The 55,351-nt window shown below is 64.9% G+C and carries 55 protein-coding genes and 1 pseudogene (1 of these 56 cut by a window edge); 37 read left to right on the forward strand and 19 right to left on the reverse strand.

What is annotated here, in order from left to right; all coding sequences use genetic code 11:
- Positions 1-211 precede the first annotated feature (211 nt).
- Both AC0L2F_RS14090 and acnA read right to left on the reverse strand, forming a co-directional pair.
- Positions 212-1,003: a DUF1223 domain-containing protein gene (locus tag AC0L2F_RS14090; protein ID WP_473248774.1), complete on the reverse strand. Its 792-nt coding sequence runs from the start codon at positions 1,001-1,003 to the stop codon at positions 212-214.
- A 231-nt stretch (positions 1,004-1,234) separates the two neighbouring features.
- A complete protein-coding gene (acnA, locus tag AC0L2F_RS14095; RefSeq protein WP_473248775.1) occupies positions 1,235-3,955 on the reverse strand; it encodes an aconitate hydratase AcnA in 2,721 nt (906 codons plus the stop codon).
- Between the two features lie 242 nt (positions 3,956-4,197).
- On the opposite strand from acnA, the gene ccmA reads away from it, so the two are divergent.
- The 5 genes from ccmA to AC0L2F_RS14120 all read left to right on the forward strand — a co-directional run bounded on the left by ccmA (position 4,198) and on the right by AC0L2F_RS14120 (position 7,400).
- Positions 4,198-4,800 carry a heme ABC exporter ATP-binding protein CcmA gene (gene ccmA / locus AC0L2F_RS14100; RefSeq protein WP_473248776.1) on the forward strand — a complete coding sequence of 201 codons (603 nt, stop codon included), beginning with the start codon at positions 4,198-4,200 and terminating at the stop codon, positions 4,798-4,800.
- A gap of 274 nt (positions 4,801-5,074) precedes the next feature.
- A complete protein-coding gene (ccmB, locus tag AC0L2F_RS14105) occupies positions 5,075-5,743 on the forward strand; it encodes a heme exporter protein CcmB (protein ID WP_007604305.1) in 669 nt (222 codons plus the stop codon).
- A gap of 91 nt (positions 5,744-5,834) precedes the next feature.
- On the forward strand, positions 5,835-6,623 hold the full coding sequence (locus AC0L2F_RS14110; RefSeq protein ID WP_473248777.1) for a heme ABC transporter permease: 789 nt from the start codon (positions 5,835-5,837) through the stop codon (positions 6,621-6,623).
- Positions 6,620-6,805 carry a heme exporter protein CcmD gene (gene ccmD, locus AC0L2F_RS14115; protein WP_106945552.1) on the forward strand — a complete coding sequence of 62 codons (186 nt, stop codon included), beginning with the start codon at positions 6,620-6,622 and terminating at the stop codon, positions 6,803-6,805. Before AC0L2F_RS14110 ends, ccmD begins: the two co-directional genes overlap by 4 nt.
- 10 nt (positions 6,806-6,815) lie before the next feature.
- The gene (locus AC0L2F_RS14120; protein WP_473248778.1) at positions 6,816-7,400 is read left to right on the forward strand and encodes a DsbE family thiol:disulfide interchange protein; all 585 of its coding nucleotides are present in this window, start codon (positions 6,816-6,818) and stop codon (positions 7,398-7,400) included.
- A gap of 104 nt (positions 7,401-7,504) precedes the next feature.
- On the opposite strand, the gene AC0L2F_RS14125 is transcribed toward AC0L2F_RS14120, so the two are convergent.
- Positions 7,505-8,107, reverse strand: a complete 603-nt coding sequence (locus AC0L2F_RS14125) for a septation protein A (protein WP_007598838.1) — start codon at positions 8,105-8,107, stop codon at positions 7,505-7,507.
- A 3-nt stretch (positions 8,108-8,110) separates the two neighbouring features.
- Complete coding sequence (ftsY, locus tag AC0L2F_RS14130; RefSeq protein WP_473248779.1) at positions 8,111-9,058, reverse strand: signal recognition particle-docking protein FtsY; 948 nt, start codon at positions 9,056-9,058, stop codon at positions 8,111-8,113.
- Positions 9,059-9,136: 78 nt separating this feature from the next.
- Between ftsY and AC0L2F_RS14135 the strand changes: the two genes are divergently transcribed.
- Positions 9,137-9,838, forward strand: coding sequence for an RluA family pseudouridine synthase (locus AC0L2F_RS14135; RefSeq protein ID WP_063992348.1), 702 nt, complete (start codon positions 9,137-9,139; stop codon positions 9,836-9,838).
- A gap of 232 nt (positions 9,839-10,070) precedes the next feature.
- A complete protein-coding gene (locus AC0L2F_RS14140; protein ID WP_473248780.1) occupies positions 10,071-11,180 on the forward strand; it encodes a DUF2336 domain-containing protein in 1,110 nt (369 codons plus the stop codon).
- Between the two features lie 187 nt (positions 11,181-11,367).
- Here the strand turns inward: AC0L2F_RS14140 and mtaB are convergent, their stop codons facing one another.
- Positions 11,368-12,621: a tRNA (N(6)-L-threonylcarbamoyladenosine(37)-C(2))-methylthiotransferase MtaB gene (gene mtaB / locus AC0L2F_RS14145; RefSeq protein ID WP_473248782.1), complete on the reverse strand. Its 1,254-nt coding sequence runs from the start codon at positions 12,619-12,621 to the stop codon at positions 11,368-11,370.
- On the reverse strand, positions 12,621-13,496 hold the full coding sequence (gene dapF, locus AC0L2F_RS14150; RefSeq protein ID WP_473248783.1) for a diaminopimelate epimerase: 876 nt from the start codon (positions 13,494-13,496) through the stop codon (positions 12,621-12,623). Before dapF ends, mtaB begins: the two co-directional genes overlap by 1 nt.
- Before the next feature lie 233 nt (positions 13,497-13,729).
- Here dapF and AC0L2F_RS14155 point away from each other — a divergent pair, with 233 nt between their 5' ends.
- Entirely contained in the window at positions 13,730-14,503 is a 774-nt protein-coding gene (locus AC0L2F_RS14155; RefSeq protein ID WP_473248784.1) for a GyrI-like domain-containing protein, read from the forward strand.
- Positions 14,504-14,508: 5 nt separating this feature from the next.
- Positions 14,509-15,231 carry an SIMPL domain-containing protein gene (locus AC0L2F_RS14160; RefSeq protein ID WP_007604281.1) on the forward strand — a complete coding sequence of 241 codons (723 nt, stop codon included), beginning with the start codon at positions 14,509-14,511 and terminating at the stop codon, positions 15,229-15,231.
- Between the two features lie 60 nt (positions 15,232-15,291).
- On the opposite strand, the gene AC0L2F_RS14165 is transcribed toward AC0L2F_RS14160, so the two are convergent.
- A complete protein-coding gene (locus tag AC0L2F_RS14165) occupies positions 15,292-16,356 on the reverse strand; it encodes an MBL fold metallo-hydrolase (RefSeq protein ID WP_007604279.1) in 1,065 nt (354 codons plus the stop codon).
- Between the two features lie 445 nt (positions 16,357-16,801).
- Between AC0L2F_RS14165 and ffh the strand changes: the two genes are divergently transcribed.
- The 7 genes from ffh (at position 16,802) to AC0L2F_RS14200 (ending at position 22,993) form a co-directional block, all read left to right on the forward strand.
- Positions 16,802-18,349, forward strand: coding sequence for a signal recognition particle protein (gene ffh, locus AC0L2F_RS14170; protein ID WP_007604277.1), 1,548 nt, complete (start codon positions 16,802-16,804; stop codon positions 18,347-18,349).
- Positions 18,350-18,435: 86 nt separating this feature from the next.
- Complete coding sequence (rpsP, locus tag AC0L2F_RS14175) at positions 18,436-18,768, forward strand: 30S ribosomal protein S16 (protein WP_007598827.1); 333 nt, start codon at positions 18,436-18,438, stop codon at positions 18,766-18,768.
- A gap of 125 nt (positions 18,769-18,893) precedes the next feature.
- A complete protein-coding gene (gene rimM, locus AC0L2F_RS14180; protein ID WP_473248785.1) occupies positions 18,894-19,460 on the forward strand; it encodes a ribosome maturation factor RimM in 567 nt (188 codons plus the stop codon).
- A gap of 117 nt (positions 19,461-19,577) precedes the next feature.
- Positions 19,578-20,333 carry a tRNA (guanosine(37)-N1)-methyltransferase TrmD gene (gene trmD / locus AC0L2F_RS14185; RefSeq protein ID WP_473248786.1) on the forward strand — a complete coding sequence of 252 codons (756 nt, stop codon included), beginning with the start codon at positions 19,578-19,580 and terminating at the stop codon, positions 20,331-20,333.
- Positions 20,334-20,443: 110 nt separating this feature from the next.
- Positions 20,444-20,830 carry a 50S ribosomal protein L19 gene (gene rplS, locus AC0L2F_RS14190; RefSeq protein WP_007604265.1) on the forward strand — a complete coding sequence of 129 codons (387 nt, stop codon included), beginning with the start codon at positions 20,444-20,446 and terminating at the stop codon, positions 20,828-20,830.
- Positions 20,831-21,281: 451 nt separating this feature from the next.
- On the forward strand, positions 21,282-22,688 hold the full coding sequence (leuC, locus tag AC0L2F_RS14195) for a 3-isopropylmalate dehydratase large subunit (RefSeq protein ID WP_473248787.1): 1,407 nt from the start codon (positions 21,282-21,284) through the stop codon (positions 22,686-22,688).
- A gap of 95 nt (positions 22,689-22,783) precedes the next feature.
- Positions 22,784-22,993, forward strand: a complete 210-nt coding sequence (locus tag AC0L2F_RS14200) for a hypothetical protein (protein ID WP_007604263.1) — start codon at positions 22,784-22,786, stop codon at positions 22,991-22,993.
- Between the two features lie 114 nt (positions 22,994-23,107).
- Here AC0L2F_RS14200 and AC0L2F_RS14205 read toward each other — a convergent pair whose 3' ends face one another.
- From AC0L2F_RS14205 to AC0L2F_RS14215, 3 genes are all read right to left on the reverse strand, one after another.
- Positions 23,108-23,656, reverse strand: a complete 549-nt coding sequence (locus AC0L2F_RS14205; RefSeq protein ID WP_473248788.1) for a hypothetical protein — start codon at positions 23,654-23,656, stop codon at positions 23,108-23,110.
- Between the two features lie 152 nt (positions 23,657-23,808).
- A complete protein-coding gene (locus AC0L2F_RS14210; RefSeq protein WP_473248789.1) occupies positions 23,809-24,069 on the reverse strand; it encodes a hypothetical protein in 261 nt (86 codons plus the stop codon).
- A 57-nt stretch (positions 24,070-24,126) separates the two neighbouring features.
- Complete coding sequence (locus tag AC0L2F_RS14215; protein ID WP_473248929.1) at positions 24,127-24,408, reverse strand: hypothetical protein; 282 nt, start codon at positions 24,406-24,408, stop codon at positions 24,127-24,129.
- Between the two features lie 155 nt (positions 24,409-24,563).
- Between AC0L2F_RS14215 and AC0L2F_RS14220 the strand changes: the two genes are divergently transcribed.
- From AC0L2F_RS14220 to AC0L2F_RS14235, 4 genes are all read left to right on the forward strand, one after another.
- Positions 24,564-24,965 (forward strand): metallopeptidase family protein, encoded by a 402-nt coding sequence (locus AC0L2F_RS14220; protein ID WP_473248790.1) that lies wholly within the window; start codon positions 24,564-24,566, stop codon positions 24,963-24,965.
- An 89-nt stretch (positions 24,966-25,054) separates the two neighbouring features.
- Positions 25,055-25,660 (forward strand): 3-isopropylmalate dehydratase small subunit, encoded by a 606-nt coding sequence (gene leuD, locus AC0L2F_RS14225; RefSeq protein ID WP_018459795.1) that lies wholly within the window; start codon positions 25,055-25,057, stop codon positions 25,658-25,660.
- Positions 25,661-25,796: 136 nt separating this feature from the next.
- Positions 25,797-26,582 carry a glycosyltransferase family 32 protein gene (locus AC0L2F_RS14230; protein ID WP_473248791.1) on the forward strand — a complete coding sequence of 262 codons (786 nt, stop codon included), beginning with the start codon at positions 25,797-25,799 and terminating at the stop codon, positions 26,580-26,582.
- A 227-nt stretch (positions 26,583-26,809) separates the two neighbouring features.
- Positions 26,810-27,229, forward strand: coding sequence for a hypothetical protein (locus AC0L2F_RS14235; protein WP_473248792.1), 420 nt, complete (start codon positions 26,810-26,812; stop codon positions 27,227-27,229).
- Positions 27,230-27,361: 132 nt separating this feature from the next.
- Here AC0L2F_RS14235 and AC0L2F_RS14240 read toward each other — a convergent pair whose 3' ends face one another.
- Entirely contained in the window at positions 27,362-29,038 is a 1,677-nt protein-coding gene (locus AC0L2F_RS14240) for a methyl-accepting chemotaxis protein (RefSeq protein WP_473248793.1), read from the reverse strand.
- Between the two features lie 561 nt (positions 29,039-29,599).
- Here AC0L2F_RS14240 and AC0L2F_RS14245 point away from each other — a divergent pair.
- Complete coding sequence (locus AC0L2F_RS14245; RefSeq protein WP_473248930.1) at positions 29,600-30,538, forward strand: helix-turn-helix transcriptional regulator; 939 nt, start codon at positions 29,600-29,602, stop codon at positions 30,536-30,538.
- A gap of 55 nt (positions 30,539-30,593) precedes the next feature.
- Here AC0L2F_RS14245 and AC0L2F_RS14250 read toward each other — a convergent pair whose 3' ends face one another.
- A complete protein-coding gene (locus AC0L2F_RS14250) occupies positions 30,594-31,475 on the reverse strand; it encodes an HpcH/HpaI aldolase/citrate lyase family protein (protein WP_473248794.1) in 882 nt (293 codons plus the stop codon).
- A 110-nt stretch (positions 31,476-31,585) separates the two neighbouring features.
- Between AC0L2F_RS14250 and AC0L2F_RS14255 the strand changes: the two genes are divergently transcribed.
- A complete protein-coding gene (locus tag AC0L2F_RS14255) occupies positions 31,586-32,230 on the forward strand; it encodes a carbonic anhydrase (protein ID WP_063992331.1) in 645 nt (214 codons plus the stop codon).
- Positions 32,231-32,356: 126 nt separating this feature from the next.
- Here AC0L2F_RS14255 and AC0L2F_RS14260 read toward each other — a convergent pair whose 3' ends face one another.
- Positions 32,357-33,391 carry an aspartate-semialdehyde dehydrogenase gene (locus AC0L2F_RS14260; RefSeq protein WP_007604250.1) on the reverse strand — a complete coding sequence of 345 codons (1,035 nt, stop codon included), beginning with the start codon at positions 33,389-33,391 and terminating at the stop codon, positions 32,357-32,359.
- Between the two features lie 116 nt (positions 33,392-33,507).
- Here AC0L2F_RS14260 and AC0L2F_RS14265 point away from each other — a divergent pair, with 116 nt between their 5' ends.
- On the forward strand, positions 33,508-34,308 hold the full coding sequence (locus AC0L2F_RS14265) for a hypothetical protein (RefSeq protein WP_473248795.1): 801 nt from the start codon (positions 33,508-33,510) through the stop codon (positions 34,306-34,308).
- Between the two features lie 156 nt (positions 34,309-34,464).
- On the forward strand, positions 34,465-34,851 hold the full coding sequence (locus AC0L2F_RS14270) for a hypothetical protein (protein WP_027514960.1): 387 nt from the start codon (positions 34,465-34,467) through the stop codon (positions 34,849-34,851).
- Between the two features lie 157 nt (positions 34,852-35,008).
- Here AC0L2F_RS14270 and leuB read toward each other — a convergent pair whose 3' ends face one another.
- A complete protein-coding gene (gene leuB, locus AC0L2F_RS14275; protein ID WP_007604245.1) occupies positions 35,009-36,121 on the reverse strand; it encodes a 3-isopropylmalate dehydrogenase in 1,113 nt (370 codons plus the stop codon).
- Positions 36,122-36,253: 132 nt separating this feature from the next.
- Between leuB and AC0L2F_RS14280 the strand changes: the two genes are divergently transcribed.
- A complete protein-coding gene (locus AC0L2F_RS14280) occupies positions 36,254-37,456 on the forward strand; it encodes a YbfB/YjiJ family MFS transporter (RefSeq protein ID WP_473248796.1) in 1,203 nt (400 codons plus the stop codon).
- A gap of 132 nt (positions 37,457-37,588) precedes the next feature.
- Here the strand turns inward: AC0L2F_RS14280 and AC0L2F_RS14285 are convergent, their stop codons facing one another.
- The 4 genes from AC0L2F_RS14285 to AC0L2F_RS14300 form a co-directional block, all read right to left on the reverse strand.
- Positions 37,589-38,371 (reverse strand): molybdopterin-binding protein, encoded by a 783-nt coding sequence (locus AC0L2F_RS14285; protein ID WP_007604241.1) that lies wholly within the window; start codon positions 38,369-38,371, stop codon positions 37,589-37,591.
- 15 nt (positions 38,372-38,386) lie between these two features.
- The gene (locus AC0L2F_RS14290) at positions 38,387-39,016 is read right to left on the reverse strand and encodes a cytochrome b/b6 domain-containing protein (protein WP_007604239.1); all 630 of its coding nucleotides are present in this window, start codon (positions 39,014-39,016) and stop codon (positions 38,387-38,389) included.
- 183 nt (positions 39,017-39,199) lie between these two features.
- A complete protein-coding gene (locus tag AC0L2F_RS14295) occupies positions 39,200-39,754 on the reverse strand; it encodes a fasciclin domain-containing protein (protein WP_007604237.1) in 555 nt (184 codons plus the stop codon).
- Between the two features lie 291 nt (positions 39,755-40,045).
- Positions 40,046-40,807, reverse strand: a complete 762-nt coding sequence (locus AC0L2F_RS14300; protein WP_473248797.1) for an SDR family oxidoreductase — start codon at positions 40,805-40,807, stop codon at positions 40,046-40,048.
- Between the two features lie 113 nt (positions 40,808-40,920).
- On the opposite strand from AC0L2F_RS14300, the gene AC0L2F_RS14305 reads away from it, so the two are divergent.
- Entirely contained in the window at positions 40,921-42,450 is a 1,530-nt protein-coding gene (locus AC0L2F_RS14305; protein WP_473248798.1) for a malonate--CoA ligase, read from the forward strand.
- 206 nt (positions 42,451-42,656) lie between these two features.
- Here AC0L2F_RS14305 and AC0L2F_RS14310 read toward each other — a convergent pair whose 3' ends face one another.
- Complete coding sequence (locus AC0L2F_RS14310) at positions 42,657-43,517, reverse strand: sulfite exporter TauE/SafE family protein (protein WP_473248799.1); 861 nt, start codon at positions 43,515-43,517, stop codon at positions 42,657-42,659.
- 519 nt (positions 43,518-44,036) lie between these two features.
- On the opposite strand from AC0L2F_RS14310, the gene sdhC reads away from it, so the two are divergent.
- The 11 genes and pseudogenes from sdhC to AC0L2F_RS14365 all read left to right on the forward strand — a co-directional run.
- The gene (gene sdhC / locus AC0L2F_RS14315) at positions 44,037-44,435 is read left to right on the forward strand and encodes a succinate dehydrogenase, cytochrome b556 subunit (protein WP_007604228.1); all 399 of its coding nucleotides are present in this window, start codon (positions 44,037-44,039) and stop codon (positions 44,433-44,435) included.
- Positions 44,432-44,848, forward strand: a complete 417-nt coding sequence (gene sdhD, locus AC0L2F_RS14320; RefSeq protein ID WP_007604227.1) for a succinate dehydrogenase, hydrophobic membrane anchor protein — start codon at positions 44,432-44,434, stop codon at positions 44,846-44,848. Before sdhC ends, sdhD begins: the two co-directional genes overlap by 4 nt.
- A 3-nt stretch (positions 44,849-44,851) precedes the next feature.
- On the forward strand, positions 44,852-46,702 hold the full coding sequence (gene sdhA / locus AC0L2F_RS14325) for a succinate dehydrogenase flavoprotein subunit (protein ID WP_007604226.1): 1,851 nt from the start codon (positions 44,852-44,854) through the stop codon (positions 46,700-46,702).
- 42 nt (positions 46,703-46,744) lie between these two features.
- Complete coding sequence (locus AC0L2F_RS14330) at positions 46,745-47,527, forward strand: succinate dehydrogenase iron-sulfur subunit (protein ID WP_007604225.1); 783 nt, start codon at positions 46,745-46,747, stop codon at positions 47,525-47,527.
- A 189-nt stretch (positions 47,528-47,716) separates the two neighbouring features.
- Positions 47,717-49,891: pseudogene (locus tag AC0L2F_RS14335) on the forward strand (hybrid sensor histidine kinase/response regulator).
- A gap of 53 nt (positions 49,892-49,944) precedes the next feature.
- Complete coding sequence (locus AC0L2F_RS14340; protein WP_473248800.1) at positions 49,945-51,903, forward strand: ABC transporter ATP-binding protein/permease; 1,959 nt, start codon at positions 49,945-49,947, stop codon at positions 51,901-51,903.
- Between the two features lie 162 nt (positions 51,904-52,065).
- The gene (locus tag AC0L2F_RS14345; RefSeq protein ID WP_473248801.1) at positions 52,066-52,890 is read left to right on the forward strand and encodes an FkbM family methyltransferase; all 825 of its coding nucleotides are present in this window, start codon (positions 52,066-52,068) and stop codon (positions 52,888-52,890) included.
- A gap of 21 nt (positions 52,891-52,911) precedes the next feature.
- Positions 52,912-53,298, forward strand: coding sequence for a VOC family protein (locus AC0L2F_RS14350; RefSeq protein WP_007604221.1), 387 nt, complete (start codon positions 52,912-52,914; stop codon positions 53,296-53,298).
- A gap of 72 nt (positions 53,299-53,370) precedes the next feature.
- The gene (locus tag AC0L2F_RS14355) at positions 53,371-53,868 is read left to right on the forward strand and encodes a pyridoxamine 5'-phosphate oxidase family protein (RefSeq protein WP_063992323.1); all 498 of its coding nucleotides are present in this window, start codon (positions 53,371-53,373) and stop codon (positions 53,866-53,868) included.
- Positions 53,868-54,110 (forward strand): hypothetical protein, encoded by a 243-nt coding sequence (locus AC0L2F_RS14360; RefSeq protein ID WP_007604217.1) that lies wholly within the window; start codon positions 53,868-53,870, stop codon positions 54,108-54,110. Before AC0L2F_RS14355 ends, AC0L2F_RS14360 begins: the two co-directional genes overlap by 1 nt.
- 186 nt (positions 54,111-54,296) lie before the next feature.
- Positions 54,297-55,351, forward strand: the 5' end (the start) of a protein-coding gene (locus AC0L2F_RS14365) for an OmpA family protein (RefSeq protein WP_083843117.1). 1,123 nt of this gene lie beyond the right edge of the window; the window shows 1,055 of its 2,178 coding nt (coding positions 1-1,055); its start codon is at positions 54,297-54,299; the stop codon falls past the right edge of the window.

The raw sequence follows: 55,351 nt of genomic DNA on the forward strand, positions 1-55,351 counted from the left end.
AACCTTGGGGTCACCGCTCTCCAGGCAATGCAAAACTCTCCCGGCGGGAGCAAAACATTCTCAAGCTCTGAGGAGCCGCGAAGCGGCGCCTCGAAGGATCGAGGCCTGAGATGTCTGCCGCCGGGCCTGCATGGTTCGAGACGCGCGCAAGGGCGCGCTCCTCACCATGAGGGTTGAGAGCGAGTACGACGCCTAGGAAGAAAGAATCGAATCAGTGCAGCGACGTGTACGCCGCGCCCAGCATCGGGCCCGGTCTCTCCCGGCTGCCGTCCTGGACATAGACCACGGCACCGTCGACGCCGTCGCGCGTGAGGTTCTCGATCGGCACCGTCCAGCTTTCCGGACGGCCGGTCCAGTCGCCGACCTTGAGCAGGTTGCGCACCACGTTGTGATAGATGACCTGCTGTCCGCGATTTTCGCCACGGCTGATCGCGATCGGCACCGACTTCGCAATGGAGCAGATCCAGACCTCGCCGTGGGACGCCGTCGGCTCCTTGCTCGCGGCCACCGAGACGTTGATCTGTTTGCCAGCGAGCGACATCGTCACGGGCACGCTCATCACACCAGTGCCCGTGTCGGTTTTGCCGATGGCGCTTTCGATGCCGGTGCGGTCGCTGCCGACGACATGCGTGGAGCCGTTGACCACAACCTGCGGCGTGTAGACTTCGCGGTCGCCGCGCATGCGTGAATAGGCCCGCTGCCGTGCAGAGAAGCGCGAATCGGCCAATGTGTCCTTCCAGCCGAGATAGTCCCAATAGTCGATCGGCATGCTCAGCGCGATGATCGAGGGATCGCGGGAGAGATCGCCGATGATCTTGTCGGCCGGCGGGCAGGAGGAGCAGCCCTGCGAGGTAAACAATTCGACAACGGCGCGGGGATCAGCCTCGGCAGGGCGAATGACGGCGACGATCGCACAGAGACCAAGTGCACCCGACCAGAGGGCGCCGGACCACCTCGAGATCACGTTGCGTGAAACCAGATGAGAAGCCGTCATTGTTGTCATGTCGAACGCCGCACACCATTGCTCATGAGAGGGAAATCTTACCGCCGGATGGTCACCGTAGTCTTACGGGCCTCACACATTTGTCCGTCCAAGAACCGTCCAAGACGAGGTTCTCTGCCGGGCGGGCCCATCTGAAGCCTGCCGCAAACGCGTGAAGGCGGCCTTGTGATAGGCCGCCTTCGTGTAACCTACTACTCACTTCGCAGTGAGCCACCGTTCACAAATCCGCGCTTACGCCGCGAGCTTGCGCAGCACGTAATGCAGGATGCCGCCGTTGCGATAGTATTCGAGCTCGTCCAGCGTATCGATGCGGCAAAGCAGCGAAACGCGCTGCAGCGAACCGTCGCCGGAGACGATCTCGGCGGTCAGCTTCTGGCGCGGTTTCAGATCGCCGATGAGACCACGCAGCGTGACCTTCTCGTCGCCCTTCAGGCCAAGCGAGGACCAGGAGGTGCCGTCCTCGAAGGTCAGCGGCAGCACGCCCATGCCGACCAAATTGGAGCGGTGGATGCGCTCGAAGCTCTGGCAGATCACGGCGCGCACGCCGAGCAGACGCGTGCCCTTCGCGGCCCAGTCGCGCGAGGAGCCGTTGCCGTATTCGGCGCCGGCGAACACCACCAGCGGCACCTGTTCCCGCTGGTACTTCATCGCGGCGTCGTAGATCGACATCTGCTCACCGTCCGGCCAGTGCTTGGTGAGACCGCCTTCCGGAATGTTGCCGTCGGCGCCCTTCAGCATGAAATTCTTGATGCGGATATTGGCGAAGGTGCCGCGCATCATGACTTCATGGTTGCCGCGCCGCGTACCGTACTGGTTGAAGTCGGCCGGACGCACCTGGTGCTCGCTGAGATATTTCCCCGCGGGCGAGGTGAGCTTGATCGAACCGGCCGGCGAGATGTGGTCGGTGGTGATCTTGTCGCCGAACATGGCGAGGATGCGGGCCTCGACGATGTCGGTGACCGGCTCCGGCTCCTTCTTCATGCCTTCGAAATAGGGCGGGTTCTGCACATAGGTCGAGCTCATGTTCCAGCGATAGGTTTCGCTCTCGACGGTCTTGATTTTGCGCCAGTTGGTGTCGCCCTTGAACACGTCGGCATACTTCTTCTTGAAGATCGACGCGGTCACGAACTTCTTCATGAAGGCGTTGATCTCCTTTGTGGTCGGCCAGATGTCCTTCAGGTAGACCGGCTTGCCGTCCTTGCCTTCACCGAGCGGCTCGACCGCGAGGTTCTTGGTGACGGTGCCCGCGAGCGCGTGGGCGACCACGAGCGGCGGCGAGGCGAGATAGTTCGCCTGCACGTCCGGCGAGACACGGCCTTCGAAGTTGCGGTTACCGGAGAGCACCGCAGCCGCGACGATGCCGTTGTCGTTGATCGACTTCGAGATCTCCTCGGGCAGCGGACCGGAATTACCGATGCAGGTGGTGCAGCCGAAACCGACCAGGTTGAAGCCGACCTTGTCGAGATCGGCCTGGAGACCGGAATCGGCGAGATAGGCCGCCACCACCTGGCTGCCCGGGGCGAGCGAGGTCTTCACCCACGGCTTTGCCTTGAGGCCCTTCGCGGCGGCGTTGCGCGCCAGAAGACCGGCGCCGATCAGCACGCTCGGGTTCGAGGTGTTGGTGCAGGAGGTGATCGCGGCGATCACGACGTCGCCATGGCCGATATCGAACTTCTTGCCTTCGACGGCAAAGCGCTTCGCCGGCTCCTCGGCCTTCTTGTATTCGCTGGCGAGGGCGAGCGAGAAGCCCTCGGCCACGGATGGCAGCGCAATGCGGCCTTCGGGACGCTTCGGGCCGGCCATCGAGGGCACGACGTCACCGAGGTCGAGCGTCAGCGTCTCCGTGAATACCGGATCGGCCGACTTGGCGGTGCGGAACAGCCCTTGCGCCTTCGCATAGGCCTGCACCAGCGCGACGCGCGCCGAGGCGCGGCCGGAGGTCTTGAGATAATCGAGCGCGGCGGCATCGACCGGGAAAAAGCCGCAGGTCGCGCCATATTCGGGCGCCATGTTGGCGATGGTCGCCTTGTCGGCGACCGAGAGATGGTCGAGGCCGGGGCCAAAGAACTCGACGAACTTGCCGACCACGCCGAGCTTGCGCAGCATCTGCGTCACGGTCAGCACGAGGTCGGTCGCGGTGACGCCTTCCTTCATCGCGCCCTTCAGCTTGAAGCCGACGACGTTGGGCAACAGCATCGACAGCGGCTGGCCGAGCATGCAGGCTTCCGCCTCGATGCCGCCGACGCCCCAGCCGAGCACGGCGAGACCGTTGACCATGGTGGTGTGGGAATCGGTGCCGACCAGGGAGTCGGGATAGGCGACCTCGAATGTGCCGGTCTTCTTGCCGACCGTCATCTTCTCCTTCTTGGTCCACACCGTCTGGGAGAGATATTCGAGATTGACCTGATGGCAGATGCCGGTGCCGGGCGGCACGACGGAGAAGTTCGAGAACGCCTTCTGGCCCCACTTCAGGAACTCGTAGCGCTCCTGGTTCTGCTTGTATTCCTCGGTGACATTCTTGCCGAAGGCCTTGTTGTCCCCGAAGAAGTTCACGATCACGGAGTGGTCGATGACGAGGTCGACCGGCACCAGCGGATTGATCTTCTCGGCATCGCCGCCGAGCTTCTGCATCGCGTTGCGCATCGCGGCGAGATCGACGACGGCGGGGACGCCGGTGAAGTCCTGCATCAGCACGCGCGCCGGGCGGAAGGCGATCTCATGCTCCAGCGACTTCTTGCGCAGCCACTTCGAGACCGCGACGATGTCTTCCTTCTTGACCGAGCGGCCGTCCTCGTTGCGGAGCAGGTTCTCGAGCAAGACCTTCATCGAGTAGGGGAGTTTCGAGATTCCCTTCAGACCATTCTTCTCGGCCGTGGGCAGGCTGTAATAGACATAGGTCTTGGCGCCGACCTTGAGGGTCTTTTTGCATTTGAAGCTGTCGAGCGAGGTCATGTAGGAAATCCCAATTGTCAGTTATACCCGGCAGGGTATTTTAACACCGTCAGCGTAGGCAGGCTGAGTCGCTTGCGGGGGCAGGTTGAGTTGCTGCATCAAGTAGTTCCGGGCTTATAGAAGCTTTCTAACCGCGCCGCCACAGCCACAATCGAGCCGCGGCAATCCGCGAGCCAAAAATTCCCGTACGCTACCCCAAGATTTCCTGAGGCCTGGCTTTGAGCGGATCGATACGAGACAAGATGCAGCTTTCCGGACGCCGGGTCAGTTGCGTGCGGGGCGGGCGCGAGGTGTTTTCCGGGCTCGATTTCGACGCCGGCTCCGGCGAAGCCGTGGCAGTCGTGGGCCGCAACGGATCGGGCAAGACCTCGCTGCTGCGGCTGATCGCGGGGCTGCTCATTCCGGCGGGCGGCACGATCGCGCTGGCCGGAGGCGATGCCGAGCTGACGCTGCCGGAGCAATGCCACTATCTCGGTCATCGCGACGCCCTGAAGCCGGCCCTGAGCGTGGCGGAGAATCTGACATTCTGGGCCGATTTTCTGGGCGGCGAGCGTTTTGACGCCGGCGAGAGCCTCGCCATCGTCGGGCTCGACCATGCCGCCGATCTGCCCGCCGCCTTCCTGTCCGCCGGCCAGCGCCGCCGGCTCTCGCTGGCCCGCCTGCTGACCGTCCGCCGACCGGTCTGGCTGTTAGACGAGCCGACCACGGCGCTCGATGTCGCGGGACAGGAGATGTTTTCCGGATTGATGCGCGAGCACCTCGGCCGCGGCGGCCTGATCGTCGCCGCCACCCACGCCGCGCTCGGGATCGATTCGCGGGAGCTGCGGATCGGGGGGATGGTGTAATTCCGATGGACCCTCAGTTTTTCGAGCGGCCGAACTCCGCCCCCTCCGTTCCCTCCCCCCTTGTGGGGGAGGGTCAGGGAGGGGGGTGCCACACGGCGCACTCTCTCGATTCCAACGTTCGGCAGGCGGGCGCTCTGTTGCTCGCGGCCCGCACCCAAGAACCATCTTCCCCGGGGCTACCCCCCTCCCCCGCCCTCCCCCACAAGGGGGGAGGGAGCGCAGATCGCCCGGGGTACCCGGCCGACGTTGCCTCCTCACCTCTAGGAGCAGTGGCATGACCGCCCTGTCTGCCCTGATCCGCCGGGACATCCGGATCGCGCTCCGCGTCGGCGGCGGGGCGTTGATTGGCGTGCTGTTCTTTCTGACCGTGGTGGTGCTGATGCCGTTTGCGGTGGGGCCGGATCTGGCACTGCTGTCGCGGCTGGGGCCGGCGATCCTGTGGCTAGGGGCGCTACTGGCGAGCCTGCTGACCCTGGACCGGCTGTTCATGGCCGACCACGAGGACGGCTCGCTCGACCTGATCACCATGAGCCGGACCCCGCTGGAACTCGCCTGCGCGTCGAAAGCGCTGGCGCATTGGCTGGCCGCCGGCCTGCCGCTGATCGTCGCAACCCCCGTGCTCGGCCTGCTGCTCAACCTCGACATGGTCGCGACCGGCGCGGTGGCGCTGACGCTGCTCGCCGGCACCCCGGCGCTGACGTTTACCGGGATGATCGGTGCGGCGCTGGCGGTGACGCTGCATCGTGGCGGCTTGCTGATGGCGGTCCTGGTGCTGCCGCTGTCGATCCCGGTGCTGATTTTCGGCGTCGCGGCCTCACAGGCGGTGATCGTCGGACCCATGACGTTCGGCGCGCCGTTCTCGATCCTGTGCGCGCTGTCGCTGGTCAGCCTCGTGATCGGCCCCTTCGCGGCCGCGGCGAGCCTGAAGCATGGACTGGACTGAGATGGACTGGACTGACCTTGACCCCGATCAACTTTCGCTGCGGACATTCGTGCTGATTGCGTGAGCGCTTACCTGTGATTATCAGGATACCATGACGCTGATCGACCTCGCCAACCCCACACGGTTCCTCGCGCTGACGGCGCGGCTGCTGCCGTGGCTTGCGGCCGCGACAATCATCCTGCTCGCGATCGGGCTCTATCAGTCCGCCACCGCGCCCGACGACTATCAGCAGGGCGCGACAGTGAAGATCATGTTCATCCACGTGCCCAATGCCTGGCTGTCGATGTTCGTGTGGGGAGTGATGAGCATTGCCTCCCTGGGCACGCTGGTGTGGCGGCATCCGCTCGCCGACGTGGCCGCGAAAGCGGCCGCCCCGATCGGCGCCGCCTTCACCTTCCTCGCGCTGCTGACGGGCTCGCTGTGGGGCCGACCGATGTGGGGCACCTATTGGGAATGGGACGCGCGGCTGACCTCGGTGCTGATCCTGTTCCTGATGTATCTCGGCCTGATGGCGCTGTGGCGCGCGGTCGACGAGCCCTCCCGCGCGGCACGCGCCGCCGCCGTGCTGACGCTGGTCGGCGCGCTCAACCTGCCGATCATCAAGTTCTCGGTCGACTGGTGGAACACGCTGCACCAGCCGGCCTCGGTGATGCGGATGGGCGGCTCGTCGCTCGACAAATCATTCCTGATTCCGCTGCTGGTGATGGCCATCGCGTTCACCCTGCTGTTCGTCACGCTGCATCTGGCTGCGATGCGCAACGAGATATTGCGCCGGCGCGTACGGTCCCTGCAGATGATGCAGGCGAGCCGTGTGGCGTTTTCAGACGTCGGCACCGGCTCGCGTGAAGGCAGCACGTCAAAAGAAGTGGGGGCTGCATGATCATGTCGCTCGGTCCCTACGCGTCCTTCATCGTGACGTCCTATGCCGCGGCCGCCCTCGTGGTCGTGATCCTGATCGGCTGGATCGTGCTCGATTATCGGAGCCAGACACAGCGCCTGCGCGAGCTCGAGCGCAGCGGCGTCACCCGCCGCTCCGGCCGTAGCGCGACGGATCGGCCATGAGAGATCGAGCATGAGCGAGCAATCGACGTCAGCTCCGCCGCAGCGCCGCACCTTCCTGATGGTGCTGCCGCTGATCGCGTTCATCGGCCTGGCGCTGTTGTTCTGGTTCCGGCTCGGCAGCGGCGATCCCTCGCGGATCCCGTCCGCGCTGATCGGACGCCCCGCGCCGCAAACCACGCTGCCGCCGCTCGAGGGATTGCAGGCTGACAACGCGCAGATCCCCGGCCTCGATCCGGCTGCGTTCAAGGGCAAGGTCAGCCTCGTCAATGTCTGGGCGTCCTGGTGCGTGCCGTGCCACGACGAGGCGCCGCTGCTGACCGAATTGGCAAAAGACAAGCGCTTCCAGCTCGTCGGCATCAACTACAAGGATGCCGCCGACAATGCGCGGCGCTTCCTGGGGCGCTACGGCAACCCGTTCGGCCACGTCGGCGTCGACGCCAACGGCCGCGCCTCGATCGAGTGGGGCGTCTATGGCGTGCCCGAGACTTTCGTCGTCGGCCGCGAAGGCACCATCGTCTACAAGCTGGTGGGACCGATCACGCCGGACAATTTGCGGACGGTGCTGTTGCCGCAGATGGAAAGGGCGTTGAAATAGCCACCGTCATTGCGAGGAGCCCTTGCGACGAAGCAATCCAGCATCCCTCCGCGGATAGATTCTGGATTGCTTCGCTTCGCTCGCAATGACGAGCTGAGAGAGCGCTACCCCTTCCTCACATCCCCCGCCTCGGCCTCGCTGGCTTCCAGCGACGCCGGCTCGAGGTGATAGCGCTTGGTCAGCGGCATCTGGGCGATGGCGAAGATCATGGTGATCGGCGTGACGCCGAACACCTTGAAGTTGACCCAGAAGTCGGTGCTCTGGGTGCGCCAGACGATCTCGTTTAACACCGCCATGCCGGCGAAGAACAGCGCCCAGCGCAGCGTCAGGATGCGCCAGCCCTGCGGCGTCAAATTGAACATCTGGTCGAACATGACGGCGATGAAGGAGCGGCCGAACAACAGGCCGCCGCCGAGGATCGCGGCGAACAAAGCGTAGATGATGGTCGGCTTGAGCTTGATGAAGGTCTCGTCGTGCAGCACCAGGGTCAGCGTGCCGAACACCAGCACGATGACGCCTGTCACGATCGCCATGATCGGAATGTGGCGCGTCACCACATAGGAGGCGATCATCGCCGCGACGATCGCGACCATGAAGGCGCCGGTCGCGGCGAACAGGTTGAACTTCGCATTCACGAAGAAGAACACGAGCAGCGGCCCGAGCTCGGTCGCAAGCTTGAACAGCGGATGCGGCTGGGTCTTGTCCATTCTTCAGCTTTCGATTCCGGCAATGGCGCGGGCGAAATCGCGCGCGGTGAATGGCGCGAGATCGTCGACGCCTTCGCCGACGCCGATGAAATGCACCGGGAGTTTGAATTTTTCCGCGAGCGCCACCAGAATGCCGCCACGAGCGGTGCCGTCGAGCTTCGTCATCACGAGGCCGGTGACCCCGGCGGTGCGATGGAACGCCTCGACCTGCGACAGCGCGTTCTGGCCGACGGTGGCGTCCAGCACGAGCAGCACCGCATGCGGCGCAGTCGCGTCCACCTTGCGGATGACGCGCACGACCTTTTCGAGCTCGTTCATCAGCTCGGCCTTGTTCTGAAGCCGCCCGGCGGTGTCGATCAGGAGCACGTCGATGGCCTGCTCCTTCGCCGCCGTCAGCGCGTTGAAGGCGAGGCTCGCCGAATCCGAGCCTTGCGCACCTGATATGACGGGCGTCTTCGTGCGTTCGCCCCAGACCTTGAGCTGCTCGATCGCCGCGGCGCGAAACGTGTCGCCGGCGGCCAGCATCACCTTGCGGCCTTCGGACGCGAATTTTTGCGAGAGTTTTCCGATGGTCGTGGTCTTGCCGGAGCCGTTGACGCCGACCACGAGGATGACGAAGGGCTTCTTGCCCGTGTCGATCACGAGCGGTTTTGCCACCGCCGCCAGCACCTTTTCGACTTCGGTCGCGACGACGTCCTTGACCTCGTCCGCCGAGATCGCCTTGTCGTAGCGCCCCGTGCCGACGGCGTCCGCAATCCGCACCGCGACCGAGGTGCCGAGGTCGGCGCGCAGCAGCACGTCCTCGATGTCGTCGAGCATGGCGCGGTCGAGCTTGCGCTTGGTCACGAGGTCGGCGACCGCGGTCCCGAGTGAGGACGAGGTGCGCTTCAGCCCGTCGGACAGGCGGCGCCACCAGCTCAGCTTGGGGGTCTCGGGGGTGGTATCGTTCATGGTGGCGGTGTGTTAGCCGTTCCGGCTCCCAAACGAAAGTCTTGACCGAAAGTCTCGCCGAGAACGAAAGTCTTGCAATTGCTCGATGTTCCCGAATTGACCGCCGATGAAATCCTCGCGCGCGTGCTCCATCGCGACGGATTGATGCTGGTCATCGACAAGCCGGCCGGCCTGCCGGTGCATCGCGGTCCCAAGGGCGGCGCCAATCTGGAAACTTCCTTCGACGCACTCCGGTTTGGCCTGCCGCGGCCGCCGGTGCTGGCCCACCGGCTGGACAAGGACACTTCCGGTTGCCTCGTGCTCGGCCGCCATCGCAAGGCGACGGCCTCGCTCGGCCTGCTGTTCAAGCATGGCAAGATCGGCAAGACCTACTGGACCATCGTCGAGGGCGGCCCCACCGAGGACGAAGGCACCATCGACATGCCCCTCGGGCGGCTGAACGCCGAGCGCGGCTGGTGGCAGAAGCCGGACCCGGAGGGCCAGAAGGCCATCACAAACTGGAAGGTGATGGGCCGGGGCGGCGGCCTGACCTGGCTCGCCATGGAACCGGTGACCGGGCGGACCCATCAATTGCGGGTGCATGCGTCCGCGACCGGCTGGCCGATCTTCGGCGATAACATTTACGGCAACGGCCCGCGCTTCGGCGAGCCGAAGCTGCACCTGCATTCCCGCGAGATCGTGGTGCCGATCTCCCGCAACAAGGAGCCGGTCCGCGTGGTGGCGCCGGCCCCGCCCCACATGCACGAGCGGCTCCGCGCCTGCGGGTGGAACGGGGAGTAGCCCAACTGCTCGCCCTCATGGTGAGGAGGCGCGTCAGCGCCGTCTCGAACCATGAAAGGCCCGCATCTCGCTCGCGGCCATCCTTCGAGACGCCCGCTTCGCGGGCTCCCCAGGATGAGGAACAGTGCCCGCCACGCTCCCTATAGTTTACGAAACGTTCAGTGCTCGTCGCTAATGATAATTGTTGCTTAGAACAAGCTTCCGTCAATCTGCTCAGGACGAGCTGCGCGTCATGTCCACGGCCGAACTATCGATCATCGACGAGGTCGAGTCCGCGCTTCGGACTGGCTCGGCGGAAAAGGGCCTGGCAACCGCCCGCCGCGTCACCGACCTGTTCCTGTCCTCCGCCGGCAGTTTCGACGACGAGCAGATCGCACTGTTCGACGACGTGCTCGATCGCCTGATCGGCACCATCGAGCTCCGCGCCATCGCCGACATGGGTGCGCGCGTAGCGCTCGCCGAGATCAGCGCGCAGCTCGCGCCGATCGCGCAGGCACCGCCGTCGGTCATTCGCCGCCTCGCCAACAATGACGAAATCCGCATCGCCGGTCCCGTGCTGCAGGAATCCGCGCGCCTTGATGACGGCGCGCTGGTGCAGATCGCATCGAGCAAGGGCGAGCCGCATCTGCTCGCGGTCGCCGGACGCTGGTGGCTGAAGGAGATCGTCACCGATGCATTGCTGGCGCGGCGTTATCCCAGCGTCAGCCGGCGGCTCGCCGCCAATCCCGGCGCGCGCGTTTCCGGCAACGGATTCGCCGTCATCGTCGGACAGGCCGAGGCCGATCCCGAACTCGCCGTCAGCGTCGGCGTCCGCGTCGATCTGCCGTCGGACCTGCGCCGACAATTGCTGCGCTCGGCGAGCGATGCCGTGCGGACCCGCTTGTTGTCGCGCGCGCCGCCGCACCTGTTCGAGGAGATCCAGACCGCGATCGCCGCCGTCACCGTCGGTGTCGAGCGCGAGATGTCGGGGGCCCGCGATTTCGAAGGTGCCAAGCGCGCCGTCGCAGGCCTCAAGGCGGCCGGCCAGCTCAACGAAGCGACGCTGCTCGGTTACGCCACGCAGCGGCGTTATGAAGAAGCGGTGGCCGCATTGGCCGCATTGTCGGGATCGACCGTCGAAGTGATACGCCCGCTGATGCAAAGCCTGCGCGAGGACGGCCTGTTGGTGCCGTGCAAGGCGGCGCAGCTCAGCTGGGAAACCACCGCCGCCGTGCTTCAGAGCCGCTTTGCGACCGGCGCGATGAAGCCGCCCGATATCGCACGGGCTCAAAGCCATTACGCGCGCATGACCCCGGAGAATGCGCGGCGGACGCTGCGGTTCTGGCAGGTGCGCGCGTCTTAAGGTATGCATTTTGGGCCGCGCTGCGCCCTCCGCCGTCGTCCTGGCGAAAGCCAGGACCCATAACCACCGAATTCAGTTTGGCGAAGACTTGTAGTTGGCAATTGCGTGCAACAACCTCTCCTTGGGGTAATGGATCCTGGCTTTCGCCAGGACGACGTTGGGGATGCAGTTGTGGAATGACGGCAAATTACGTCGTCAGCCGCGCGCCATCACGACCGGCGATCCGCAGCGGCACGACGCTGCCGATACGCTCGCCCGCAATTGCCACCGGCAAATAATGCTCCGTCCGCCCCTGACCGTCGCCCTCGATCAGCACCTCACGCGTGGCGCCGATCTCGGCTTGCAGCCGCTGCAGAAGCGCGGCCTCACCGGCCAAGCGTAGCCGCTTCGCCCGCTGCTTGATTGCACCGCTCGCCACCTGCGGCATCCGCGCGGCGGGGGTGCCGGGCCGCGGCGAATAGGGGAAGACGTGGAGGAACGTCAGGCCGCATTCCTCGACCAGATCGAGCGAACGCGAGAACATCGCCTCGGTCTCGGTCGGAAAGCCCGCAATGATGTCGGCACCCAGCGCGATATCCGGGCGCAGGCGGCGGACCTGGTCGCAGAACGCGATGGCGTCGCCGCGCGTATGCCGCCGCTTCATGCGCTTCAAGATCAAGTCGTCACCGGACTGCAGCGACAGGTGCAGATGCGGCATCAACCGCAGATCCTCGGCGATGGCATCCAGCAGGTCGCTGTCCGCCTCGATCGAATCGATCGAGGAGATGCGCAGGCGCCTCAGCTCAGGCACATGCCGCAAGATCTGCTTCGTCAGCGTGCCGAGTTTCGGCGCGCCCGGCAGATCAGTGCCGTAACTGGTGAGATCGACGCCTGTCAAGACGATCTCGGCATGGCCGCGCTCGACCAATGCCCGCACCTGATCGACCACGGCGCCCATCGGCACCGAGCGCGAATTGCCGCGCCCAAACGGAATGATGCAAAAGGTGCAGCGATGGTCGCAGCCGTTCTGCACCTGGACGAAAACGCGCGGCAGGCCGCTCGCAAAGCCGTCGATCAGATGCGGCGCCATCTCCTTCACCGCCATAATGTCGCTGACGGCTATTTTTTCGCTCGCACCGAGATCGAACGCCGCACGCGCCTCGCGCCACGCAGACGACCGCATCTTGTCGTCATTGCCGACGACGCGGTCGACTTCGGCCATCTCGGCAAACATGCCGCTTTGCGTCTGCGCCGCGCAACCGGTGACGACGATGCGCGCTCCCGGCCGCTCGCGCTTCAATTTGCGGATCGACTGCCTCGCCTGCGCCACCGCTTCGTTGGTGACGGCGCAGCTGTTGATGACGATGGTGTCGGAGAGTCCCGCGCCTTCCGCCTCGCGGCGGATCACCTCGGCCTCGAAGGCATTGAGGCGGCAGCCGAAGGTGACGATGTCGACGGTCATTACCCGACCGGCGCGAACAGCGCGGGATCGAAACTGCCTTCATATTCGAAGGTCGCCGTGCCCGTCATCAGCACGTGATCGTCGCGCTCGCGCCATTCGATGCCGAGCTTGCCGCCGGGCAGCGTGATCTCGACATTGCGCTCGGCGCGCTTCAGCCGCGCGGCCGCAACCGCCGTGGCACAAGCGGCCGAGCCGCAGGCCTTGGTCAGGCCGGCGCCGCGCTCCCAGGTGCGGATCGTGATGTGCTGGGGATCGACGATATGGGCGAGCGTGATGTTGGCGCGCTCGGGGAAGATCGGATGGTTTTCCAGCAGCGGACCGAAACGCTCGAGATCGTAGGCGTTGACGTCATCGACCCAGAAGATCGCATGCGGATTGCCCATGCTGACCACCGAGGGCGAATGCAGGATCGGATTGTCGATCGGGCCGATCTGCAATTCGATGTAGCGGGTGTCGCGGAATTCCTGATCGAGCGGAATGTCCTGCCAGCCGAACTTTGGCGCGCCCATGTCCACCGTATAAAGATCCGGCGCCGGACCCTGCCAAGCATTGAGCAGGCCCGCGGCCGTCTCGAACGTTGCATTGGTCTGGCCGGTCTTCTCGAAAACGCGCCGCACCACGCAGCGCATGCCGTTGCCGCAGGCGCCGGCCTCGGAGCCGTCACTGTTGTAGATGCTGATGAACGCTTCGGTGCCGTCGAAGCGCGGCTTCTGCAGCACCATGAGCTGGTCGTAGCGCACGCCGCCACGCGCCGATGCCACCGCGCGGGCATCGTCCGGGGTCACCTTTGAGGCGGAATCGCGCATGTCGACAACGACGATCTCGTTACCGATGCCGTTCATCTTGGCAAATGCGTGGTTGGCCAGCGCGCTCATGAAAATTCCCGAATTTCGCCTGCCTTATATGGCGATCCTTGGCCCTCTTGGCCAGTGATTTGCCGCCGAGAGCCAGGACGCTGCCAGGACGTCTGCCATGACGCATCTGTCATGGGACGAATTCGGCGCTCGCGTGTTAGAACGGCGCAATTCGCGCAAACCGGGACGGCGCAGCCGGGTTAGGGCCTCGGTGGGTTAAGACCTTGGCGCGCAAGGTTTTGGGGAGAATTAGAATGTTCAGGTTTCGTCGTCTTGCTTTGGCCGCGCTGATCCCGGCAGCCGCCGCGTCGTTTGGTCTGTCCGCCACGCTGGCCCAGACGCCGAGCCCGGCGCCGGCCGCATCAGCGAGCCCCTCGCCGGCCCCGTCAGCTTCGCCCTCCCCGGCCGCGAGCGCTGCACCGGTGGCCACGCCGGCGCCGGCGGCCAGCGCCTCGCCAAGCCCTGCCACGTCCCCTGCAACCTCGCCCTCGCCCGCCGCCAGTGCCTCACCCAGCCCGGCCACTCCACCCCCGGCCGCCGCCGCGTCGCCGGCTCCCGTGCAGACGGCCGATCCCTTCGGCCAGGAAACCACGCTCGAGCCCAAGAAGGTCGTGATGGTCAAGGGCACTGCCAATTGGGACTCGGCCTTCGACACGCTGATCGACGCGTTCAAGGCGCTGAACACAATTCTGGACAAGCAGGGCATCAAGCCCGCCGGCAATTCGATGATCGTCTACACCTCGACCGACGATACCGGCTTCACCTTCCTTGCCGAGATCCCGGTCGAGCAGGACCCGAAGAACCTGCCCAAGGACATGAGCGTCGGCAAATCGCCGGAAGGCAAGGCCTTGAAATTCGTCCATCGCGGCTCCTACGACAACATGGACAACACCTATGAGGCGATCACCAATCACCTCGACGACAAGAAGCTGGAAGCCAAAGACACCTTCATCGAGGAGTACCTCACCGATCCCCTGAAGACGGCCGAGGACAAGCTCGTGATCAATGTATTCGTGCCGCTGAAGTGAGACCGATGAAAAAGCCTGCCAGCCTTTTGATGACCTCCCTTGTTACGTCCTTTGCCGCCGCACTGCTGGCAACGCCCGCGCTCGCCGACGATTTTCCGTCCGCGATTTCGGTGAGCGGCGAGGCCACCATCTCCGCCGCGCCTGATCTGGCGCAGATCGACGCCGGCGTCGCCAACGACGCCAAGTCTGCGAAGGAAGCTTCCGACGCCAACAACGCCGCGATGGGCAAGGTGCTGCTGGCGCTAAAGGGCGCAGGCATTGACGAGAAGGATTACCAGACCTCGCGGCTGTCGCTGCAGCCGCAATACGGCCAGAACAAATCCACCGGCGCCTCGCCGGTGGTCGGCTTCCGCGCCTCAAACCGCGTCACCGTGAAGATCCGCGACGTGACCAAGGTCGCCGCCATCATCGACACGCTGGTCGGCGCCGGCGCCAACGATATCGGCAACATCTCCTTCGAAGTGACGCAGGCCTCGAAATTGCTCGACGATGCCCGAGAGAAGGCTGTCGCAGACGCCCGCCGCAAAGCGGAGATCTACGCCAGGGCCACCGGCGTCACGCTGGGCGCGCCGCTCAGCGTGTCCGAAGGCGGCGCCCCGATGCCGCTGTTCAAGGGACGCATGGCCGCAGCACCCATGGCCGCGGGCGGCGCGGCCGTTGCGCCGGGCGAGGAAACGCTGGCGGTGACGGTGAATGTGAGCTGGGCGATCAAGGCGAAAGAGCAGTAGGGCAGGTGCCGCGACAGACTCCATGTCGTCCCGGCGAAGGTGTTAGCAGCGACGACGAAGCTAAATCTCCATCACCTGCCCCGGCTTCATCGCCACAAATCTTTCCTGCGGCACCTTCGCGGCATCGAGTGCCTCGACCAGCGCCTTCGCTGGCGCATCGATTGCCTCATCTGTCAGCTGAAACGTGCCGTGGTGATGCCCGAGTGCGGCCTGCGCGCCGCAATCCGCCAGCGCCTTCACCGCGTCTTCCGGGTTCATGTGCTGATCGCGCATGAACCAGCGCGGCTCGTAGGCGCCGATCGGGAGGATCGCCAGGCGTAACGGCCCGTGCTTCTCGGCGACGCGGCGGAAATGCCTGCCATCGCCATAGCCGGAATCGCAGACGACATAGACTTTCCCCGCAGGCGTCTCCAGCACGAAACTCGCCCACAGCGCCTTGTTGCGGTCGAACATGCCGCGCGCCGACCAGTGCCGGGTCGGCACCAGCGTCACGGCGATACCGCCGCCGAGCTCGACGCGATCGTGCCAGTCGAACGCGTCCACCTTGATCGTCGCATCGGTGCTGCGCATCGTGACGTCGTTGCCGAGCGGGGTCACCACACGCGGGGCAAAATTCTTGGCGAGTCGCGACAGCGTCGCCATGTCGAGATGATCGTAATGGCCGTGCGAGACCAGCACGATATCGATCTTCGGCAAATGATCGAAGGCGATGCCGGGATCGTTGTGCCGCTTCGGCCCGGCAAAGCTGACGGGCGAGACCCGCGTCGACCAGACCGGATCGACGAGAATGTTGAGGCCGCCGGTCTGGATCAGCCAGCTGGCGTGGCCGACGAACGAGAGCCGCACCTTGTCGCCGTCGACGCGGTCCGGCGGGGTGTCTGCATGGGGGCTCGGCGCCCAATCCGGCCAGCTCGCGCGCTGCCGCTTGCCGCCAAATTGCCAGCGCAGGACCTCACGAAGCGATTTCGGCGGCACGCCGTCCGGATCGAAGAAGTTCAGGCCGTCGAAATGGTCGGAGACCGGGCCGTCATAGGTTTTCATGCGGGACATCCAAAGGGAGGGCACGCCGACCAATGCGCCGGCACCGGCGAGCAGTCCGAACAGGCGGCGGCGGGTGATCGGCACGGATCTGGCTTCAGGAATGGTCGGGACGGTAAGGCATCACCGCTATATGGGCGGGGTCCGCGGAAAAGGAACCCGCCGCCGGAAAGTTCATCTTTTCAAGGCTTTGCCTTCCAAAGCCGCCCCAGCCATCCTAACTTTCCTTGACTTTCGGGCGGCAGCGGCGTTTAACCCGGCCACTTTCTCGGAAAGGCTTTCTTTTCGACCCGCCCACTGGCCCCAGAGGCCAGAGGCCAACGCCCGACAGCGCGATGCGCCCTCGGGCGTAAAGGTGTTTGGAAGATCGCTTCGCGAAGGTGTCATCCCCCGCGAAGGCGGGGGATCCAGTATTCCAGAGGCAGCTCGGCTTGAGCCGACGCGCCGCGGCGTACTGGATGCCCCGGTCAAGCCGGGGCATGACGACGGTGAATACGGCAACCCTGCTTAGGCAGGACAAGGGACAACGGCATTGTTCGACAATCTGTCGGAACGGCTTGGCGGCATTCTCGATCGTCTGACGGGGCGCGGTGCGCTGACCGAAAAGGACGTCGACGCCGCGATGCGCGAGGTGCGCCGTGCGCTGCTGGAAGCCGACGTCGCGTTAGAGGTGGTGCGCAGCTTCACCGAGCGGGTCCGCGAGCAGGCCATCGGCGCCACCGTCGTCAAGTCGGTGACGCCAGGCCAGATGGTGGTCAAGATCGTCCATGACGAGCTGATCAACACGCTCGGCGCCGAAAGCCAGACCATCGACATCAATTCCGTGCCGCCGGTGCCGATCATGATGGTCGGCCTGCAAGGCTCCGGCAAAACCACCACCACCGCAAAGCTTGCCCGTCGCATGGTCCAGCGCGACAAGCGCAAGGTGCTGATGGCCTCGCTCGACATCTACCGTCCCGCGGCGATGGAGCAGCTGGCCGTCCTGGGCCGCGACCTCGACATTCCGACACTGCCGATCGTCGCCGGCCAGCAGCCGGCCCAAATCGCGAAACGCGCGCTGGAGGCCGGCAAGCTCGGCGGCTACGACGTCGTGCTGCTCGACACCGCCGGCCGCACCACGCTCGACGAGGAGATGATGGCGGAAGCGGCGGCCATCAAAGCCGCCGCCAATCCGCATGAAGTGCTGCTGGTGGCAGACAGCCTCACCGGCCAGGACGCCGTCAATCTCGCCCGCGCCTTCGACGAGCGCGTCGGCCTCACCGGCATCGTGCTGACCCGAGTCGACGGCGACGGCCGCGGCGGCGCCGCGCTGTCGATGCGCGCGGTGACCGGCAAGCCGATCAAACTGCTCGGCACCGGCGAAAAGACCGATGCGCTGGAGGATTTCCATCCCGACCGAATTGCGGGGCGCATCCTCGGCATGGGCGACGTGGTGTCGCTGGTCGAACGCGCGGCCGCCAACATCGACGCCGAAAAGGCCGCGCGCACCGCCGAGCGGATGCGCAAGGGTCAGTTCGACCTCAACGACATGCGCGAGCAGCTGTCGCAGATGGCCAACATGGGCGGCATCAGCGGGCTGATGGGCATGATGCCCGGCATCGCCAAGATGAAGAACCAGATCGCGGCCGCCGGCATCGACGACAAGATCTTGAAGCGTCAGGTCGCGGTGATCGATTCCATGACGCGCGACGAGCGCCGTCATCCCGATCTGCTCAAGGCCAGCCGCAAGAAGCGCATCGCCGCGGGTTCCGGCCAGAGCGTCGAGCAGGTCAACAAGCTGCTCAAGATGCACCGGAACATGGCCGACATGATGAAGGCCATGGGCTCCGGCAAGCGCGGTCCGCTCGCCGGCATCGCGCAGGCGATGGGCTTTGGCGGTGGCATGAAGCCGCCGTCGCCGGAAGAGATGAAGGCGCTGCAGGAGAAGATGCAGGGTGGCGGCGGACAAGGTCTGCCCAACCTGCCGAAGGATTTGCCTCCCGGGCTGCGCCAGGGTCTGCCGAACGTTCCGGGCCTGACCGGACTGAGCGGCAAGCCGATGCTGCCGGGCCTCGGCGGTTTCCCCGGCAAGAAGAAATGAGGAATTCGTCGCGGGAGATCGCAACGGTCTCGCGCAACGCGGAATACCAATCAACCGAACAAAACGTACTTTGAAGGAGAACTTACATGTCCGTCGTTATCCGTCTCGCCCGTGCTGGCACCAAGAAGCGCCCCGTCTATCACGTCGTCGTCGCCGATTCGCGCTTTCCCCGCGATGGCCGCTTCATCGAGCGTCTCGGCTATTTCAACCCGCTGCTGCCGAAGGACAACGAGACCCGACTGAAGCTCGACATGGACAAGGTGAAGGCCTGGCTCGCCAAGGGCGCGCAGCCGTCGGACCGTGTGTCCCGCTTCCTCGACGCCGCCGGCGTCAAGAAGCGCGAAGTGCGCAACAACCCGGAAAAGGCCGTGCCGCGCAAAGAGCGCAAGGCGCAGGCCGAAGCCGCCGCGAAGGGTTAAGGCGCTTCGATGGCCGGGCCTTCATGCTTCGAGACGCACGGTCTGTGCCGTGCTCCTCAGCATGAGGGTCTATCTCCTCATCCTGAGGAGCCGCGAAGCGGCGTCTCGAAGGACGAGGCCAGCTGATGTCTCAGCTCGTTTGCGTCGCGCGGATCGGCGCCCCGCATGGCGTGCGCGGCGCGGTCAAACTGTGGACCTTCACCGAAGATCCATTTGCCGTGCGGAGCTACGGCCTGCTCTCGTCCAAGGACGGCAAGCGCCGGTTCGAGGTCGCAACGGCGCGCGCGGCCAAGGATCATCTGGTTGCAACGTTCAAGGGCGTAACGACCCGCGATGAGGCCGAGCGCCTCAACGGCATCGAGCTCTACGTCGCGCGCGAAAAGCTGCCCGCGACGGACGAGGGCGAATATTACCACACCGATCTGATCGGGCTCGCAGCCGTCACCACGGCGGGCGATGCGCTCGGCCGCGTGCTCGCGATCCACAATTTCGGCGCCGGCGACATCATCGAGATCGCGCCGCCCCAAGGCACCACGATGCTGCTGCCGTTCACGGACGCGGTGGTGCCGGAGGTCGATCTCACGGGCGGCCGCGTCGTGATCGCGCTGCCCGAGGAGATCGAGGGCGAGGATCCCTCCCCGGGTCGTCCCGGCCTAGTGCGCAACTTGCGCACGGGGGGCCGGGACCCATAACCACAGGCCAGAATTTTTGGCTAAGCTGATCGCTCCAGCCGCCGCAAAACGAAGTGCGGTGGTTATGGGTCCCGGATCTGCGCTCCGCTTGTCCGGGACGACAATAACTGAGACCCGATGACGACTTCCTCACCCTGGCGCGCGACGGTGCTGACGCTGTTTCCGGAGATGTTTCCGGGGCCGCTGGGCGTGAGCCTGGCCGGCCGGGCGTTGGCTGGCGGGCTCTGGGAGCTTGAGGCGCGGGACATCCGGACCTCGGCCACCGACCGCCACCGCAGCGTCGACGACACCCCGGCCGGCGGTGGGCCGGGCATGGTGCTTCGGGCCGATGTTCTGGCGGCGGCCATCGACGCCGCCGGGATCGGCCCGGACCGGCCGAAACTGCTGATGAGCCCGAGGGGGCGGCCATTGACCCAGGCTCGGGTCATGGAGCTGGCGAAAGGCCCCGGCCCCCTGATCGTCTGCGGGCGGTTCGAGGGGGTGGACCAGCGCGTGATCGACGGGCGGGGCCTGGAGGAGGTCTCGATCGGGGATTACGTGCTCTCCGGCGGCGAAATCGCGGCCCTGGCCCTGATCGACGCCTGCGTTCGCCTGCTGCCGGGCGTGATGGGCAAGGAAGCCTCGGGAACCGAGGAAAGCTTTTCGGACGGCCTGCTCGAGTACCCCCAATACACGCGGCCGCAGCTGTTCGAGGGAGCCCCGATCCCGGAGATCCTGACCTCCGGCGACCATGCCAAAGTCGCCAGCTGGCGACGGGCGGAATCCGAGGCCCTGACGGCGGCCCGGCGACCGGATTTGTGGGCCCAGATCCCGAGCAAAGTCCCGAATCGGGCCGGACGCCAAAAAACGCCAAAAAACAAGACAGACGGGTGACAAACGCTCCGGCTTGCCTTATAGCAGCGGCCACATCCGCAATGGCTGGATAAACGAATTTCGCGCAGCCCCCGTTTTCCAAGGCTGGGCGCGCCGATGGAGATTTACCCATGAACCTGATCCAACAGCTCGAAAAAGAGCAATTCGACAAGCTCTCCGCCAGCAAGGAGATTCCGGAATTCGGTCCCGGCGATACCGTGATCGTCAACGTGAAGGTCGTCGAAGGCGACCGCACCCGCGTGCAGGCCTATGAAGGCGTTTGCATCGGCCGTTCCGGCGGCGGTCTCAACGAGAGCTTCACGGTGCGCAAGATTTCGTACGGCGAAGGCGTGGAGCGCGTGTTCCCGGTGATGTCGCCGATGATCGACTCGATCAAGGTGGTGCGCCGCGGCAAGGTGCGTCGCGCCAAGCTCTATTATCTCCGCAACCTTCGCGGCAAGTCGGCCCGCATCGTCGAGAAGAAGCAGGACCGCCCGGCTGCTGCCGTCAACGAGTAAGCTCCGCTTACAGGCGAGTTATCGAGAGCGCGGGGCCAAACCCCGCGCTTTTTTGTTGGCTGTTCGCATGTCTCGACCCTCATCCTGAGGAGCGCGGAACGCGCGTCTCGAAGAATGCAGGCCCGCCTGTGGCCTCGCCCTTCGAGACGCGCGCTGAGGCGCGCTCCTCAGGGTGAGGGGCATGTCTTGCGCGAGCCTTGAAAGCCCTCGCGATTCCGGTTCGGCCTGCTATATATTCTTGGAATGTTTCCAGATTTGACCAGCCTCTCGCCCGTCAAGCGCGTCGTCATCGACGATCGCTCGCGGCTGCCCGGCCGGTTCTTCGGACGCTTCGCGACCTCGGCAACGTCAGAGCTTACGCGCGCAGCCTAAAAGCTGCGCTGACGATTTGGTTGCCCCCGCGCGCCAGCCGCGCAACCCGCTCTACACAACATTCCTGGAGCTGACGCTCATGTCCAAGCCGACCACATTGTACGACAAGATCTGGAACGACCATCTGGTGCACGAAGCCGAGGACGGCACCTGCCTGCTCTATATCGATCGCCATCTGGTGCACGAGGTCACTTCACCGCAGGCGTTCGAAGGCCTGCGCGCCACCGGCCGCAAGGTCCATGCGCCGGAGAAGACGCTGGCCGTGGTCGATCACAACGTGCCGACCACCGACCGCACCAAGCCGAACCCCGATCCTGAAAGCATCGAGCAGATCAAGGCACTGGCCGATAACGCCAGGGAATTCGGCATCGAATATTACGACGAGTTCGACAAGCGTCAGGGCGTCGTCCACGTCATCGGCCCCGAGCAGGGCTTCACGCTGCCCGGCACCACCATCGTCTGCGGTGACAGCCACACCTCGACGCATGGTGCGTTCGGCGCGCTCGCGCACGGCATCGGCACGTCGGAAGTCGAACATGTGCTGGCGACGCAGACGCTGATCCAGAAGAAGGCGAAGAACATGCGCGTCACCGTGGACGGCAAATTGCCTGACGGCGTGACGGGCAAGGACATCATCCTCGCCATCATCGGCGAGATCGGCACCGCTGGCGGCACCGGCTACGTGCTCGAATACGCCGGCGACGCGATCCGCGCGCTCAGCATGGAAGGCCGCATGACGGTCTGCAACATGTCGATCGAAGGTGGCGCGCGCGCCGGCCTGGTCGCGCCGGACCAGAAGGCGTTCGACTTCCTGCGCGATCGTCCGAAGGCGCCGAAGGGCGCGGATTGGGACGCGGCGATGCGTTACTGGGAGAAGTTGCGCTCGGACGAAGGCGCGCATTTCGACCACGAGCTGCGGCTCGATGCAGCGAAGCTGCCGCCGATCGTGACCTGGGGCACTTCGCCTGAGGACGTCATCTCGGTCACCGGCAGCGTACCCGATCCCGACACGATTGCGGACGAGGCCAAGCGTCTCTCCAAGCACCGTGCCTTGAAGTACATGGGCCTGACCGCGGGGACGAAGATCACCGACATCAAGCTCGACCGCATCTTCATCGGCTCCTGCACCAACGGCCGGATCGAGGATCTGCGCGCCGCCGCCAAGATCGCGGAAGGCAAGCAGGTCGCAGGCGGCGTCAACGCCATGGTCGTGCCGGGCTCCGGCCTCGTGAAGGAGCAGGCCGAGGCTGAAGGTCTGGACAAGATCTTCATCAAGGCCGGCTTCGAATGGCGCGAGCCCGGTTGCTCGATGTGCCTCGCGATGAACCCCGACAAGCTGGCGCCGGAAGAGCGTTGCGCCTCGACCTCGAACCGCAATTTCGAGGGCCGCCAGGGTTTCAAGGGCCGCACCCATCTGGTGTCGCCGGCGATGGCCGCAGCCGCGGCGATCGCGGGTCACTTCGTCGACATCAGGGAGTGGCGGTAAGCCGCTCGCTTTAATTTGAGCGATCGCGGCAAACCGCCGTTAATCGGCAGCGCCGACACTGCGTCCTCGCGAGGGTTTCGCGAGGACACGAGCTCATGGCCAGCAAGCCTGAATATGTCGATCTGATCAGCGCGGCGACGCCCCAGCATCGGCGGCGCGCCGCGCCGCTGCGCATGGTCGCCAAGCCCGAGGTCGAGGAGACCTCGAAGCTCAGCCGCTGGCCGCCGGCGATGTTCAAGCAGTGGAAGATCGAGAACCTGACGCGATGGACGTCGGCGACGTGGAAACTGAAGGACTGGCTTTAACCGACGTTCTCCGTCATGGCCGGGCTCGTCCCGGCCATCCACGTTCTTCGACTTGCACAGAAAGATCGTGGATGCCCGGGACAAGCCCGGGCATGACGACACAACTCACATCCATCACCAATAGCGGTACGGATGGTGCCAGCGATGCCAGCGGCAGACGCGGCGCGGGCCGTAATAGGTCCAGATGACCCGGCAGCGGCGCGGATGGTGGTAATAGGGATAGTAGCCGCCATAGTAGCGCCGGTGGAAATGGCGATGGCCGTAATAGGCGGGGCGATAGCCGCCATAGCGGTGATAGCCGCCGTAGTGATGAATTCCGCCGTAGCGATAGCCGCCGCCATGAAAGGCGGGCGCGGCGCGGAAGCCGCCAGCGTGGAAACCACCGCCGCGGAAGCCACCGATATGTCCTCCGCCACCGTGAAAGCCGCCTCCACCGTGGAAACCGCCGCCGCCATGGAAGCCGCCGCCGCCATGCCCACCGCCGCCGTGGCGAACCTGGATCATGTCGTCACTTGCGGCCTTCGCCGCAGGCAACGCGGTCGGATTGATTGGAGTCATTGCTTCAGCAGGACGCGTCGTTCCGGCCGACAGCATCAGCGTCGCGGCGGCCGCAATCCCGAGCAAGCGCATCGGGCTTGCCCTGAGACCCAATATTCTCAGCATGGACTTCTCCCTGAATCTGGACAGCAGAGTTGCGACGCTCGTTCGCGTCGCGCGTCAGCGCTGTTCATTGACGGCCGCTCCCAAGATTAAATTAGGGACAGCGACGTGAATGCCTCATGAATGAACGACGTGCCCGGCGTCGCGCTACGACGTCACCACCACGGCCCGAAGCCGAGCACGAAGGGTGCGGGCATGCCGTAAGGATAAGGACGGTAGTAGACAGGCCGCGCATAGTAATGCGGATCAGGACGCGGGGCGTATCGCACGACGTCGGACCGCACATGTCGGCGGGCGTCGAACACCGCGCGCCCGGCCGACGCATCGGGCAGCTTCGTCACCCTGTGCGCAGCGGACGCGTGAGGCAGGCCTGCGGCAAGCCCGACGGCAACCGCTAATGCGAACCATTTCGTCATGACGACCTCTGCCTGCAACACGGCGCTTCATCGGCGCGCGATGGCATCGCGCTCGTATCAGCCCCGGCGCCAGTAGCAGCTCATATGCGGCACGATCACCGTGCCGCTGGGGCGATATTCCTGCACATAGGTGGCGTTGCACTCGCGGACCGCATCGGGACCGGGATTGTAGCGAGGATAGACGCCATCCGGAATGTAATAGGGCGTGACGCGCAGGCGCGCCGGGGGCCGCTTGCGCGGCGGCGGCAGATCGTCTCGTGAGGCCGCCTGGGCGAGCCTGATCCCGGAAGCCGCGGTCTGGGCCGCCGCGCCAACGCAAAACTGCGAAAACAACCCCATGCACAGTAGCGTCAGCGCTGTTTTCGCTCGCATTTTCCCGCCCATTTGAACGTCCACTTCGAGGCCCCAAGCTCCCCGTTTTGACGGCGCCCGTCAACCTCGCCGCGCTTATAAAGCCGGATGCATCGCCGCGAAACCCACGCTATGAGAAGCCCATGTGGACGGAATTGAAAGCGCCCTCGCTGGCCGAGATGGAAGCGATGGCGCATGAAGTGTTCGAACGCCTGCCGGCGGAGTTTCGTAGGCTGTGCGAGGGCGTGATCATCCGCGTCGACGACTTCCCGACCGAGGAAGTCCTGGACGAGATGGCATGCGAGAGCGAGTTCGACCTGCTCGGCCTGTTCCAGGGCGTCGGCCTGCCGCAGCAGAGTTTTGCCGACGTGGCACGACTGCCCAACATGGTGTGGCTCTACCGCCGGCCGATCCTGGATTACTGGGCCGAGCACGACGAAAGCCTCGGCCATATCGTCCGCCACGTCCTGATCCACGAGATCGGCCATCATTTCGGCCTCTCGGACGACGATATGACCGCGATCGAGGCCCAAGAGCCCGGTTAGGCAGACGAGACCTGCCGAATTCGGCCTAGGATTTCCGCCCCGATCGCGATAAATACCGGTTCCCTAGACCACCCCGGGAAAGCGCAACCATGGACAAGTTCACCACGCTGGAAGGCGTCGCGGCGCCGCTGAAGATCATCAATGTCGACACCGACATGATCATTCCGAAGCAGTACCTCAAGACCATCAAGCGCACCGGCCTTGGCAAGGGGCTCTTCTCCGAGCAGCGCTACAAGGACGACGGCAGCGAGAATCCGGATTTCGTCCTCAACCAGCCCGCCTATCGCAATGCGAAGGTGCTGGTCGCCGGCGACAATTTCGGCTGCGGCTCGAGCCGCGAGCACGCGCCCTGGGCGCTGCTCGACTTCGGCATCCGCTGCGTGATCTCGACCTCGTTCGGCGACATCTTCTACAACAACTGCTTCAAGAACGGCATCCTGCCGATCCGCGTTGCCCAGGAAGACCTCGACAAGCTGTTCGACGACGCCGAGCGCGGCGCCAACGCGACGCTGACGATCGACCTGCCGAACCAGGAGATCCGCGGTCCCGACGGCGGCAAGGTCAAGTTCGAGATCGACCCGTTCCGCAAGCACTGCCTGATCAACGGCCTCGACGACATCGGCCTGACGATGGAGAAGAAGGCCTCGATCGACACCTATGAGGACAAGCTCAAGCGCGAACGTGCCTGGGCCTGATCTCAAGTTTTTATTCGAGCCCCGGTGCTACAAGCGCCGGGGCTTTTTCTTTGTCCTGATTATCCCATATCTCTCGAGCATGATCTTGTCGGAAAACCGCTGCACACTTTTCCGGATCATGCTCTAAGCTCCGCGCATGCTGCCTGACGTCGTCACCTTCTGGCACGGCCCGATGGACGCCCTGCGCCAGACCTGTCTGCGCTCGCAGCTGGCTGCCGGCCACAAGGTCACGGTCTACAGTTTTGACACCATTCCGGGCCTGCCCGCCGGCGTCGGCAACGCGGACGCCGAGGCGATCCTGCCGCATGCGTTCTCCGAGCGATTGCGGCCGCCGCAGCCGGACGGCAGCTGGCGCGACTGGACCACGCTTCAGTTCAGCGACTTCTTCCGCATGAAGCTGATGGCGAAGGGCCTCGGCCTCTGGCTCGACGCCGACGTGCTGCTGCTCAGGCCCGTCGAAATCGATCCGGTAAAACCCTACTTCGCGTGGGAGCGGCCGCGCCAGCTCGGCAACTCCGTGATTTACCTTCCGCCCGGGCATGGCATCGTTGCCGCCTTCGAAGAGCTGATGGAGCAGGAGGAGCTGACGCCGAACTGGCTGTCGCTGCGCCATCGCGTCACGTTCGCGATGCGCCGCCTGCGCGGCGGCTCGAACCGCCTCTCCGACATCCGCGTCGCGATCTTCGGGCCGGCGGCGCTCACCGCGCTCGCGCGCCGCACAGGCGCGCTGCACTGCGCCTTGCCGAAGCAATCGTTCTACGCCGTGCATGCCGAGCCAAAACTGTTCTTCGATCCCTCGAGCTATCTCGGCTTCGTCACCGACCGCGAGATCATCGGCCTGCACATCTCGCCCAAGGGCCGCGGCGGCGAGAAACCGATCCCGGGCAGCCTGTATGCGTGGGCGGCGGAGCGGTTCGCGTAATTTTCTCCGCTGTGCGGCGCACTCGTGCCCCGGACGCAGCGCAGCGCGAAGCGGTGCGTTGCTGAGCCGGGGCCCAGCATGCGGCGAGATGGGTCCCGGCTCTGCGCAGCAGCGTTTCACGCTGCAGCGCGTCCGGGACACAGGATTCCAATTTGATCCAGCGCAACGCGGACCTGCACCATTGTGCCTAATCTCGCTCCAATTCCGCCGTTCGAATGGAGCTTCGCATGAGCACCGCAACCAGGCCTTATCCCATTGTCCAGGACCTCATCGAGTCCTTTGCAAGCTGGCTGAAGCATCGCCGCGAGCTGAACGAGATCCGGCAGCTCGACCGGGCTGATTTCGATCGGATCGCACAAGATCTGCGGATCGCGCCTGACGATCTGGAGGAGTTGGTCCGCCACGGCAAGCACTCCGCCGACGAGCTGCCGAAGATGCTGGAGCAGCTCGGCATCAGCGCCGAAGGGCTCGGCCGCGCGCATCCGCTGCTGCTGCGCGACATGGAGCGGGTGTGCGCTCTTTGCAGCCACAAGGGCCAGTGCGATCGCGAGCTGGCCGACGGAACCGCCGCGGAGAACTATCACGGCTTCTGCGCCAATGCCTCGACACTGGAGTCGCTCGACCGCGCGGATCACGCGCGTCGCTAACGGGAGCGGATTTCTGCGACAGCGGACGAACGGATAGCGGTCGCTCTCCTCGGACACCAGCCGTTCCTACTCGCGTTCGACTGCCGGCCTTGCAAATCCCGTAGCAGACCGTCAACGCGGTCCGCGCGAAAATCAGGCACTAGCGGCCATCGCGGCGGCTTCCGCTGCGGCGCGTTGCATGCTGGTCGACATCTCGTTGGTCACCGTGCTTTGCTCCTCGATCGCGGCGGCCGTCGACGTCACATATTCGCTGACGTTGCTGATGGCCGTCTTGATCGAAGCCAGGGCGGTGACGACGTCTCCCGAGATGCCGTTGAGGCTACCGATCTCCGCGCCGATCTTGTCGGTGGCCTGCTTGGCCTGGTTCGCGAGGCTCTTGACCTCCGAGGCCACCACCGCGAAGCCGCGGCCGGCTTCGCCGGCGCGGGCGGATTCGATGGTGGCGTTGAGCGCCAGCAGATTGATCTGCCCGGTGATGTTGTTGATGAGCTCGACGATCCCGCTCATCGCCAGCGCCGCTTCCGTGAGGCGCTGGGCCTGGGCGTCGGCGGCGGCGACCTGATCGACTGCACTCATCGCGGTATCGCGGGATTTGGTCATGGCCTCGGAGATCTCCCGCACCGAGGCATTCAATTCCTCCGAACCGGCGGCGACCGATTCCATCATGCCGCGGACGCGCTCGTTGCCCATGCGGACCAGCACCTGCTTCGTGACGTCGGTCGCATATTTCACGACCTTGAACGGCTTGCCGTTGAGATCCATGATCGGGTTATAGGAGGCTTGGATGTAGACCTCCTTGCCGCCCTTGCCGATGCGCTTGTATTCGGCCGCCTGATACTGGCCGCGGTTGAGGGCCGCCCAGAACTCGCGATAGCCATTGCCATCGCGCTCCGACGGCTCGACGAACATGCTGTGGTGCTTGCCCTTGATCTCCGCCAGCGAATAGCCGAGCGCGCCGAGGAAATTGGCGTTGGCGGTCATGATCGTGCCGTCCATGTTGAACTCGATCACCGCTTGCGCCTTGTCGATCGCCGCGATCTGACCGGCGAGATCGGCGGTCTTCAGCTTCTCCGCCGTGACGTCGGTGGCGAACTTGACGACGCCGAACGGCTTGCCGTTCTCGTCGAGCAATGGATTGTAGGAGGCGAGGATCCAGACCTCGCGCCCCCCCTTGCCGATCCGCTTGTATTCGCCGGACTGGTATTCGCCGCGGTTGAGCTTGGCCCAGAGTTCGCGATAGGCAGAGCCGTCGTGCTCGCTCTGGGGCACGAACAGGCGGTGATGCTTGCCCTCGATCTCGGCGAGCGAATAGCCGAGCGCCTTGCAGAAATTCTCGTTCGCCGTGACGATGGTGCCATCGAGCTTGAACTCGATCACGGCCTGCGCACGGCTGATGGCGGCGATCTTCGACGCGTCCGCCATGCTGCGGATCTTCTTCGCGGTGATGTCGGTCGCAATCTTGGCAACCATCACCGTCTTGCCGTTGCCGTCGAGCACCGGATTGTAGGACGCTTCGATCCAGACCTCGCGGCCGCCTTTCGCGATTCGCTTGAACTCGCGCGCCTGATACTCGCCGCGGTTCAACGCGCCCCAGAACGCCTTGTACTCGGCGCCGTCGCGCTGGTCGGCGGAAACGAACATGGAATGATGTTTGCCCTGGATTTCATCGAGCCGATAGCCGAGGGCGTCGAGAAAATTCTTGTTAGCCGTGATGATGGTCCCGTCAAGATTGAATTCGATCATGGCCTGCGAACGGCCGATTGCTTCAATCTGAGATTGTGCATCGATGCGGGATTTACGACCGAACATTTCATCGCTCCGAAATTGATGCTTCGTCGGCAGCGCATGTGCTTCCAAACGGTTTAAGCATTCATGGTCTTGCTCGGGATTTCGTAGGGACCAGCTGTTCGTCCGATACGCGACCCTGCGCATGAAGCAGATAAACGAATCGAATTATCAGAGTATTTGTCCGATCGAAGACACGGTGGCCGGATTCTGCCAGCTCGACCGGCCGGGCAGAGTCGCATCGAGCTTTGCGGACGCCTCAGAGAGGCCAGTGGCCCTGAACTGCGAACGCCGGCCCGAGATCGTTATCGGTATTCGGCAAAGCGGCCGGCATTATTCGCTCTCACCCCGGCTTACGGTGATCCATGAGCACAAGAAAAACGTTCAGACATTTGCGTCGGGTGTCCAGACATTTTGTCGCAGCGGCACAACTTCGCATGCAGGTTCACGCTCCGGCTAGTGTCAACCACTCCCGCGGCGTCATGCCATGCAATTTCCAATTGGTAGCGCCGGAATGGCGATCCAGTAGTTTGAGCCTTTGAGGATTCTGATTTGGGCGGCGTCTCTTATCTCGACCGATATCCTTTGCTTCAATCCTGCGATAGCGAGTTCGCGCGCGACCGCCTGTTCGCCGAATATGGCGCCGACCGCTTCGACAGGCACGGCCGCGAGTTCGGTATCCAGGCCAATTTCGCTCGTTTGCAATCGACCGGCCTCGCGTTCTGCAGCTACGACGGCGCGGCGTCGCTCTCCTTTCCCGAATCGCAAGTTCTCCGCCAGATGTTTTCCATCCAGGGGGCTGCGAGCTTCAGGACCAATGGGAGCAGCGAGTCCATTGGCGCCTTTAGTCCGATCATCTCCGGAGACGCCAGGCTGGATCTGGAGTTTGCGCCCGGCTATCGCCAATTGGTGCTGAGGATCGATGCCGGCGCACTCGAGCGGTTGCTGAAGACAATCCTGGGCGATGATAGCGACATGAAGCTGCGCTTCGTCCCTGGCGAAGCTGATCCGGCGGTGATGACTTATGTTCGTCAGGACGTCTTCAGATTCGCGGAGGAGTTGGACAGGTTCGGACAGGATTACTCGCCCATAGCCATCGGCGAACTTGAGCGGGCGTTGATGGTGCGGATCCTTCTGGCGCACCGGCACAATTTCACCGATCGGCTTCAGGGCCCGGCGCCGGGCGCCAACCGGTCCGTCATCGACATCGTCGAATCCTACATTGAGGCTCATTGGGACAAACCAATCGACCTGGAGAAGATTGCCGCAATCGCCAACGTCAGTGTGCGGACGATTTATCGGGAATTCTCCGTGACGGGGCGGGGATCTCCGGGCCAGTGCGCGCGGCGCATCAGGCTTCAGCGCGCGACGGAACTCTTGCGACATCCCGATGAGCAGACCAGCGTCGTTGCCGTCGCGTTCAAATGTGGCTTCCAAAATCTTGGGCGCTTTGCATCGGAATATCGGCGAGCGGTCGGCGAGCTGCCATCCGAAACCTTGAAGAATGCGAGACGGAGACAGTGACGCGACGACGCAATTCCTGAATTCGCAGCAAAGCGCCGTCGAAAGCGGCGAGTCCTCAGCCCCTGCCCATCGCCGCAATCGCGTCCGCGATCTCGATCGTGCGCCGCGCCATGTCGGCGTGCAGGCGCTCCACCATGGCGCCGTCGAGACGGATCGCGCCGCGCGAGACGTTCTCCGGCAGCTCGAACGCCGCGATGATCTTTCGGGCGCGCGCGACTTCCTCTTCGGGCGGAGTGAAGATCGCGTTGCAGGCTTCGATCTGCGAGGGGTGAATCAGTGTCTTGCCGTCGAAACCGAGATCGCGGCCTTGCGCGCATTCGGTGGCGAAACCGTCGGAATTGGCGATGTCGCTGTAGGGGCCGTCGAGAATTTCGAGGCCATGGGCACGCGTCGCCAGGATGCAATGGGTGATCATTGGGATCATCGCGGCGCGGCCCGGCAGCATCTTGATGCGCGTCTCGCGCGAGATGTCGTTCGGGCCGAACACGAAGCCTGACAGGCGCCGCGCTGGATCGCGCCCCGCGGCCGCCAGCTCTTCGGCATGCAGCACAGCGCGTGCGGTCTCGATCATGGCCCAGACTTTTACGGTCGGCGCCGCGCCGAGCTCGGCGAGGCGGCGGCCGATCGTTTCGAGGTCCTCGACGCTTGAAACCTTTGGAACCAGGATTCCGTCGGGCGAGGCCTTCGCCGCCATCGCGACGTCGTCGGCCCACCAGGGCGTGTCGAGGCCGTTGGTCCGGATCAGGATCTCGCGCTTGCCGAACCCTTTGGCCGTGATCGCGGCGGCGATGCCGTCGCGCGCCACCGCCTTGGCATCGGGCGCGACCGAGTCTTCAAGATCGAGGATCAGACCGTCGGCGGCGAGATTACGCGCCTTTTCCAGCGCGCGGGGGTTGGAGCCGGGCATGAACAGATGGCTGCGGCGCGGGCGGGTCATGCAAGCGTTCCTTCCGTTTCCTCGTCTCACTTCCGACCGAAGCCGATAGCATCTGGCCTGCCTATTCGAAAGGCTTGTTCGTCCCAGCGGTATATGATTAGGCATAGGCCATGAACACATTCCCAGAGCATTTGCTGGAAGGTTACAAGGCCTTCGCCACCCAGCGGCTGCCGACCGAGCAGACCCGCTACCGCGAGCTGTCGGTGAAGGGGCAGTTCCCTGAAGTCATGGTGATCGGCTGCTGCGATAGCCGCGTCTCGCCCGAAGTGATCTTCGACGTCGGGCCGGGCGAACTCTTCGTGGTCCGCAACATCGCCAATCTGGTGCCGGTGTATCAGCCCGACGGCAACGCGCATGGCGTCTCGGCGGCGCTGGAATATGCCGTGACGGTGCTGAAGGTGAAGCACATCGTGGTGCTCGGGCACGCCCAGTGCGGCGGCATCCGCGCTTTCGTCGACAAGATCGAGCCGCTCACGCCCGGCGACTTCATCGGCAGATGGATGCAGATGTTCATCAAGCCGGGCGAGGTGGTGGAGCAGCGCGACCACGAGACCATGGCGCAATTCGTCGAGCGCATCGAAAAGGCCGCGGTGTTCCGCAGCCTGGAAAACCTGATGACCTTCCCCTTCGTGCAGAAGGCGGTCGATTCCGGCCAGATGCAGACCCACGGCGCATATTTCGGCGTCGCGGAGGGATCGCTGTTCGTGCTGGACAAGGCGGCGAAGGAATTCAGGAACGCGCGAAGCGTGGCGTAAGCCTGCCTCGGCTCGGCTTGAATTCGTAGAGTGGGCAAAGCGTAGCGTGCCCACCGCTTCTATCGCGATCGTGGAGAGATGGTGGGCACGGCGCTCCGCGCCTTTGCCCACCCTACGGCAGGGGAGTTACGCCGCCTTCTTCTTCGCGCTGATCAGCTTGCGGTTGATCAGGACTTCAGCGATCTGGATCGCGTTGAGCGCGGCGCCCTTGCGTAGATTGTCCGATACGCACCACAGCACGAGGCCGTTCTCCACCGTCGCGTCCTCGCGGATGCGGCTGATATAGGTAGCGTCCTCGCCGGCGGCTTCATACGGCGTGGCGTAACCGCCGGGCTCATGCTTGTCGATGACGAGGCAGCCCGGCGCCTTGCGCAGGATGTCGCGCGCTTCGTCCGCGCTGATCGGGTTCTCGAACTCGATGTTGACGGCCTCGGAATGGCCGACGAAAACAGGCACGCGCACGCAGGTCGCGGAGAGCTTGATCTTGGGATCAAGAATCTTCTTGGTCTCCGCCATCATCTTCCACTCTTCCTTGGTGTAGCCGTCCTCCATGAAAACGTCGATCTGGGGGATGACGTTGAAGGCGATGCGCGCGGGAAACTTCTTATTGACCAGCTCCTGGTTGGTGTAGACGGCCTTGGTCTGCGAGAACAGTTCGTCCATCGCATCCTTGCCGGCGCCCGACACCGATTGATAGGTCGAGACCACGACGCGCTTGATCGTCGCCTTGTCGTGCAGCGGCTTCAGCGCGACCACGAGCTGCGCAGTCGAGCAGTTCGGATTGGCGATGATGTTCTTCTTCTTGAAGCCCGCGGTCGCGTCCGCATTCACTTCCGGCACGATCAACGGCACGTCCGGATCCATGCGCCAGGCCGAGGAATTGTCGATCACGACGGTGCCGGCGGCGCCGATCTTCGGCGACCATTCCTTCGACACCTCGCCGCCCGCCGACATCAGGCAGATGTCGACGTCGGAGAAATCGTAATGCTCGAGCGCTTTGACCTTCAGGGTGCGGTCGCCGTAGGAGACCTCGACGCCCATGCTGCGGCGTGAGGCCAGGGCCACCACCTCGTCCGCGGGGAATTTGCGCTCATCCAAAATGTTGAGCATTTCCCGTCCGACATTGCCGGTCGCGCCGACGACTGCGACTTTGTAACCCATCGTTCACTCTCCGACGAAAAAGCTCTTTCCTGAAGCTGAGGCTTAAACAGGAAGAGCAGCGCTTCTATGCGAGAACCGGCCTCAAGACAACGTTGGACCATGCCTTAGGGACGTGGATGCAGTCGCCCGAGGCCAGCACGGCCGCAAACCCCACCCAGATCCATCTGGCGCTTGCAGCCTTCGCCGACGAGGTCGTCGGCACGCTGGCGCGCCTGTTCGCCTATGTGGGGGTTTTGGTGCTGTTTGCCATCCTCGGCCTTGCGGCACTCGGCCAGCTGCCAAACTTGCGCGACGATGAACCGGTGCTGAAGCCGGGTTGGAGCGTGGCCGACCGCTCGCCTCCGGCCTTCGCCCTCAGCCAGCTCGATTCGTCAGACAAAACAACCTCTTACACCATCCTCAGGCACCCCGAAGGCGGCCGCAGGGACGTGATGCGCTGGGCGGGCGACGCGGACAAGCCCATGGCCGAACTCATGGCGGAGCTCGAGATTTACCGGGAAGGCGGCGAATTCGACGTGGCGCGTCCGGCAGCAATGGATCTGGCCGTCCGGATGGGACTGGGCACCGCGACCCCCTTGGAGCAGGCCGGCCTGATCGACACGAAATTCGGCCCCGTCGCCCTGTTCCGGCCGACCGGCACCGCGGAGGGCGCGCGGGCCTGCCTTGGCTACCTCAAGCGCAGCGAGGAGCCGGCACTCCAGATCTCCGGATTCTCCTGCCAGGGCGACAGCCTGCCCGCCCGGCGCGCCGCGATCGCCTGCACGCTGAACCGGCTGACGCTGCTGACCTCGGGCAACGAGCCGAAGCTGGCCGAATTGTTCGCCCATGCGGAGCTGAAGCGCCGCCCCTGCGCGCTTCCAAGCGCGTCGGACTGGCTGCTCGGCGCCGCCAATGCGCAATTGCGCGGCGCGCTCTGACCGGCATCAAGCTCAAGTTGCTGTATCCATGCAACTTTTGCCGACGCGCACGATTATTCAGCGCTGGTGTGACCCAATAGACCTAGTTGCAGCCGCCCCGGCCGGGTTAGTATGAGGGCGAAATTGATTGGCGGCTTGCCGCCTGAAGGGGACGTGATGAGCTCGAATTTCTCTGCCGCGAACAAACTGGCGATGTGGCTTGCGGCCGGCGCCGTGATTGCCATGTCGTCAGCCTTCGCGACACCCGCCTCGGCCGACACCAAGAAGCAGCGCTATGACAGCGGCCGTCACTATTACGGCCCGAGCGGCCCCAATTCGAGCTATCAGCAGGGCCGCACCCGCATCTATGTGAGCAAGCGCTCCTGGCTCGACGGCGGCACCGAGGTCAATCCCGGCGACCGCAAGTTCTCGGACTACGCCTTCCCGCCGGCGGTGGGCTATCCGACCTTCGCGCGCGAAAATCTCAACCGCCCGATCGATCGCCAGCCGCTGAGCACGCCGCAGGATGTTGGCGGCTATCCGCAGAATTTCCCGCTGTACTGAGGCGGACAAATCGACCGAATCAAAATGGCCGGGCTCGCGCCCGGCCATTTTTGTTTGTGATGTAGCCCGGATGGAGCGAAGCGCAATCCGGGATTTTCGACGCTTGGCAAGAACCCCGGATTTCGCTTCGCTCCATCCGGGCATCCGGGCTACGACTCTAGGCGTGCAGCTTCTGCAATTCCTTCAAGATCGCTTCGCCCATCTGCGTGGTCGATGCGGGCGTGGTGCCTTCCGACTTGATGTCGGCGGTGCGCAGGCCGCTGGCCAGCACCGCGGCGATCGCGGCGTCGACCTTGTCGGCGAGCGCGCCCATGTCGAAGGAGTAACGCAGCGCCATGCCGAAGGACGAGATCATCGCGATCGGATTGGCGAGGCCCTGGCCTGCGATATCGGGCGCCGAGCCGTGTACGGGCTCGTACAACGCCTTGCGCTTCTTGCTCTTGACGTCGACCTCGCCGAGTGATGCCGAGGGCAGCATGCCGAGCGATCCCGTCAGCATCGCAGCGATGTCGGACAGCATATCGCCGAACAGATTGTCGGTGACGATGACGTCGAACTGCTTCGGCCACTTCACCAGCATCATGCCGCCGGAATCGGCGAGCTGGTGCTCGAGCGTGACGTCGGGGTATTCGCGCTTGTGGACCTGGGTCATGACCTCGTTCCAGAGCACGCCCGACTTCATGACGTTGCGCTTCTCCATCGACGTCACCTTGTTCTTGCGCTTCTTCGCAAGCTCGAAGGCGACGCGGCCGATGCGCTCGATCTCATAGGTGTCGTAGACCTGGGTATCGATGGCGCGCTTCTGGCCGTTGCCGAGATCGGTGATGGTCTTGGGCTCGCCGAAATAGACGCCACCCGTGAGCTCGCGCACGATCATGATGTCGAGGCCCTCGACCGCCTCGCGCTTCAGGCTCGAGGCCTCCGCGAGCGCCGGGTAGCACACGGCGGGACGCAGGTTGGCGAACAGACCGAGATCCTTGCGCAGGCGCAGCAGGCCGGCTTCGGGGCGCACCTCGTAGGGCACCGCGTCCCATTTCGGGCCGCCGACCGCGCCGAAGATGATCGCGTCGGCATCCTTGGCCTTGGCCATGTCGCCTTCCGAGATCGACACCTTGTGCGCGTCATAGGCCGAACCGCCGACGAGGCCGGTGTCGGTCTCGAACTTGGCGATCCCGGCCGAATTGAGCCAGTCGATCAGCCGCTTCACCTCGCCCATCACCTCGGGGCCGATACCGTCGCCGGGGAGCAGCAGCAGTTTGTGGGTCGCCATGGTCGTTTCCTCTGAGGTCAATTTCGGCCGGAGTGCTAGAGCGGCGATGCGTGCTTGGCAAGACACCATTGCCGCCTTCGCAGCTGTGCAAGGCGGGCAGGGCCTGCCACACTGTGCATGCCGGAGTACCCCTTGCACGCACCTGACCGCCCTCCACCCGATGCCCATCCCGCGCGGTTGATCCTGACCCTGTCGCTCGCCGCGACGGTCGGGCTGGGGATCGGCCGCTTCGCCTATTCGCTGGTGCTGCCCGACATGCGGGAGGACCTCGGCTGGTCCTACTCGGCGGCCGGTTTCATGAACACCATCAACGCCGTCGGCTATCTCGTCGGCGCCCTGGTGGCATCCCGGTTGATCGAACGGGTCGGCTGGTCGGCCGCGATCCGCGGCGGAACCCTGGCCTGCGTCGCCGCGCTTGCGACTTGCGCGCTGACCGGGAATTTCGTCGCGCTGAGCCTGGCCCGTCTCGTGCTGGGCGTGGGCGCCGCGGCCGGCTTCGTCGCCGGCGGTGCGCTGGCCGCATCCATCGCGCAGTCACGCCCGGAGCGGGCCAATTTCCTGCTCAGCCTGTTCTACGCCGGGCCCGGCATCGGCATTCTCTCCTCCGGGCTGATCGCCCCGTTCACGCTGCGATATTTCGGGCCGGGCTCGTGGTGGATCGTGTGGTGGGCGATGACCCTGCTGTCCGTCGTCATGACCGTGCCGCTGTTCCTGGTCCGCATCGAGAGCGGCGTGCGTTTCTCGCAAGGCAGCCACGGCGCCTTCGCGATTTTTCCCGTGCTGATCTATCTCGCAGGCTACTTCCTGTTCGGCGCCGGCTACATCGCCTATATGACCTTCATGATCGCCTATGTGCGCGACGGCGGCGGCGGGGCCGCGGCGCAGGCCGCGTTCTGGAGCCTGATCGGACTGAGCGCCTTCGTCACGCCATGGGCCTGGCGCCGCGTCCTCGCGCTCGATCGCGGCGGGCTGGCCACCGCCATCATCCTCGGCACCAACGCGCTCGGCGCCGCCCTGCCAATGCTCGGGCATTCGCCGGCATGGCTCGCGGTCTCGGCGGTCGTGTTCGGTGTCGCCTTCTTCGCCGTGGTCGGCTCGACCACCGCCTTCGTGCGCTTCAACTATCCGCCCGAGGTGTGGCCGACCGCGATTGCGGCGATGACGATCTCGTTCGGCGTCGGCCAGACGCTCGGCCCGATCGTTGTCGGCGCGATCACGGACGCGTTGGGGAGCTTGAGTTACGCGCTGAACGTGTCGGCGGCGCTGCTGGCGCTGGGCGCGGTTGCCGCGCTGTGCCAGAGGAAGGTGGGGCCGGCCAAAAGACCGGTGCAGTAGGGTGGGTTAGCCGAAGGCGTAACCCACCACTTCTGTCGCCGCGGAAACCAAAGAGGTGGGTTACGCCGAGCAGATGCGCTTCGCGCATCTGCAGGGCTAACCCACCCTACTGCAGCTTCGCCGGAGCGACGATCAGCTCCCGCTGAACGAATTGTACCCCTGGTCTTCCCAATAACCGCCCTTGTAGTCGTTGGTGACTTCCATCGACACCACGTATTTCGGGTTCTTGAAGCCGAGCTTGGTCGGCACGCGGATTTTCATCGGGAAGCCGTAGGCGCGCGGCAGGATTTCGCCGGCGTATTTGAACGTCATCTGGGTCTGCGGATGCAGCGCGGTGCGCATGTCGAGCGGAGAATTGTAGCCGTCCTTGTCGGCGCACTGGAACCAGACGTATTTGGCGCGCGTGTCGGCGCCGATCAGCTTGAGGAAGTCGCGCATCGGCGTGCCGGTCCAGCTGCCGATCGCGCTCCAGCCCTCGACGCAGATGTGACGGGTGATCTGCGTGACCTGCGGCAGCTTGTACAATTCCGGAAGCGTCCACGACTTCTTGTTGTCGACGAGGCCGCGGACCTCGAGCTTCCAGTCGGCACCGTCGACGTCAGGCGCGTCGTCGAGATCGTAATAGGCGTTGAACGGAAACGGCTTTGTGATCGCGCTCTCGGGAAACGTCGGCGCCAGCGCGTCGGGATTGAAGATGAAGGCCTGTACGGCGTCGTTGAATTTCGAGACGGATTTCAGCATCTCCTCGGCGGAGGACGAGTCGATCACGTCGCAGCCGGTGAGGAGTGTCAGCGCCCCTAAGCTGGCGCCGCCCGCGATGAAGCGGCGGCGGGTGACATCGGGCATCGTCTTGATGGAATCCTTGATCAGCAGCCGCTTGTCGACGCCGGGGATCAGGAATGAGCGCTTCGCCATGACTCTCTCTCCGCTCTAGCGGCCGATGATCATCGCGCGCAGGCTCTTCGGCACCAGCAGCGCGAGTAAAACGTGAATGACGAGGAAGGCGCAGATCGCGGCCATGCAGAAGAAATGGATGTAGCGCGCGGTCGGATAGTCGCCGAACAGGGACACGAGCCAGTGCAGCTGCACCGGCTTCCACATTCCCAGCCCCGACAGCACAATGATCACGCCGATCAGGATGATGCCGGCATAGAGCGTCCGCTGCACGTAATTGTAGACGGTGAGATCGGCATGGCCGAGCTTGAAAGTCAGGGCAGCCCTGACATCGTGGAGCACGCCGGACGGGGTGATCGGCAGCAGTTTTTTCCGGAAGCGGCCGGTGGCAAAGCCGGTGACGAGATAGGCGAGGCCGTTGATCATCAACAGCCACATCGCCGCAAAGTGCCAGAGCAGGCCGCCACCGAGCCAGCCGCCGAGCGTGTAGTCGCGCGGAAAGCTGAAACCGAACAGCGGCGAGGCGTTGTAGATCTGCCAACCCGATAGGATCATCAGGATCATGGCGAGGGCGTTGATCCAGTGCATGACCCGGACCCAGGCCGGCTGGATCACTTTGGCCGGGGTGGCGCTGACCTGCTCGTCGGTGACAGTGAGGCTCGACATGGCGGTTCCGTCCTGAACATCGTCTGACAGCAATTATACGCCGATGCGTCAGCTTTCGTTACGCCCTGCCCGGCATCGAATCGATACCGGCGGGGTATCATGTTCACAATAAAGCGAGCCGGGCACCCCCGGCTCGCCATTTCGTCGCATCCGGTTCGGGGGATGAAGCCGGACCGCGCGGTATTACGTCGCCGGCATCAGCACGGTGTCGACCACATGGATCACACCGTTCGACTGGTTGACGTTGGAGATCGTCACCATCGAGGTGCCGCCCTTGGCGTCGACGATCCAGACCTTGCCGTCCATCTTCTTCACCGTCAGCTCCTCGCCTTCGGCGGTCTTCATCTTCTTGCCGTCGGTGAGGTCGGACGCCTCGAGCTTGCCGGGCACGACATGATAGGTGAGGATCTTGGTCAGCGTCGCCTTGTTCTCGGGCTTGACCAGAGTGTCGACGGTGCCGGCCGGCAGCTTGCCGAAGGCGGCGTTGGTCGGTGCGAACACCGTGAACGGGCCCTTGCCTTCCAGCGTCGGCACCAGGCCGGCCGCCTTCACCGCCGCCACCAGCGTGGTGTGGTCCTTCGAGTTGACGGCGTTCTGGACGATGTTCTTGGACGGGAACATCGCGGCGCCGCCGACCATGACGGTCTTTTCCTCGGCGCGGGCGGGCGCGACAACCGTCGCGGTGATGGCCAGGGTGCTGAACGCGGCGGCAGCGAGATAGGCAATGCGCTTCGACATGGAGGGTCTCCCGATTGGATTGTGACCGGCGATTGCCGGCGTTCGAGTGGGCAACAACGGTGGCTGCGACCTGTGAGCGCAAAGCAGCAGCGACGTCGTTGGCTCGAATTACGGGAGGGTTTGCGAAGCGGTTTCGAACAAAACTTCTTTGTGATGCGTGAAACTAAGTGCGGGTGTGTTCGTGGGGTGAGGCGTTGTAGCCCGGATGGAGCGAAGCGTAATCCGGGTTGTTGCATACGGAGGGACTGGTCCCGGATTACGCTTCGCTCCATCCGGGCTACTTGCTGCCGCTCAATCCCTGTTGTGCGGCGTTTGAATAAACCCGCGGTTATGCGTCGGGCTGATCAGCAGTTCGTTGATGCACACTCGCGCCGGCATGCTCGCGATGAAGGCGATGGTGCGGCCGAGATCTTCGGATTGCAGCATCCTGGCCTGCTCCTCCTCGCTTGGCACCACCGGGCGCAGCTTCAGGATCGGGGTCGCCACCTCGCCCGGCATCAGGCAGCAGGCGCGCAAGCCGTTGACGCATTCATCCATGTTGAAGGAATGGGTCAGCGCCAGCACCGCATGCTTGGTCGTGGTGTAGGCCGGGCCCGGCATTTTCGAGACGTGGCGGCCGGCCCAGGACGAGACGTTGATGATGGAGCCGTCCTGCTGCTTGCGCATCGTCGGCAGCACCGCGTGCATGCAGTAGAGCACGCCGTTGAGATTGACCTGGACCAGCTTATCCCAGCCCTCCAGTTCCATGTCCTTCCAGCTGCGCTTGGGGACATTGATGCCGGCATTGTTGACCAGCAGGTCGATCCGGCCGTGCTTCGCGACGATTTGATCAGCCGCCTTCTGGGCCGCGGCGGCGACGGACACGTCCAGCGCAATGGCCTCGGCGGCGCCGCCCGCCCCGGTGATCTTCGCAACCACGGTATCGAGGGCGTCCTTGCGCCGGCCCGAGACCACCACCGTCCAGCCGTCGGCCGCCAGCGCTTCGGCGCCGGCCTCCCCGATCCCACTGCCGCCGCCCGTGACCCAGGCCACGCGTTTCCCGTTTTTGGTCATGCAAACTGTCTCCGTTGCTTCATCGGGGCGGTTTTTGCTAATCCAGCCCTCGGTTTTGACCGGCCTTGTCTGACGAGCCTTGTGGTCAAGCCTTGCGGTCGAGGAAATCTTGCATGAACCAAGCTGCCAACGCCAATCTGTTTTCCCGCCTGTTCGACGGCCTCGACGATCCGATGCGCCTCGCGATCGAGACGCATGACGGGGCCCGCATCAGCTATGGCGATTTGATCGCCCGGGCCGGACAGATGGCCAATGTGCTGGTCGCGCGCGGCGTGAAGCCCGGCGACCGCGTTGCGGTTCAGGTCGAGAAATCCGTGGCCAACATCGTGCTTTATTTGGCCACGGTGCGGGCCGGCGCGGTCTACCTGCCGCTCAACACCGCCTATACGCTGAACGAGCTCGACTATTTCATCGGCGATGCCGAGCCCTCGCTGGTGGTCTGCGATCCCTCCAAGGCGCAGGGCGTCGGTCCCATCGCGGCCAAGGTGAAGGCGAAAATCGAGACACTCGGGCCTGACGGCAAGGGCTCGCTGACGGACGCCGCCGACAAGGCGAGCAGCGAATTCACCACGGTGTCGCGCGCAAACGACGATCTCGCCGCGATCCTCTACACCTCCGGCACCACCGGCCGCTCCAAGGGCGCGATGCTGACCCACGACAATCTGGCGTCGAACTCGCTCTCGCTGGTCGGCTTCTGGCGCTTCACCGACAAGGACGTGCTGATCCACGCGCTGCCGATCTACCACACCCACGGCCTGTTCGTGGCGACCAACGTGACGCTGTTCGCGCGGGCGTCGATGATCTTCCTGCCGAAGCTCGACCCGGATCTAATCATCAAGCTGATGGCGCGCGCCACGGTGCTGATGGGCGTGCCGACGTTCTATACCCGCCTGCTCCAGAACGCCGCGCTGTCGCGCGAAACCACACGACACATGCGGCTGTTCATCTCGGGCTCCGCGCCGCTGCTGGCCGAAACCCATCGCGAATGGTCGGCCCGCACGGGGCATGCGGTGCTCGAGCGCTACGGCATGACCGAGACCAACATGAACACCTCGAATCCCTATGACGGGGAGCGCGTGCCCGGCGCAGTCGGCTTTCCGCTCCCTGGCGTCTCCGTTCGCGTCACCGATCCCGAGACCGGCAAGGAGCTGCCGCGCGACGAGATCGGCATGATCGAGGTCAAGGGCCCGAACGTGTTCAAGGGCTATTGGCGCATGCCGGAGAAGACGAAGGCGGAATTCCGCGACGACGGTTTCTTTATCACCGGCGACCTCGGCAAGATCGACGCCAAGGGTTACGTCCACATTCTCGGCCGCGGCAAGGATCTCGTCATATCCGGCGGCTTCAACGTCTACCCAAAAGAAATCGAGAGCGAGATCGACGCCATGCCAGGCGTGATCGAATCCGCCGTGATCGGCGTGCCCCACGCCGATTTCGGCGAGGGCGTTACGGCGGTGCTGGTCTGCAACAAGGGCGCCGATGTGACCGAGGCCGCGGTGTTGAAGGCACTCGACGGGCGCTTGGCAAAGTTCAAGATGCCCAAGCGGGTGTTCGTCGTCGACGAGCTGCCGCGCAACACCATGGGCAAGGTGCAGAAGAACGTGCTGCGCGATACGTACAAGGATCTTTACGCGAAGAAATAGGGGCGTGCTGTAACAGTATGACAGCGCCAATTTCGCTGTCGTCCTGGCGAAAGCCAGGACCCCTTACCCCGAGGGGTGGTTTGGCGAAGACTAGTGGTTGTCAGTCTCGAGTCACACTTCTGGCTGGGGCAATGGGTCCTGGATCGGCGCTCGCTCCGCGAGCTTGTCCAGGACGACGATGAAGAGACAGTGCGCGATAAGCTCCGTCAGAGCCCGCCCAGCAAACTCAGCACAAACCGGCTGCCGACAATAAACAGATAGCACCCGAACGCGACTTCCAGCCTCCGCTTCGACATCGCATGCGCGGCTCTGACGCCAAGCGGCGCCGTCACAAGGCTCATTGGCATCACCAGGACCGCGCCGATCAGCGAGACGTAGCCGAGCGCGAACGGGACTTGCAGGGCTGCAACGCCGGGATAGTGCGCGGCCGCAGGCCAGCCGGCATAGATGTAGCCGAGCGCACCGGGGATCGAGATCAGCACCGCGAGGGCCGACGAGGTCGCGACCGCCTGATGGATTGGGCGGCCGTAGAAGGTCATCAGCAGATTCGAAAACAGTCCGCCGCCGATGCCCATCAAGGTCGATAAAATGCCGACGCAGAAGCCGTAGACTCGCATCAGCGGCCCCTTCGGCAAATCATCGCCGAGCTTCCAGCTCGCGCGCGCGAAGATCAGCCGTACCGCGGCCGACCAGGCAACGGCGACGAACACGATCTTGAACAGCCGCTCCGGTGCGTAGCGCGCGACCACGCTGCCGGCGACGACGCCGATCAGGATCGGCAGCCACCAGACCCGAAGGATCGCAAGATCGACGGCGCCGCGCCTGTAGTGCGCCTGGAACGAACGGATCGAGGTCGGAATAATGACAGCAAGGGAGGTACCGATGCAGAGCGGCATCCGCACCTCCAGCGGCACACCCGCGATGCGGAAGCACTCGTAGAATACCGGCACCAGAATCGCGCCGCCGCCGATGCCGAACACGCCGGCCAAGAATCCGGAGAGCGCGCCCGTTGCGATCAGCAGCAGCGCGAGCTCGGCAATCTCCTTGATATCAAGTCCTGCAATCACCCCTGACCCGCCCCGGCGATGGCTCGCAACTTCTCCGATGCATCGCTCGGACAGCTACCCGCAATGCTCTAAGCGATCTGATTTGGCGGGTCGACCGCCGCATCGCCGGTCTGGGGTGGGATGCGGGGTGCGCATATCCGCCCGTCTCGCGAAAAATCGGCGCGCTCGGCGGAAATTAGGGGTTGCTCGCCGACCGTCCCTGCCGGCTCGGACGTCATGAACCGACTGGTTCGAACCCTGGCCGGCCCGTAGCGGCTTAGAGCCGTTCCAATAGTAATTTCAATGCGCCGCAGCTCTCCGACAAGGGATGAATTTATGTTCTGTCTTTAGTCGGTGCGCCATGGCCCTGGTATACCAAGCAGCCGATTGGCCTTGTTACATCAAGGGCCTAGAGCTGAACCCAAGTTCGATTTATGGCGATTTGGTGATTGCGCAGGTGAAATCGACTCCGTAAATAGAGCCGACCTTTCGCGATCCCCGCGCGCCCCATGCTGGGCCGCAATAAAGCAATTGAAGCCCATGACCGCACGGATCGAACGACCGCTTTCACCGCACATACAGACCTACCGCTGGACGCTGACGATGGCCCTTTCCATCGTCCATCGCGCCACCGGAATTGCCCTCTACGCCGGAACGCTGCTGCTGGCCTGGTGGCTGATTGCGGCGGCCTCGGGCCCCGCCGCCTACAGCCACGTTCAGGCCTTCACCGGCAGCATCATCGGCCGGCTGATCGTGTTCGGCTTCACCTGGGCGCTGATGCACCACATGCTCAGCGGCATCCGGCATTTCGTCTGGGACCTCGGCTACGGCTTCAAGGCCAATGAGCGCGAAGCGTTGACCTGGGGCGCGTTGATCGGTGGCGTCGTGCTCACGGTCCTGGTCTGGATCATCGCCTACGCGATCGGAGGCGGACGATGAGTTTCGACGAATCCCACGGCGCTCCGAAGGGCTCCTCCATGCGCACCCCGCTCGGCCGCGTGCGCAATCTCGGCGCGGCGCATTCGGGCACCTCCGATTTCTGGCGCCAGCGCATCACCGGCGTCGCCATGACGCTGCTGATGATCCCCGTGATCGTGATCGTGATGATGCTGCTCGGCCGCAACCAGGCCGGTGCCGCGCAGATCCTGGGCTCGCTGCCGGTCGCGGTGATCCTGCTGCTCTTCATCTTCGCCAGCGCCTGGCACATGAAGATCGGCATGCAGGTCGTGATCGAGGACTACATCCATAACGAGAAGCTGAAGCTCATCTCGATCATGCTCAACAACTTCTTCTCGTTCGCCGTGGCGCTCGCCTCGACCTACGCGATCCTGAAACTTTCCTCCGGAGTCTAAGCCATGCCAACCGGAACATCGGCCACAGATACCAATGGCAAGGCCAACGGCGCTCCCGCAACCAACGGCAAGGCCTACCCGATCGAAGACCACACCTATGATGTCGTCGTGGTCGGCGCTGGCGGCGCGGGCTTGCGCGCCGTGGTCGGCTGCAGCGAAGCCGGCCTCCGCACCGCCTGCATCACCAAGGTGTTTCCGACCCGCTCGCACACGGTCGCGGCGCAGGGCGGCATCTCGGCGTCCCTCGGCAATATGCACAAGGACGACTGGCGCTGGCACATGTACGACACCGTGAAGGGGTCGGACTGGCTGGGCGACCAGGACGCGATCGAATACATGGTGCGCAACGCGCCCGAGGCGGTCTACGAGCTCGAGCATTGGGGCGTGCCGTTCTCGCGCACCGAAGACGGCAAGATCTACCAGCGCCCGTTCGGCGGCATGACGCTGGACTACGGCAAGGGCCAGGCGCAGCGCACCTGCGCTGCCGCCGACCGCACCGGCCACGCCATGCTGCACACGATGTACGGCCAGTCGCTGCGCCACGCGGCCGAGTTCTTCATCGAGTTCTTTGCCATCGACCTGATCATGGACGACCAGGGCACCTGCCGCGGCGTCATCGCGCTCAAGCTCGACGACGGCACGCTGCACCGCTTCCGCGCCCAGTCCGTGATTCTGGCGACCGGCGGCTATGGCCGCGCCTACGCGTCCTGCACCTCGGCGCACACCTGCACCGGCGATGGCGGCGGCATGGTGCTGCGCGCCGGCCTGCCGATGCAGGACATGGAGTTCGTGCAGTTCCACCCGACCGGCATCTACGGTTCGGGCTGTCTCGTCACCGAAGGCGCGCGCGGCGAAGGCGGCTATCTCGTCAACTCCGAGGGCGAGCGCTTCATGGAGCGTTATGCGCCCTCCGCCAAGGATCTGGCGTCGCGTGACGTCGTCTCGCGCGCGATGACCATCGAGATCCGGGAGGGGCGCGGCGTCGGCAAGAAGAAGGACCACATCTTCCTTCATCTCGACCATCTCGATCCCGCGGTGCTGGCCGAGCGCCTGCCGGGCATCTCGGAATCCGCAAAGATCTTCGCCAATGTCGACGTGACGCGCGAGCCGATCCCGATCGTGCCGACCGTGCACTACAACATGGGCGGCATCCCGACGAATTATCACGGCGAAGTCCTGACCAAGAAGGACGGCGACGACAACGCCATCATCCCCGGCCTGATGGCGATCGGCGAGGCCGCCTGTGTGTCAGTGCACGGCGCCAACCGTCTCGGCTCCAACTCGCTGATCGACCTCGTCGTGTTCGGCCGCGCCGCGGCGCTGCGCCTCGCCGAGAAGCTCACGCCGAACGCCAGCCAGCCGGAATTGCCGGCGAACTCGTCCGACCTGGCGCTCGGCCGGCTCGACCATTACCGCTACGCCTCCGGCGGCACGCCGACCGCGAAGCTGCGCGAAGGCATGCAGCACGTGATGCAGAACAATTGCGCGGTGTTCCGCACCGGCGACATCCTGAGCGAAGGCCAGAACCTGATCGAGAAGGTCCATAGCGGCATCACCGACATCGCCGTGTCCGACCGCTCGCTGGTGTGGAATTCCGACCTGATCGAGACGCTCGAATTCGACAATCTGATCGCGCAGGCGGTGGTGACGATGAACTCGGCCGCCAACCGCACCGAGAGCCGCGGCGCGCATGCCCGCGAGGACTTCTCCGAGCGCGACGACAAGAACTGGATGAAGCACACGCTGGCCTGGCTGGAAGATTCCGGCAAGGTCAAGATCGAGTACCGCCCGGTTCACGACTACACCATGACCAACGACGTGCAGTACATCCCGCCGAAAGCTCGCGTTTACTAAACGGCGCGCGTGTACTGAGCGAACAGCGAAAGCTTTATCGAAATGGTTGAATTCGCACTTCCGAAGAACTCAAAGATCACCGGCGGCAAGACCTGGCCGAAGCCCGCGGGCGCGACTGAAACTCGCGAATTCCGCGTCTACCGCTGGAATCCGGACGACGGCAAGAATCCGAGCGTCGACACCTATTACGTCGACACCCAGGATTGCGGGCCGATGGTGCTGGACGGCCTGATCTGGATCAAGAACAACATCGACCCGTCGCTGACCTTCCGCCGCTCCTGCCGCGAAGGCGTCTGCGGCTCCTGTGCGATGAACATCGACGGCCAGAACACGCTGGCCTGCACCCGGTCGATGCACGACGTGAAGGACGGCGCGGTGAAGATCAATCCGCTGCCGCACCAGCCTGTCGTGAAGGACCTCATCCCCGACCTCACCAATTTCTACGCACAGTACGCTTCGGTCGAGCCGTGGCTGAAGACGACGTCGCCGACGCCGCAGAAGGAATGGAAGCAGAGCCACGAAGACCGCGAGAAGCTCGACGGCCTCTACGAGTGCATCCTCTGCGCCTGCTGCTCGACCTCGTGCCCGAGCTATTGGTGGAACAGCGAGCGCTATCTCGGTCCCGCCGCGCTGCTCCAGGCCAACCGCTGGGTGTCGGATTCGCGGGATGAAGCGACCGGCGAGCGGCTCGACAATCTCGAGGACCCGTTCCGCCTCTATCGCTGCCACACCATCATGAACTGCGCCAAGGCCTGCCCGAAGGGCCTCAACCCGGCGGAGGCCATCGCGGAGCTCAAGCTCAAGATGGTCGAGCGCCAGATCTAGGCGTCATTCATGCTGCGATCCCCGGCCGGAACGGCCGGGGCATTCTACGGCGGGCAGGTGTTCGAGTAGATTTTGCCTCCGCCCCTGCACGGGCGAGCCGGGGGATTGCAACCTCTGGTTCCCGCTACAAGCCGCTTCCTTCCCGGCGCGAAATTCAAGTAAGCTCTCCGGTGTGGGACCGGAGCGACCGTGCAGGGCGCACAACGCAATTCGCTGAGATTGCTGCAGTGGATGATGGCCGCGTCCCTGGCGCTGCCGATTGCACTGTTCGCGATCGCCGTCTCGATCTCCTACACCTCGACAAAAGCCATCGCAGACCGCGAGATCGAGCGCACCCTCGATGTCGCGCACGAGCACGCGCTCAAGGTGTTCGAGACCATCGACCGGAGCCTCGCCGAGATCAACGAGGTGGTGCGCGGCATGCCCGACGACATCATCCGCGCGCGCGAACCGGCCCTGCACCGCCGCCTGAAGCAGCTGACCGATTCGCTGCCGCAGCTGAAATCAGCCTGGATCTTCGATGCGGACGGAAAGTCGCTGGTCAACAGCCTGGCCTCGCCGCCGCCGGCGCAGAGCTTTGCGGACCGTGATTACTTTGCCGCCCATGTCGACCAGAGCATCGGCAGCTACATCGGCGTTCCCCTGACGCCGCGCCAGCCCTATCAGGGCGCGCGCTTCTTCGGAGTCAGCCGCCGCCGCGGCTCCGACGACGGCAGCTTCATCGGCGTGATCCAGGCCTCTGTCCTGCCGGAATATTTCGAGAGCTTTTACGCCAGGATCGGCTCCGATCCCGGCAGCTTCCTCGCGATGGGGCGCACGGACGGCGTGGTGCTGGCGCATCTTCCGCGGCTGGACCGCGACGTCAGGCTCGATCCTAACGGGCCGGTCGGCCGGAGCATCGCAGCTCACCCCGAGCATGGCCTCATCACCATCGTCTGGCCGTCGGACGAGGTCGAGCGGCGCATCGGCTACCGACGCATCGCCGAATACCCGATCTATGTCAGCGCGGGGCTGGAGACCTCGGCGATCCGCAAGCGCTGGTTCGCCACCATGGGCCAGCATCTGGTGTTCGGCATTCCCGCCACCGCGCTGCTGTTTCTGCTGCTGGCGTTCGCGTTCCGGCGCACCCAGCATCTCCAGGCCGAGGCCGCAGCGCGGCGCGAAGCCGAGGAGGCGCTCAAGCACAGCCAGCGCCTGGAGGCACTCGGGCAGCTCACCGGCGGCGTCGCGCACGACTTCAACAACCTCCTGACCGTGATTCGCGCTTCCGTCGACCTGCTGAACCGGCCGCAACTGAGCGAGGAGCGGCGGCAGCGCTACATCACCGCCATCGCGGACGCGGTCGGGCGCGCGGCCAAGCTGACCTCGCAGCTGCTCGCCTTCGCACGGCGCCAGACCTTGAAGCCGGAAGTGTTCGATGTCGGCGCGCGGCTGCGGTCGCTGCAGGACATGCTCGCGACGCTGCTCGGGCCCGCGATCGAAATCGCGATGCGGCTGCCGACCGAGCCCTGCCTCGTCGATGCCGATGCGAGCCAGTTCGAGACGGCGCTGATCAACATGGCGACGAATGCGCGCGATGCCATGCACGGCAAGGGCAGGATCGTCTTCAAGGTCGAGGCCGCGGCGACCATTGCGGACACACGGGCTCCCGTCTCGGGCAACGCTGACCTTCCTGGCAACCACGACCTTTCCGGCAAACATGGCTTCGTCGGCATTGCCGTCAGCGACACCGGCATCGGCATTCCGGCTGCGCGGCTGGAGCGCATCTTCGAGCCGTTCTTCACCACCAAGCAGGTCGGCCACGGCACCGGTCTCGGCCTGTCGCAGGTGTTCGGCTTCGCCCGGTAGTCCGGCGGCGAAGTGACAGTCACCAGCGAGGTGGGCTGCGGCAGCACCTTCGCGCTCTATCTGCCGCGCGTGGCGCCGCATTTGTTGCCGCAGCGGCAGGCACCGAACACCGCGCCGGCCGTGGCCGGCAGCGGCATGTCGGTGCTGCTGGTCGAGGACAATATCGAGCTCGCCAATTTCGCGGCCGACGGCCTCACCGAGCTCGGCTACAGCATCACGCTGATCGACAATGCAACCGATGCACTCGCCGAGCTGATTATGGATTCCGATCGCTTCGATGTCGTCTTCTCGGACATCGTGATGCCCGGCATGACCGGGCTCGATCTCGCGCAGGCGGTCCGCGACCGCGGCATCGGCGTGCCGGTCGTGCTGACCACCGGCTACAGCGAGGCGCTGTCCCAGGACGGCAACATCGATGTCGAGCTCGTGCAGAAGCCCTACGCGATCGATCAGTTGTCGCGTGTGCTGCACCGGGTCGCACGGCTCCGCCGGGTCCGCGACGGGGCCGCTGAGTGAGTCGACACTGGGAACCTGCGGGAACCTTTTGATTTAGCTTGCGTTATCCGGCCATGCAAAAGCCGGCCAGAAAGCGCGAATCGGGCAAGAAGCCGCCCATTGTCGAAATCGTCGGCGAGACCGGCGAGGAAGTGGCTCCGCCGCCGCCCGAGCTGGTCGAACCCGACCCGGAGCTATCGCCCGAAGAGGCCGAGCAGGCCCGCAAGGACTATCTCCTCACCCGCTTCTGGATCAGCGCGCGCGGCTTCTGGGGCCGCAACGGCGACCGGCTGGCGTGGCTCTACTCCATCGGCCTCGGCGTGCTGATCGTCCTCACCGTCGGTTTCCAATACGGCATCAATGTCTGGAATCGCGCGATCTTCGACGCGATCGAGAAGCGCGAGGCGTCCACCGTCTTCCATCTCACCGCGGTGTTCCTCCCGCTCGCGATCGGCAGCATCGTGCTCGGCGTGGCGCAAGTGTTCGCGCGCATGGGCATCCAGCGGCGCTGGCGCGCCTGGCTGACGGCAAGCGTGCTGACGCGCTGGCTCGGCAACGGCCGCTATTACCAGCTCAACCTCGTCAGCGGCGACCATAAGAATCCGGAATACCGGATCGCGGAGGATCTGCGCGTCGCGACCGATTCGCCGGTGGATTTCCTCGCCGGCGTGACGTCCGCGCTGCTGTCGGCCGTGACCTTCATCGTCGTGCTCTGGACCATCGGCGGCGCGCTCACCGTCACGCTTGCGGGATCGTCGGTGACCATTCCCGGCTTCCTGGTGATCGCCGCGATGCTTTATGCGGGAATCGCATCGGGCTCGATCCTGGTGATCGGCCGCCAATTCGTGCAGGTCTCCGAGGACAAGAACCAGGCCGAAGCCGATTTCCGCTACACGCTGACGCGCGTGCGCGAGAACGGCGAGAGCATCGCGCTGCTCGGCGGCGAGGCGGAAGAGCGCGACGGCATCGACCGCAACTTCACCAACGTGCTGCGGCAATGGGCGCGGCTCGCGGGTCAGCACATGCGCACCACGCTGGTGTCGCAGGGATCGAGCCTCGTTGCGCCGGTCGTGCCGCTGCTGCTCTGCGCGCCAAAATTCCTCGACGGCAGCATGACGTTGGGGCAGGTGATGCAGGCGGCTTCCGCCTTCACCATCGTGCAGAGCGCGTTCGGCTGGCTGGTCGACAATTATCCGCGGCTCGCCGACTGGAATGCCTGCGCTCGCCGCATCGCCTCGCTGATGATGTCGCTCGACGGCCTCGAGCGCGCCGAGCAGGGCGACGGCTTCGGCCGCATCAAGCGCGGCGAGACCAGCAACGACGCCATGCTGGAGCTGAAAGATCTCTCCGTCACGCTCGATGACGGCACCGCCGTGGTCGGCGAGACCGAGGTGGTGATCGAGCGTGGCGAGCGGCTGCTGGTGGCCGGCGAATCCGGCACCGGCAAGAGCACGCTGGTGCGCGCCATCGCCGGGCTCTGGCCATGGGGTGGCGGCAGCGTCAATTTCCATCCCGACCGGCGACTGTTCATGCTGCCGCAGCGGCCCTACGTGCCATCCGGCTCCTTGCGTCGCGCCGTCGCCTATCCCGGCGCGGAAGACGACTGGACCGTCGAGGAGATCGGCGAGGCCCTGCACAAGGTCGGCCTCGACCATCTCAAGGAGAAGATCGAGGAAGAAGCACCGTGGGACCAGACGCTGTCCGGCGGCGAGAAGCAGCGCCTCGCTTTCGCGCGGCTGTTGCTGCACAACCCTGATATCGTGGTGCTCGACGAGGCGACCTCGGCGCTCGACGAGAAGAGCCAGGACAAGATGATGAAGATGGTCACCGACGAGCTGCCGAAGGCCACCATCGTCAGCGTCGCGCATCGTGTCGAGCTGGAAGCCTTCCACAGCCGCAAGATCGTGCTGGAGCGCCGCAAGGGCGGCGCCAAGCTCGTCAGCGACATCGACCTGATCCCGCGCAAGGGCAAGCGCAAGCTGCTCGGCCGCTTCCTGCGCCAGCGCAAGGCGCCACCGAAGAAGGCGGCTTGACCTGTAGCCCGGATGGAGCGCAGCGCAATCCGGGAAAGTCTGTCCGCGCGGCAAGACCCCCGGATTGCGCTGCGCTCCATCCGGGCTACATTCTTCCCCCACAACGTTGGAGTCCCCGGCAAAACCGGCTATGCATGCGCCGCTTGCAATGAGGACTTTGACTTGGCGACCGACAATGCCCCTTCGTCCGCGCCGTTCGGCGCGTTTGCGCCGAACGCGGCGCAGGCCGCGATCATTCGCCTCGCGACACAATCGAGGCTGAAGCGCGGCGCGTTCCGGCCCTGGATGTCGCGGCTGGTGAACCTGCTGCGCGGCGGCCCGATCGACGTGCAATACCAGGGTGCATCGTTTCGCTTCTATCACCAGGGCAGCGCGACCGAGCGCGGCGCGCTGTTCAATCCGGACTACAATCTCGACGAGCTCGACTTCCTGCGCCGGCACACTCCGGAGGGCGGCGTGTTCGTCGACGTCGGCGCCAATGTCGGCACCTTCGCACTGGTGATGGCGCGACAGGTCGGGCCATCAGGGAAAGTGATCGCGATCGAGCCGCATCCGATGACCTTTGGGCGGCTCTCATTCAACCAGGCCGCGTCGAAAGCGACGCAGGTGCGCCTGTTGCAGGCGGCCGCCGGCGACAGCGACGGCGAGCTGATGATCGAGAGCGGCGGCAGCAATCTCGGTGCCACGCACGTCGTCACCGGCACGGCCAGCGCGGAGGCGATCAAGGTTCCCTCGCTGCGGTTGACGCGCATTCTCGAGGAAGCCGGCGTGACGAAGGTGGACGCGTTGAAGATCGACGTCGAGGGCTTCGAGGATCGCGTGCTGATCGGCTTCTTCCGCGACGCGCCGCAATCGCTATGGCCGCGCGCGGTGGTGATCGAGCATTTGTCACAGAAGGAATGGCGGGAAGATTGCATCGCCGACATGGTCGCGCGCGGCTTTGTGGTTGCGCGCAAGACGCGGAGCAATACGTTCCTGTCGCGCTGACGACGAACGACGGAGGTTGCGATGATCGACCATATGGGCTTCCCGGTCTCCGACTATGAGCGCGCCAAGGCGTTCTACGCCAAGGCATTGGCGCCGCTCGGCTACGGCCTGATCATGGAGGTCACGCAGGAGCAGACCGGACACGATCCGGCCGCCGGCTTCGGCGCCGACGGCAAGCCGGATTTCTGGATCGGCGGCGAGGGCGCGCTGAACAAGCCGGTGCATGTCGCGATCCTGGCGAAAGACCGCGCCACGGTGGACGCGTTCTACAAGGCGGCGATTGCGGCGGGCGGGCGCGACAACGGGCCGCCCGGCATCCGTGCCCATTATCATCCGACCTATTACGGCGCCTTCGTGCTCGATCCTGACGGCCACAACATCGAGGCGGTTTGCCACGCGCCGGAATAGATAAGTTCCATCTTCCGGCCGGAACCTCGTTCCGCGCGCGCCGTTGTCGTCCCTTGCAAGAAGGAGCACGACATGGCCAACGACAATGCCCGCGACGTCGATCGCGATTTGGACCGCGTATGGGATCTGATGAAGACGATCGGATTCGCGATGCTGGTGACGCGCGATGGCGACAAGCTCCGCGCGCGGCCGATGAGCGCCTATCTCGATCGCGACGCGGACACGATATATTTCCTCACCGACGCGCGGCGTCACAAGGACGAGGAGATCGCGCGCAATCCGTCGATCAACCTGTCGTTCGCGGATGCGGGCAGCCAGAAATACGTGTCGCTGACGGGCACCGCAACGGTCTCCAACGACCGCGCGAAGATCAAGGAGCTGTTCTCGACGCCGGCCAAGGCGTGGTGGGATTCTGCGGAGGACCCCAACATCCGCGTGCTCAAGGTCACGCCTGACGATGCCGAGTTCTGGGACTCGCCGGGCACCGTGATCTCCTATGTGAAGATGGCGGCCGCGGCAGTGACGAACACGCGGCCCGATCTCGGCGACAACCGCAAGGTCCAGATGTAATGCCGATCGAGCCGCCCGAGATTCCGCCGTCGACACCGGGCACGCCGACCGAGCCGCCGCCGGGGATTCCGCCGGGTAATCCGCAGCCTGAAATCGCGCCGCCGGTGCGCGAGCCCGGCTCGCCAGCACCGCCCGACGAATTGCCGGGCCGCATGCCTGAAGAGATTCCATCGCGCGGGCCGAACGGGCCGCTCACGCCGAATCCCGCGACGGACGCAAGTCCGCCGCGGGATCGCGCATGAGGCGACGCATCACATCCGAGCCAATTGCAACCTGCGTCTGAATGCGCAATGAACGTCACCATAGTGAGGTGATTTGCGTGCAGAAATAAATCGGGCCGCGTCCGCTTCGTCCGCCACAATCCGGCCTAACGCGTAGCTGTTCATCCCAGCACTTCGTCAAAGAACCTTCCGGGGAAGTTCACCATCATGACTAATCTTCGTTTCGTGCTGCTTGCCACCACGGCTCTGACCGCGATGCAGTTCGCAAGCTCCGCATCGCATGCGCAAGGCGCGCAGCCGCTCGTCGTCGCGCAGGCGCAGCCACAAGAGACCGGCCCTGACGGAAAACCGAAGCAGGCGCCGAAGGGACCGCCAGCGGCCGCGCCGCCTGCGGCGCCCGCGCGCCCGGCCGCACCGCCGCCCGCAGCTGCACCGCCCCATCCGCCCGCGCCGCCTCCTCCGGCTGCCGCACCGCCGCGCCCAGCAGCGCCGCCCCCGCCTCCGCCGCCACCGGCAGCCCGTCCGGCACCGCCGCCGCCCCCACCACCGCCTGCCGCCCCTAAGCCGCCTTCGCCGCCCCCGGCTGCGGCTCCGCAACAGCATGCGCCGCCTCCTGCACCGCCCGCGGCACGCCCGGCTCCCACGCCCCCGGCGCCGCCGCCCGCCGCGGCTCCGCAGCAGCACGCACCCACGCCTCCGCCTGCGACGCCGCCCGCGGCCCGTCCGACTCCCACACCGCCCACCGCCGCTCCGCAGCAGCACGCACCGACACCTCCGCCGCCGCCTGCGGCCGGACCTTCGGGACGGCCTGCGCCTGCGCCGACAGCAACGCCCCCGGCACCTGCTGCTCCCGCAGCGCGCCCGGCAACGCCTGCTGGCCCGACCGCCACGCCTGCTCCGACAGCAACACCTGCACCGACCGCAACGCCGGCTCCGGGCAGCACGCCGCCGACTGGCCGCCCCGGTGCACCGCCCCCCGGCGGACGTCCTGGCGCGCCCCCGGCAGGATCAGCGACACCGACTCCAGGCGCCACACCCGCGCCGACGGCCACGCCGACCCCCGGTGGCGCTCCGACGCCCCCGCCCGGACGTCCCGGTGCGGGACCCACGCCTGCTCCTGGGGCGACCCCGGCTCCAGCCGCGACGCCAACCCCCGGTCAGCAGGGAGGAACGCCTCCTGCTGGCGCGCCAGCGGCTCCGCCGACCCAGCCGCAGGCAGGCGCGCCGCCCCGGCCGCCGGCTCCTCCCGCCGGCGCTGCGGC

Source organism: Bradyrhizobium sp. Ken64 (assembly GCF_055807555.1).

What these genes read in the sequence shown, in the direction of transcription:
- AC0L2F_RS14090 (WP_473248774.1), bottom strand. Translation starts at nt 1,003, where the DNA reads ATGACAACAATGACGGCTTCTCATCTGGTTTCACGCAACGTGATCTCG.
- acnA (WP_473248775.1), bottom strand. Translation starts at nt 3,955, where the DNA reads ATGACCTCGCTCGACAGCTTCAAATGCAAAAAGACCCTCAAGGTCGGC.
- ccmA (WP_473248776.1), top strand. Translation starts at nt 4,198, where the DNA reads ATGCAGCTTTCCGGACGCCGGGTCAGTTGCGTGCGGGGCGGGCGCGAG.
- ccmB (WP_007604305.1), top strand. Translation starts at nt 5,075, where the DNA reads ATGACCGCCCTGTCTGCCCTGATCCGCCGGGACATCCGGATCGCGCTC.
- AC0L2F_RS14110 (WP_473248777.1), top strand. Translation starts at nt 5,835, where the DNA reads ATGACGCTGATCGACCTCGCCAACCCCACACGGTTCCTCGCGCTGACG.
- ccmD (WP_106945552.1), top strand. Translation starts at nt 6,620, where the DNA reads ATGATCATGTCGCTCGGTCCCTACGCGTCCTTCATCGTGACGTCCTAT.
- AC0L2F_RS14120 (WP_473248778.1), top strand. Translation starts at nt 6,816, where the DNA reads ATGAGCGAGCAATCGACGTCAGCTCCGCCGCAGCGCCGCACCTTCCTG.
- AC0L2F_RS14125 (WP_007598838.1), bottom strand. Translation starts at nt 8,107, where the DNA reads ATGGACAAGACCCAGCCGCATCCGCTGTTCAAGCTTGCGACCGAGCTC.
- ftsY (WP_473248779.1), bottom strand. Translation starts at nt 9,058, where the DNA reads ATGAACGATACCACCCCCGAGACCCCCAAGCTGAGCTGGTGGCGCCGC.
- AC0L2F_RS14140 (WP_473248780.1), top strand. Translation starts at nt 10,071, where the DNA reads ATGTCCACGGCCGAACTATCGATCATCGACGAGGTCGAGTCCGCGCTT.
- mtaB (WP_473248782.1), bottom strand. Translation starts at nt 12,621, where the DNA reads ATGACCGTCGACATCGTCACCTTCGGCTGCCGCCTCAATGCCTTCGAG.
- dapF (WP_473248783.1), bottom strand. Translation starts at nt 13,496, where the DNA reads ATGAGCGCGCTGGCCAACCACGCATTTGCCAAGATGAACGGCATCGGT.
- AC0L2F_RS14155 (WP_473248784.1), top strand. Translation starts at nt 13,730, where the DNA reads ATGTTCAGGTTTCGTCGTCTTGCTTTGGCCGCGCTGATCCCGGCAGCC.
- AC0L2F_RS14160 (WP_007604281.1), top strand. Translation starts at nt 14,509, where the DNA reads ATGAAAAAGCCTGCCAGCCTTTTGATGACCTCCCTTGTTACGTCCTTT.
- rpsP (WP_007598827.1), top strand. Translation starts at nt 18,436, where the DNA reads ATGTCCGTCGTTATCCGTCTCGCCCGTGCTGGCACCAAGAAGCGCCCC.
- rimM (WP_473248785.1), top strand. Translation starts at nt 18,894, where the DNA reads ATGTCTCAGCTCGTTTGCGTCGCGCGGATCGGCGCCCCGCATGGCGTG.
- trmD (WP_473248786.1), top strand. Translation starts at nt 19,578, where the DNA reads ATGACGACTTCCTCACCCTGGCGCGCGACGGTGCTGACGCTGTTTCCG.
- rplS (WP_007604265.1), top strand. Translation starts at nt 20,444, where the DNA reads ATGAACCTGATCCAACAGCTCGAAAAAGAGCAATTCGACAAGCTCTCC.
- leuC (WP_473248787.1), top strand. Translation starts at nt 21,282, where the DNA reads ATGTCCAAGCCGACCACATTGTACGACAAGATCTGGAACGACCATCTG.
- AC0L2F_RS14200 (WP_007604263.1), top strand. Translation starts at nt 22,784, where the DNA reads ATGGCCAGCAAGCCTGAATATGTCGATCTGATCAGCGCGGCGACGCCC.
- AC0L2F_RS14205 (WP_473248788.1), bottom strand. Translation starts at nt 23,656, where the DNA reads ATGCTGAGAATATTGGGTCTCAGGGCAAGCCCGATGCGCTTGCTCGGG.
- AC0L2F_RS14210 (WP_473248789.1), bottom strand. Translation starts at nt 24,069, where the DNA reads ATGACGAAATGGTTCGCATTAGCGGTTGCCGTCGGGCTTGCCGCAGGC.
- AC0L2F_RS14215 (WP_473248929.1), bottom strand. Translation starts at nt 24,408, where the DNA reads ATGGGGTTGTTTTCGCAGTTTTGCGTTGGCGCGGCGGCCCAGACCGCG.
- AC0L2F_RS14220 (WP_473248790.1), top strand. Translation starts at nt 24,564, where the DNA reads ATGTGGACGGAATTGAAAGCGCCCTCGCTGGCCGAGATGGAAGCGATG.
- leuD (WP_018459795.1), top strand. Translation starts at nt 25,055, where the DNA reads ATGGACAAGTTCACCACGCTGGAAGGCGTCGCGGCGCCGCTGAAGATC.
- AC0L2F_RS14230 (WP_473248791.1), top strand. Translation starts at nt 25,797, where the DNA reads ATGCTGCCTGACGTCGTCACCTTCTGGCACGGCCCGATGGACGCCCTG.
- AC0L2F_RS14235 (WP_473248792.1), top strand. Translation starts at nt 26,810, where the DNA reads ATGAGCACCGCAACCAGGCCTTATCCCATTGTCCAGGACCTCATCGAG.
- AC0L2F_RS14240 (WP_473248793.1), bottom strand. Translation starts at nt 29,038, where the DNA reads ATGTTCGGTCGTAAATCCCGCATCGATGCACAATCTCAGATTGAAGCA.
- AC0L2F_RS14250 (WP_473248794.1), bottom strand. Translation starts at nt 31,475, where the DNA reads ATGACCCGCCCGCGCCGCAGCCATCTGTTCATGCCCGGCTCCAACCCC.
- AC0L2F_RS14255 (WP_063992331.1), top strand. Translation starts at nt 31,586, where the DNA reads ATGAACACATTCCCAGAGCATTTGCTGGAAGGTTACAAGGCCTTCGCC.
- AC0L2F_RS14260 (WP_007604250.1), bottom strand. Translation starts at nt 33,391, where the DNA reads ATGGGTTACAAAGTCGCAGTCGTCGGCGCGACCGGCAATGTCGGACGG.
- AC0L2F_RS14265 (WP_473248795.1), top strand. Translation starts at nt 33,508, where the DNA reads ATGCAGTCGCCCGAGGCCAGCACGGCCGCAAACCCCACCCAGATCCAT.
- AC0L2F_RS14270 (WP_027514960.1), top strand. Translation starts at nt 34,465, where the DNA reads ATGAGCTCGAATTTCTCTGCCGCGAACAAACTGGCGATGTGGCTTGCG.
- leuB (WP_007604245.1), bottom strand. Translation starts at nt 36,121, where the DNA reads ATGGCGACCCACAAACTGCTGCTGCTCCCCGGCGACGGTATCGGCCCC.
- AC0L2F_RS14285 (WP_007604241.1), bottom strand. Translation starts at nt 38,371, where the DNA reads ATGGCGAAGCGCTCATTCCTGATCCCCGGCGTCGACAAGCGGCTGCTG.
- AC0L2F_RS14290 (WP_007604239.1), bottom strand. Translation starts at nt 39,016, where the DNA reads ATGTCGAGCCTCACTGTCACCGACGAGCAGGTCAGCGCCACCCCGGCC.
- AC0L2F_RS14295 (WP_007604237.1), bottom strand. Translation starts at nt 39,754, where the DNA reads ATGTCGAAGCGCATTGCCTATCTCGCTGCCGCCGCGTTCAGCACCCTG.
- AC0L2F_RS14300 (WP_473248797.1), bottom strand. Translation starts at nt 40,807, where the DNA reads ATGACCAAAAACGGGAAACGCGTGGCCTGGGTCACGGGCGGCGGCAGT.
- AC0L2F_RS14305 (WP_473248798.1), top strand. Translation starts at nt 40,921, where the DNA reads ATGAACCAAGCTGCCAACGCCAATCTGTTTTCCCGCCTGTTCGACGGC.
- sdhC (WP_007604228.1), top strand. Translation starts at nt 44,037, where the DNA reads ATGACCGCACGGATCGAACGACCGCTTTCACCGCACATACAGACCTAC.
- sdhD (WP_007604227.1), top strand. Translation starts at nt 44,432, where the DNA reads ATGAGTTTCGACGAATCCCACGGCGCTCCGAAGGGCTCCTCCATGCGC.
- sdhA (WP_007604226.1), top strand. Translation starts at nt 44,852, where the DNA reads ATGCCAACCGGAACATCGGCCACAGATACCAATGGCAAGGCCAACGGC.
- AC0L2F_RS14330 (WP_007604225.1), top strand. Translation starts at nt 46,745, where the DNA reads ATGGTTGAATTCGCACTTCCGAAGAACTCAAAGATCACCGGCGGCAAG.
- AC0L2F_RS14340 (WP_473248800.1), top strand. Translation starts at nt 49,945, where the DNA reads ATGCAAAAGCCGGCCAGAAAGCGCGAATCGGGCAAGAAGCCGCCCATT.
- AC0L2F_RS14350 (WP_007604221.1), top strand. Translation starts at nt 52,912, where the DNA reads ATGATCGACCATATGGGCTTCCCGGTCTCCGACTATGAGCGCGCCAAG.
- AC0L2F_RS14355 (WP_063992323.1), top strand. Translation starts at nt 53,371, where the DNA reads ATGGCCAACGACAATGCCCGCGACGTCGATCGCGATTTGGACCGCGTA.
- AC0L2F_RS14360 (WP_007604217.1), top strand. Translation starts at nt 53,868, where the DNA reads ATGCCGATCGAGCCGCCCGAGATTCCGCCGTCGACACCGGGCACGCCG.